Below are 57,671 nucleotides of genomic sequence, written 5' to 3' on the forward strand. Positions count from 1 at the left end.
CAGGTAGAAGGCTGACCTGATCCCGGCTGACGCCGGTCTTGAACCTACGATTCGTCATACCGAATCGTACACTCGTTCCTACAAAAAGCTCAGATTCTTACCCAGTCTCTTCGCTCCATCCGGGCTATTCAGGTTACTTCAGCGTCGACGTCAGCGTTTCCGAAAATGCCTCGTCGGTGCGGTCGAGACGCAGCGGCGTCACCGACACGTAGCGCGCGGCAAGGGCCGCCAGATCGGTGCCTTCCGCGGGCGGGTCCATCATCGCCGTGCGCTCGAAGCCGATCCAGAAATACGGATTGCCGCGGCCGTCGCGGCGTTGGTCGATCTTCAGGAAACCGAGATTGCGCTTGCCCTGCCGGGTGACCCGGATGCCCTTGACTTCATCAGGCACGCAGGCCGGAAAATTGACGTTGATGACCGTGTTCTTGGGGATGCCCGCATCCATCACCCTGCGCACGATGTCGGGACCGAATTGCAGTGCGGTGTCCCAAAGCGGCTTTTCACGGGTCTCGAGACTGAACTCCTGCGACAGCGCGAATGACGGCAAGCCCAGAATGGTGCCCTCCATAGCTCCGGCGATGGTGCCGGAATAGACGACGTCCTCGGCGACGTTGCGGCCCTTGTTGACGCCCGACAGCACGAGATCAGGCAGTTTGGGACCGAGGATATGGCGCGCGCCCATGATCACGCAATCGGTCGGCGTCCCCCTGACGGCGAAGTGGCGCGGACCTATTTCGCGCAACCGCAACGGGTCGTTCAGCGACAGCGAATGCGACACGCCGGACTGGTCGAGCTCCGGCGCCACGATCCAGACATCGTCGGACAAAGCGCGCGCTATCTGCTCGACGACCTTCAACCCGGGCGCGTGGATGCCGTCATCATTGGTGCAGAGAATTCGCATCCGTCCAAAATGTCCTGTTCTATCGCCTACCTTGTCAAAGGTCCTGGCAAGGGTCTTAACCGGCAAAAGCCGCAGAGGCAAACCCGGCGATTGCGGGCTCTTACTGCTTCAGCCGGACGCGCCAGGGACGCACGAATTTGGCGCTGCCAGCGATCCGAAGCGGAAATCCTGCCATTTCCGGCCGCGGCGGCTCAATGGCTCCTGCCGTTGCATTCTCCGCTGTCTCGGCGAGGAGCGGCGCGGGCAGCGAATCGACCTGAGCGGGTGCCGGCGGCTTCGTGTGGCGCTGCCGCGCGACCGAGAGCCCCTTGGCAAAATCGACAGGGTTGAACCATTTCTGTGCGGTCAGATCGTCCGCGAGCCTCGTATCCCAAAGCCGGGCGATCGCGACATCAAATTTTCCGCCGTGCCGCTGGTCGATGAGCTGCATCCCAAAACCGGTGACGGCCCATTGCCGTCCGATCCAGTAGATGTCGCGATGCAGCGCCATCTTTGCGCATCACTTCATTGATCGTGCTCGATCACTTTCAAGCCGCCCATATAGGGCTGCAGCACGTCGGGCACGGCAATCGAGCCGTCCTGCTGCTGATAGTTTTCCATCACGGCGATCAGCGCGCGGCCGACCGCGGTGCCGGAGCCGTTCAGCGTGTGCACGAAGCGCGGCTTGCCGTCGCTGGCGCGGTAGCGCGCATCCATTCGGCGCGCCTGGAAATCGCCGCAGACCGAACAGCTCGAGATCTCGCGATAGGCGCCACCGTCACCTTGTCCCGGCATCCACACTTCGATGTCGTAAGTCTTCTGCGCGGAAAAACCCATGTCGCCGGCGCACAGCGTCATCACGCGATAATGCAGGTCGAGCTGCCGCAGCACTTCCTCGGCGCAGGCGAGCATGCGCTCGTGCTCGTCGCGGCTGGCCTCCGGCGTCGTGATCGAGACCAGTTCGACCTTCGTGAACTGGTGCTGACGGATCATGCCGCGCGTATCGCGCCCAGCGGCACCCGCCTCGGCGCGGAAGCAGGGCGTCAGCGCAGTCAGCCGCATCGGCAGCTCTTTTTCGTCGACGATGGATTCGCGGACGAGATTGGTCAGCGAGACCTCGGCGGTCGGGATCAGTCCGAGGCGTTCGCTCTTCAGTCGTTCCTCGCCGGCGGTCAGCAATTCGCCCTTGATCGCCCAGAACTGATCGTCTTCGAATTTCGGCAATTGCCCGGTGCCGAACATCACCTCGTTGCGCACCAGGAGCGGCGGATTGATTTCGGTATAGCCGTGCTCGTTGGTGTGAAGATCGAGCATGAATTGCCCGATCGCCCGCTCCAGCCGCGCCAATCCCTTCTTCAGCACGACGAAGCGTGCGCCGGACAATTTCGCGGCTGCTTCGAAATCCATGAACCCAAGCGCGCCGCCGAGATCGTCGTGCGGCTTCGGCGCGAAACCGTATTGCCGCGGGGCGCCGAAGACGTGGTGCTGCACGTTGCCGTGCTCATCGACGCCGTCGGGCACGTCAGGCGCCGGCACGTTCGGAAGCGCGGCAAGTTGCGTGTTTAGCTCCTCATCGGCCGCCTTTGCAGCGGCCTCGAGCTCCGGCAGCGAAACCTTGAGCTCGGCGACTTCAGCCATCAGCTTCGCCGCGCGCGCTTCGTCCTTGGCTTTCTTGGCTTCGCCGATCTCCTTCGACGCCGCATTGCGCCGCGCCTGCGCCTGCTCGGAGGCCAGAATGGCCGCGCGGCGCTTCTCGTCGATCGCAAGCAGCGACGGCGACAATGGCGCAAACCCGCGCCGTTTCATTGCGGTGTCGAAGCTCTCGGGATTGTCGCGGATCGCTTTGATGTCGTGCATGGCGCGGATTCCTGGGACTTGGCCGCGTAGAACGTCAACGCATGACGTTGAATGTCAACGGCGCGTTTCCAGTACCACGACCGTCATCGTCAGCGAAAGCAGGCGATCCAGTATTCCAGAGGCCGCGGTGACAAAATCGATGGGCCGCCGCTTACTGGATACCCGCCTACGCGGGGTATGACCACCAGTGTGATAGGTCCCTACTCCGCCGGATTGGCGGCGTTGGGCGTGCTGCCGGACGAGGATTGGGCGGCTGCCTTCCGTTCCACTATGCGCACCGCGACGATGGCTCCTTCGTAGAGCGCCAGCAGGGGGATTGCGAGCGAGGCCTGGCTCAGCACGTCCGGCGGGGTCAGGACCGCGGCGATGATGAAAGCGATGACGATGAAATAGCGCCGCTTCTCGCGCAGCATCTGTGACGTCACGATGCCGATGCGGCCGAGCAGCGTCAGGATCACCGGAAGCTGGAATGCGATGCCGAAGGCGAAGATCAGCGACATCATCAGCGACAGATATTCGCCGACCTTCGGCAGGAGCTGGATCTGCGCCGTCTCCTCGCCGCCCGTCTGCTGCATGCCGAGCGAGAACCGCACCAGCATCGGCAGCACCACGAAATAGACCAGCATCGCGCCGGCGACGAAAAACACGGGCGTGGCGACCAGATATGGCAGGAACGCGTTGCGCTCGTGCCGATAGAGCCCCGGCGCCACGAACTTGTAGATCTGGGTTGCGACGATCGGGAACGAGATGAAGCCGGCGCCGAACAGCGCGAGCTTGAGTTGGGTGATGAAGTATTCCAGGAGCGCGGTGTAGATGAATTTCGAATTCTCAGGCCCCGCGACCCAGACGAACGGCCACACCAGCACGTTGTAGATCTGCTTGGCGAAGAAGAAGCAGAAGATGAAGGCCACGCCAAAACCGAGCAGCGCCTTGATCAGCCGCGAGCGCAGCTCGATCAAGTGGTCCATCAATGGCGCCTTGCTGGCTTCGATGTCTTCGGCGCTCATGACGCTTTGGCGCTCTTTTGCACGTCGGGCACCTCAGGCGCGTCCGGCGGCGCTGGCGACTGCGGCTGCGCCTCCTTGACGATAGCGAGCGCCTCGCTGGCCGCCGCATGCGCCTCGGCTTCGACAAAAGTCTCCGGCGTGGGCGTCACCGGCGTCGTTGGAATGACCGGCGTATCGCTCGCCGGCGGCGGCAGCGTGGCGGTGGCCGGCGCATCGGCAGGCTTGGCCTCCGCAGGCTTCTCGATGTCGCCGATCTGCAGGGCGTCGTTGACGTCCTTCTGCAGCGAGGTCATGACATTGCCGCTGGCAATCCCAGTCGCGGCTTCCTTGACTTCGTCGAAGCCCTTCTTGAGCTCGGCCATCTCGGCTTCGCGCATCGCCTCCTGGAACTGGCCCTGGAATTCGGCCGCCATCCGGCGCGCCTTGCCCATCCACTGGCCCACCATCCGCAGCACGCCGGGAAGTTCTTTCGGGCCGATGGCGATCAGCGCGACGACCGCGATGACGACCAGTTCACTCCACCCGATGTCGAACATGAAAGATTCCGCTCACGCGCGCAAACAGCCCCGGCCCTTGTAACAGGATTTAGGGGCGCGCGCGTTTTTTCTCAACGGGCGTCTAGCTTGCTAACTTAGACGGCCTTGCTGCCGACGTCCGAACGTGCCGCCGACGGCGCCGCGTTGTGATCGATGGTCTTCACCGGCTCGGCGGGCTTTTCTGCAGTCTTGTCGTCGTCCTGCATGCCCTTCTTGAAGGCCTTGATACCCTGCGCGACATCGCCCATCAGGTCGGAGATCTTGCCGCGGCCGAACAGCAGCAGGACCACTGCGATCACGACGATCCAGTGCCAAATGCTAAGAGAACCCATCCTGCAAACCCTCCAGAGGTGACCGGCGCACCGGCCTAATCTTCGAGCGGAAGGTAGGCCCGCGGGGTGTCAAAAACAAGGACTTCAGCCGCGGCAAATCGCTGTCGCGGCTACGCAATATTGCTTACTGTTAACTTGCGGCGTTCCGCCAGCGCGGGTCAGGCTGAATCCTTGCCGCCGCCCTCCTCGGGCTCGGCCGCAGGCGCCAGCAGCAGTTCCAGACTGTCGCCTGGATCGAGCGGGTCCTCGTCCTCGCGAAGCGTCGGATCGTCTGATGGAGATGGAACGTTGAAGCCCGAAGGCAGGCGGGAATCCAACAGACCGGTTCCCTTCAGTTCGTCCAGACCGGGCAGGTCGCTGAGCGCCTCCAGGCTGAACTGCGAGAGGAACGCCTCCGTCGTGCCGAAGGTCAGCGGCCGTCCCGGTGTCTTGCGGCGGCCGCGCGGCCGGATCCAGCCGGTTTCCAGGAGCACGTCGAGTGTGCCCTTGGAGGTGACCACGCCCCGGATCTCCTCGATCTCGGCGCGCGTCACCGGCTGGTGATAGGCGACGATTGCCAGCACCTCGATCGCGGCACGCGACAGTTTTTTCGTCTCCGTCGTCTCGCGAGTCATCAGCCAGGCGAGATCGCCGGCGGTACGGAAGGTCCACTTGTTGGCGACGCGCACCAGATTGACCCCGCGCGAGGCGTATTCCGCCTGCAGTTGCGCCAGCGCAGCCTTGACGTCGACGCCCTCGGGCATGCGCTTGGCCAAGGCGGCCTGATCGATCGGCTCGGCGGAGGCGAACAGCAAGGCTTCCAGAAGCCGCAATTCCTCGGGCCGCGCCTGCGGATCGGTGACGTGATCCTCGGCATCTTCCATGCGCTTTTCCGCCAGGCTGGCCATGGCTCGGTCTCCTTCTTCCACTTACTCGGCCGTAAGATCCGGCGCGGTGGCGCCGGGCGCTTGCGGCAAACGCTTTCGAAAATAGAGCGGCGCAAACGCCCGGCTCTGATTCAATTCCATCTCGCCTTCCCGCACCAACTCCAATGCGGCGGCGAAACTCGACGCGAACACGGTCGCCCGCTGCGAGGGTTCGACGACGTAGTTCATCAGATATTCGTCGAGGCAGCTCCAGTTCTCGCTATCGGCGGCGCCGACCAGCCGCTCCAGCGAGGCGCGCGCCTCGGAAAGCGACCACACCGTGCGCTTGGCCAGATGCACGCTGGCCAATACCCGCTGCTGGCGCTGCGTAGCGTAAGCCGTGAGCAGGTCGTAGAGCGTCGCCGTGAACTTGGGATGCTTGATCTCGGCGATGGATTCCGGATTGCCGCGCGGAAAGATTTCGCGCTGGAACTGCGGCCGGTTCATCAGCCGGTTCGCCGCTTCCCGAATCGCCTCGAGCCGACGCAGCCGGTTGGCAAGCGCGGTCGCCATCTCCTCGGCGGTCGGTCCTTCCGCCGCCGGCGGCTCGGGCAATAGCAGCCGCGACTTCAGGTAGGCGAGCCACGCCGCCATGACGAGATAGTCGGCCGCAAGCTCCAGCCGGATCTTCCGCGCCGCCTCGATGAACTGCAGATATTGGTCGGCGAGTGCCAGGATCGAGATCTTGGACAGGTCGACCTTCTGTTGCCGCGCCAGCGTGAGCAGCAGGTCGAGCGGGCCCTCATAGCCGCCGACGTCGACCACCAGCGCCGGCTCGTCCTCGCCGATTTCAGCCGGCCGGCCGGTCTCAAACGACAGAATTTCCGCGGTCATGCCGTACCTACTTGTCCTATCAAGGCATCCAGTTCGGCCCGTCCTGCCACCCGGTCGAACGGCAGCGGCGGTTTTCGCGCGGCCAGCGCGCGCTTGGCGCGCTCCAGCGCTTCGCCGGTCAGCTCCGGCGCCTCGCGCGCAACCTCGCGCATCTCATCAAGCTTGCCGTTGCAGTGCAGGACCATGTCGCAGCCGGCGCTGATGATCGCCCGGGTCCGTTCGGCGATCGATCCTGCGAGCGCATTCATCGACACGTCATCACTCATCAACAAACCCTGGAACCCGATACTGTTGCGAATCACCTGTTGGATGATTGTCGCAGAAGTCGTCGCCGGTTGGGCGGGGTCCAGCGCGCTAAACACAACATGTGCGGTCATCGCCATCGGCAGATCCGCAAGCGGCCGGAACGCCGCAAAATCGGTCCGTTCCAATTCGGACGTGGCCGTATCGACCGTAGGCAGCTGGAAATGGGTGTCCGCCGTGGCCCGCCCATGACCCGGTATATGTTTCAGGATCGGTAAAATACCACCCTGCTCCAATCCGTCCGTTACGGCGCGGGCGATGGCGGCCACCTTGACCGGATCCGTTCCATAGGCGCGATTGCCGATCACGGCATCGGCGCCCGCAACGGGCACATCGGCCAACGGCAGGCAGTCGACGGTAATGCCGAGATCCACCAGATCGGCGGCGATCAGCCTCGCGCTGAGCCGCGCCGCAGTCAGTCCGAGCTGCGAATCGCGATCGTACAGCGCGCCAAACGCCGCCCCGGCCGGATAGACGGGCCAATGCGGCGGGCCGAGCCGCTGCACCCGGCCGCCCTCCTGATCGATCAGGACCGGAGCGTCGGGCTGGCCTGCTATCGAACGACATTCACGAACAAGTGCAGACACTTGGTCCGGTGTGTCGACGTTGCGCTTGAACAGAATGAAGCCCCACGGCCGCTCGGCGCGAATGAAGTCGCGCTCGGCGTCGGTCAGCTCGAATCCGAATACGCCCGTGATGAATGCGCGGTTGGTCATGCGGCCGATTAGGCCGCATGTATCCTGAGCGTCAAGGAAACCGCCGTTAATTCCTTTGGATGAGGCACTGCGGCCCGCCGGCGGCCTTCAGACTGCTGCAGACCTGCGTCGCCTGATCCAGGGAGCTGAACGGACCGGCAAACGCCCGGTAGTACACGCCTTTCTCGCCGAGATCGACGCGCTTCACCACCAGCGACTGCGAGCCGAGCACGCTCGGGTATTTGCCCTGCAGCGCGCGGTAGGAGGCCTGCGCGTCCGCTTCGTTCCGCTGCGAGGAGACCTGAACCACGTACCCTCCGCCACTGCTGACGGTCGCCGTGGGATTGGTCGAAGCGAGCCGGGTCGGCGCGGGGTCAGGCTGCGGCGCCCCGGGCGCCAGCGACAGCGGCGTGTTGGCGCTTGCATTGGCCGAGGCCGGGTTGCCGTGCTGCGGGTTGGCAGACGCAGACCGCGTGGCAGGGGCTGACTTGGCCGGTGGAGGCGGCGCTGACGCCGGCACGCCGGCTTCTGTCGCATCGCCCTTAACTGAATACGTCCGGATCCGCCGCGGCTCGTTGTTCGGCAGCGTGCCACTGGTGGTCATCGGCGATGCCGCCGACGGAGCGACGCTGGACACCGGTGGCGGATTGGCATTCTGGTTCAGCGGCGGGAATACCACGCGCGGACCGGAATTGGAGGTGACGTCGACCGGCGTCTCCTCGCGCGACACGAGCTTTTCCGTGCCGTTGCCGGGCACCATGCGGTCTGGTGCCTTGCCGGCACCGTCAGGCTGCGCCGGCATGATCTTGGTCGGACTGTTGTCAGCCTTGATGATCGGCGGTTCTCCGCTGCGAGGCGAACCGACATAGGTGCGGTAGGCAAAGGCTGCACCGGTACCCACCACTGCAAGGGCAAGCACGGCCCCTACCGTCATCAGTCCGCTGCTGCGCCTGCGCGGCGGAGGTTCTTCCTCCTCGTAGCCGGTGCTCTGATAGGCATAGGGATCGTCCGGATAGGCCGCTTCGCGCTGAAAATCCTGCTCGCCGGATTCGATCCGGCCATAGAGCGCATCATCGTAGCGCGACGGATCGGGCTCCGGCGCCGGTTCCTCGAGCGGCAACTCCTCGTGATATTCCTGCGCCGGCGCCCCGGCATGTTGCGCGCCGTAGCGGTGCAGCGGGTGCACAGCGCTCGGCTGCAGATCCGGTTCCTCGTAGTCCTGCGCTGGCGCAGCATATTGCTGGGCCGGCGCGGCCTCACGGCGGGTCCGCTGCATCCAGGGCGGAGGACCGGCCGGCAGGTCCACCTCCTCGTCTTCAGGCTGCGCCTGGTACGACTGCGGGCGGACATTGGCCCGCGACTGCAGAGGATGCGGCGTCGGCTGCGGCTTCGGCGGCGTGGCGGCAAACGGATCGGTCTGTCCGATCAGCCGCGCCAGTTCGGCCAACGGGTCGCTTTCGGCCCGACCCGCGGCATTGGCGCCGCGATCATAGTCGTGGTCGGCGGGAAATAGTCGGTCTTGATATCGATCAGCCATCGTGATCTTGCATCCCCTTGGGGACAGCGCCAAGTCGCCTGCAACTTCCTGGTACGAACGAGTTGGTCCCTGCCAAATACCCCCACGATCCCCATCGCGAGAGGCTTCGCCCCTGCTGCTACCGCATCTCGGTTGGGGCCTGGACGCCTAGAACCGCTAAGCCCGATGCCAGAACCGAGACGACGCCCTGAACCATTGCCAGTCGCGCCCTCGTGATCTCTGCATCATTATTGATAATGAAGCGTAAATAGGGCAAATCGCCCCCTTTGTTCCACAGCGCGTGAAATTCGCTGGCCAAATCATATAGATAAAACGCGATTCGGTGCGGCTCATGCGCGATTGCCGCAGCTTCGATCATGCGAGGATAGAGCGCCAACTGCTTGAGCAGGCTGAGTTCTGCCGGGTCGGACAGCCGCTCCAATGCCGCCCCCGAGAGATAGTCCCGCCGCGCGCCGTCCTCCTCCGGCAGGTCGGGGAGCACCTCCTGCCGCGCGTTGCGGAAGACCGAATGGCCGCGGGCGTGTCCGTACTGGACGTAGAACACCGCATTATCCTTGGTCTGCTCGATCACCTTGGCGAGATCGAAATCGAGCACCGCGTCGTTCTTGCGGAACAGCATCATGAAGCGGGTCGCGTCCGAGCCAACCTCGTCGACGACTTCGCGCAGCGTCACGAACTCGCCGGCGCGTTTCGACATCTTCACCGGCTCGCCGTTGCGCAGCAGCCGGACGAGTTGCACGATCTTCACGTCGAGCTCCGCCTTGCCGGCGCTCACGGCCTTCACCGCCGCCTGCATGCGCTTGACGTAGCCGCCATGGTCGGCGCCGAACACGTCGATGAGATTGTGAAAGCCGCGCTCGAACTTGTTGCGGTGGTTGGCGATGTCGGAGGCGAAATAGGTGTAGGAGCCATCCGACTTGATCAGCGGACGATCGACGTCGTCGCCATAGGCGGTGGCGCGAAACAGCGTCTGCTCGCGGTCCTCGTAATCCTCGACCGGCTTGCCTTTCGGCGGCGGCAGGCGTCCCTCGTAGATGTCGCCCTTCTGCCGCAGAAAATCGATGGTCTCGGCGACCTTGTTGTTGCCGGTCTCGATCAGCGAGCGCTCGGAGAAAAATACGTCGTGCCGGATGTTGAGCGCGGCGAGATCGTCCTTGATCTCGGCCATCATCATGGCGATCGCCTTGTCGCGCACGATCGGCAGCCAGGCAGCATCGCGCATCGAAAGCAGCCTGTCGCCACATTCCTTGGCGAGCGCCTGCCCGACCGGCTTCAGATAGTCGCCGGGATAAAGCCCCTCCGGGATGGCGCCGATGTCCTCCCCCAGCGCCTCGCGATAGCGGAGATAGGCCGAGCGCGCGAGCACGTCGACCTGGGCGCCGGCGTCGTTGATGTAGTATTCGCGCGTGACGTCGAAGCCTGCGAATTGCAGCAGGCTGCACAGCGCATCGCCGAACACCGCGCCGCGGCAATGGCCGACATGCATTGGCCCGGTCGGATTGGCCGAGACGTACTCGACATCGACCTTCTCGTTGCCGCCGATCGCGCTTCGCCCATAGTCTACGCCATCGCGCAACACGGTCCGCAGCGCGTCCGTCCAGACGTTTGGCTTGAGAGTCAGGTTGATGAAGCCGGGACCGGCGACCTCGACGGAGGCCACAAGCTCGTCGGCGCGCAGCTTGTCCGCGATCTTCTCGGCGAGATCGCGCGGCTTGGCCTTGGCTTCCTTGGCGAGCACCATCGCGGCATTGGTCGCCATGTCGCCATGGCTGACCTCGCGCGGCGGCTCCACCACCACCCGCGACAGCTCGATGCCATCGGGCCAATTGTCCTCGGTCGCAAGCGCGGCGCAAATCGCGTGCACGCGCGCGAGCACATCGGCAAAAAGATGCGTAGAAGCTGGTTTGTCGGCCATGGGGCGCCGCCTAACGCAAATCCGGGGTCGAGTCAAAAAGCCTGTTGTGCTCGATGAGGGCATAGCGATCGGTCATCCCGGCAATGAAATTACCGATCCGCCGGGCGCGTTCCGCCTCGGTCTCCGCTTCCCTGCCCTCCACCCACTCAGGCGGAAGGTCAGCCGGGGATTGCCGGTAGCGCGCGAACAGGTCGAATACGATCTGTTCGGCGTCGTCCATCACCCGCATCACCCGTCTGTGCCGGTACATCCGTTGCCAGAGGAAGGCCTTGATCTCCACCTCCTCCTGGGCAACCACCGGCGGAAACGCGATCAGCGGCCCGTTGTGACGGCGCACGTCATGGGCGGATTGCGGCTGTGCGGCCTCGAGCCGCCGGCTTGCCTCGGCAAACACCGCGTTGATGAAATGCGAGATCAATTCGCGCACCAGTTCCGCGCCGCGCCGGACTTCGTCCAGACCCGGATAGTGCCGGTCGATTTCCGCAATGATTTCCGCGGTCAGCGGCATCACTTTGAGCTCGTCGACCTTGAACAGTCCCGCGCGCAGGCCGTCGTCGATATCATGGGCATCGTAGGCGATGTCGTCGGCGAACGCCGCGACCTGGGCTTCGAGCGAGGCAAAGCTCCATAGCTCCAGATCGTAGGTTTTGTCGTATTCGGAAATACCGATGGGAATGCCGCCTGTCTCGCGGTAGCGCCCGGCCGGCGCGCCGCTGCGCTCGGTCAGCGGGCCGTTGTGCTTGACGATGCCCTCGAGCGATTCCCAGGTGAGATTGAGTCCGCCGAATTCGGGATAGCGGTGCTCCAGCGCGGTGACCACGCGCAGCGTCTGCGCATTGTGGTCGAAGCCGCCATGGGGTTTCAGGCACTTGTCCAGCGCCCGCTCCCCGGCGTGGCCGAACGGCGGGTGTCCAAGGTCGTGCGCCAGCGCCAGGGTCTCCGTCAGGTCCTCGTCCAGACCGAGCTGGCGGGCCAGCGCCCGGGCGATCTGCGCCACCTCCAGCGAATGGGTCAGCCGCGTGCGGTAATGATCGCCCTCATGGAACACGAAGACCTGCGTCTTGTATTTCAGCCGCCGGAACGCGGTGGAATGGATCACGCGGTCGCAATCCCGGCGGAACGGGCTGCGGGTCCTGCTTGGGGCCTCCGCGAACAGCCGCCCGCGGCTGCGATCGGGGTCGCAGGCATAGGGCGCGCGGGGAGCAGCCATTCCGACCGACACGGTTTTTTAGTCCTTATCCATTTGATTCCGCTTCCTTCCACACTTAACTATGGTGGACGCGGGATACCAAATGAAATGGGTATGACGCAGTTTCGGAGACGTTGGCCATGACTGACTCTGTCACCATCAGCGAGCGGGCTGCCCGCCGGATCGGGCAAATCCTCAAGAGCGAGGGTGACGGTGCGATGCTGCGGATTTCGGTCGAGGGCGGCGGCTGCTCCGGCTTCCAGTACAAGTTCGACGTCGACCGCGCCAAGGCGGACGACGATCTTGTGATCTCCCGTGAGGATGCAGTGGTCCTGGTCGATTCGGCTTCCGTGCCGTTCCTGGCCGGATCCGAGCTCGATTTCGTCGACGACTTGATCGGCGCATCGTTCCGCGTCGTCAACCCGAACGCGACCGCCTCCTGCGGCTGCGGCACCAGCTTCTCGATCTAAGCCCCATCTCAACGGCTTGCGAACAATGCCCGCGCATTGCGATGCGCGATCTTTGCCGCGACGTCCGGCGGTAGCTGGTCGAGCCAGGCGCGGTAGCCGGCCATGATCTCGCCATAGCTTGCCCAGCGTTCCGGCACCCAGGTGTCGGAGCCGAGCAGGAAGCGGTCGGGGTAGCGCTCGAACAGCGCGCGCCATTCCGCCGTCAGCTTCCCTGCCCCGTCGACGATGCCGCCGCGGTAGGACAACTCGCCCCACAGGTTCGGATATTTGCCGAGCATGGCCGCGACGCGGTCGGTCGGCAGGCCAAAGCCGGTATGGGCCCAGATGATCTTGGCGCGCGGATTGTGCCGCATCAGGATTTCGACGGCTTCCTGATCGGCGTGCGCATGCAAATAAAGATCGTGGTCGACCGCGAAATCGACCGTCTTCTTCACCCACTCGGTATCCGCCGCTTTGCCAGACAAGTGAAATTCGCCGATGCCGCGGTAGTAGCCGCGCTTGAACTCCTCCTGCACGAGGTCGAAGATCACAGGATCGCCAAACCAGGTCTGGATATCGGCACGCACGCGGTAGGGCCGGATGAACGGCACCACCTCGAGGCCATCGGCCTTGGCATCGACCAGTGCATGGGTGCCGGTATTGGGACGGCTGGTGGCGATGATGCCGGTGATGCGGTGCTTCCTGAACAGCGCCAGCACTTCATCGAGCGTGTAGGTGGGCGTCGGCTCCCAATTGTAGTGCAGATGCGCATCGAAAATTTCGATCGGCTCGGCCGCGCTTGCAGGCGCGCCCATTGCAGCGAACCACGCAACGGCGGCAAATCCCGCCGCCCGCATTGCACGAGGGAGCATCGTCACTCCGCGGCCACCACGTGCGGCCGATCCTCGCCGCCCTCCTCGAGCTGCGGCTCGAGCCTGCGGCGCAGCCGACGGTCGATGCGATCGAGATAGATGTAGATCACCGGCGTGATGAACAGGGTCAGTAACTGCGAGACACAGAGGCCACCGACCACGGCCACGCCGAGCGGCTGGCGCAGCTCGGCGCCGGCGCCCGCGCCGAGCGCGATCGGCAGCGTGCCGAAGATCGCGGCAAAGGTCGTCATCATGATCGGGCGGAAGCGCAGCAGCGCGGCTTCGCGGATCGCGTGCTCGGCGCTCAGGCCGACGCGGCGGCGCTCGAGCGCGAAATCGACCATCATGATCGCATTCTTCTTGACGATGCCGACCAGCATCACGATGCCGATCATCGCAATGACCGACAGCTCCATGTTGAACAGCATCAAGGTCAGGATCGCACCGATGCCAGCCGACGGCAGGCCCGAGATGATCGTGATCGGATGGATGAAGCTTTCATAGAGAATGCCGAGGATCACGAAAGCCGCGAACACCGCCGCAAGGATCAGGATGCCCTGCCCGCGCAGCGAATCCTGGAACACTTGCGCGGTGCCGGAGAAGCCGGTTGCGATCGTGGCCGGCAGGTTCGAGCTGTGTTCCAGCGCCGTGATCTGGTCGACCGCATGACCCAGCGACGTGCCGGGGGCGAGATTGAAGGAGATCGTCACCGCCGGCTGCTGGCCCTGATGGTTGATCTGCAACGGGCCGACCGACGGCACCAGCTTTGCGACTGCATCGAGCGGAATGGTCTGGCCGCTCGCGGTCTTCATATAGAGCTTGGACAGGTTCGACGGATCGACCCGGAACTCCGGCTGCACCTCCAGGATGATCTGGTAATCGTTGGAGGGCATGTAGATGGTGCCGACCTGGCGCGAGCCATAGGCGTTGTAGAGCTGGTTGCGGACCTGATCGACGGTGACGCCGTAGACGGCGGCTTTCTCGCGGTCGATATCGACCGTCATCTGCGGGTTCTTGATGTAGAGATCGGTGGTGACGTCGAGCAGGCCAGGGATCTTCTCGATCTTGTCGCGCATGTCAGGCGCGATCCGGTACAGCGACTCGGTATCGCCGCTCTGCAGCACATATTGATACTGGCTCTTGGAGACGCGGCCGCCGATGTTGAGGTTCTGGACGCTCTGGAAGAATGCCTGGATGCCCGGGATGTCGCGGGCTTTCTGACGCAGCCGCCCGATCACGACAGCGGCGTTGTCACGCTCCTTCTGCGGCTTCAGCGCGATGAACAGGCGCCCGTAATTCGCGGTCGGGTTGGGTCCGCCGGAACCGACGGTCGAGTTGACATAGCCGACCGCAGGATCGGTCCGAAGCACGTCGACCAGCGCCTGCTGGCGCACCTTCATCGCTTCGAACGAGGTGTCGGTCGCGGCTTCGGTCACGCCGATCAGGAAGCCGGTGTCTTCCTGCGGGAAGAAGCCCTTCGGCACGATGATGTAGAGATAGAAGGTGCCGGCGAGCGTCGCCAGGGTGACGGCGAGCATCAGCGCCTTTCTCGCCAGGACCCAGTCGAGCGTCCATTCATAGACCCGCAGCAGGGCGTCGAACATCGCCTCAAACGCTCGAAGCACGACATTGGGGCGCTTGGTCTCGTTATGGGCGCGCAGCACCCGCGCGCACAGCATTGGCGTCAAGGTCAGCGAGACGAAGCCGGACACGAGGATGGCGACCGAGATCGTCACCGCGAATTCGCGGAACACGCGGCCGACGATTCCGCCCATCAGGAGCACCGGGATGAACACGGCGATCAGCGAGAAGGTGATCGAGATAATGGTGAAACCGATCTCGCGCGCGCCCTTCAGCGCCGCCTCGAACGGTCGCATGCCGCGCTCGATGTGGCGGACGATGTTTTCCAGCATGACGATGGCATCGTCGACCACAAAGCCGACTGACAATGTCAGCGCCAGCAGCGTCATGTTGTTGACGGAGTAATCCAGCGCATACATCGCCGCGAAGGTGCCGAGCAGCGAGATCGGGACCGCGAGCGCCGGAATGACCGTGGCCCACAGCGAGCGCAGGAACAGGAAGATCACCAGGATGACCAGCGCGATCGCGATCATCAGGGTTTCCTCGACGTCATTGACCGCCTGCCGGATCGAGACCGAGCGATCCATCATCACCTGCATGGTCACCGAGGGCGGGATCGTGGCGCGCAGCGCCGGCAGCTTCGCCAGCACGGAATCGACCACGGCAACCGTGTTGGCGTCCGGCTGCTTCTGGATCGCGAGCACGATCGCGCGCTCGCCATTCATCCAGGTCGCCACCTTGTCGTTCTCGACGCTGTCGTAGACTTTCGCGATCTCATCGAGCCTGACGGGAGAGCCGTTGCGCCAGGCAACGTAGATCTGCCGATAGTCGGCCGCCTTGTCCATCTGGCCGGAGGCCTGCAGGGCGACGTCCTGCTTGGGTCCGTTCAGCGTACCGACAGGGGTCGAGGAATTGGCCCGCGACACCGCGGACCTGATGTCTTCAAGCGACACCCCGCGCGCCGCCGCCGCCACGGGGTCGGCCTGGACCCGGATCGCGAATTTCTGCGGGCCATAGATGAGGACCTGCGCGACGCCCGGAAGCTGCGACAGCGCCTGGCCGACCGTGATGTCGCCATACTCGTTGACGGCGGAGAGCGGCAGTGTCGCGGAACTCAGCGCGATGAACAGCACCGGGAAGTCGGCGGGGTTCACCTTGCGGAAGCTCGGTGGTGTCGTCATCTCGATCGGCAGCCTGCGCTGGGCGATCGTCAGCGCGGTCTGCACGTCGAGCGCTGCGGCGTCGATGTTGCGGTTGAGGTCGAACTGGATGGTGATGACGCTCGTGCCCTGCGAGGAGTTCGAGGACATCGAGGAGATGCCGGCGATCGTCGAGAGCTGCCGCTCGATGATGCCGGCGACCGAGGCTGCCATGGTGTCGGCGCTGGCGCCCGGCAGCGTCGCGGTCACGGCAATGGTCGGAAAATCGACTTTCGGCAGCGCCGAGACCGGCAACAGGCGGAAGCCAAAAATGCCAAAGGCGATGATCGACGCGGTGATCAGCGTCGTCATCACCGGCCGTCTGATGCAAAGTTCGGGCAGCGACATCGCGATCTAAGCCCCGGCCTTGCGGGCGCGCGGCTCGGCGCGCGTTCCGTCAGACAATAGCAGTTGACCGTCAACGACGACATCCTCGCCGCCGGAGAGCCCTTCGGAGATCACGGAGAACCCGCCAAAGGTGCGGTCGACCTTGACCACGACGACCTTGGCCACACCGTCCTTCACGGCGAAGACGTAGTTGCCGTTCTGGCTGCGCTGGACTGCCACGGTCGGCACCACCACGGCATCCTCGTTACGGATGATCAGCTTGGTCTGGACCAGGATGCCCGGCCACAGCGTCTCGTTGCCATTGTCCATGATGCCGCGGACGGTCACCATGCCGGTGGTCGAATCCACGGTGTTCTCGACCATCGCGATCTTGCCCTCTTCCGAGCGCTTGTGCCCCGGGATGGTCGCGATCACCCTGGATTCGCCCTTTGCCATGGCATCGCGCAGGTCGGCGAGCGCACGCTGCGGGATCGCGAAGGTGACGTAGACCGGCGCCATCTGGTTGATGGTGGCGAGCGGCTGGGTGTCGGCGGGGCGCACGAAATTGCCGATCTTGACATTGGCGGCGCTGATGCGGCCTGCAAACGGCGCGCGGATGATGGTGTAACTTTTCTGGACGCGGAGATTATCTAGTGCGGACTGATCGGCCTTGATGGTGCCGATCAGGATGTCGGACTGGGTCTTGGCGTTGTCGAGGTTGACCTGGGTGGTCGCGCCTTTGGCGACGAGATCATTGTAGCGGCGAAGATCGCGCTGCGCGCCCTCGAGCTGCGCCCGGTCCCTGGCGAGCACACCTTCGGCCTGTTCGATCTGCGCATCGATTTGCCGTGCGTCCAGCGTGAACAGCAGATCGCCCTCATTGACCCTGCCGCCGTCCTCGAAATGAACGCCGATGATCGTGGTCTCCAGCCGCGACTTCAGCGCCACGCTGGCGATCGGCGTCACGGTTCCAATGGCGTCGACATCGACCGGCACCGACCGGCGCTCTGCCTTCGCGAGGTCGACCGAGACCGCACGCGGCCGCTGCGGCGCCTGCGCGCTCGCGCCACCGCCCACCATCCACGAGGAGCGGGTGGCAAAGGCGGCGACGGCGACGATCCCGATGACGCCCGCAACGAGAATCAAATTTCGTTTCTTCATGGTTCATGCTCGTCTGCCGGCCCACAACGGCCGGGACGATCCAATCCTGCCCCTTACCTGCCCCTCGACGGCGCAATTTGCGCCATTATTTTAAATGGTTATCACAACCGCACGGCAGATGGTATGCCAACGGCGGAAATTGCGACTATAGGTCCCCCTCATGCGCATCGCGACGTGGAACGTCAATTCGATCCGGCAGCGGCTCGAACTCCTTCTCAGCTGGCTGAAGGAGTGCTCGCCCGACATCGTCTGCCTGCAGGAAATCAAATGCACCGACGAAGCTTTCCCGAGGCTGGAGCTTGAATCGCTCGGCTACAATGTGGTGACCCACGGTCAGAAGACCTTCAACGGCGTCGCATTGCTCTCCAAGCTGCCGTTCGACGAGACCAAATCCGGTTTGGCCGGCGACGATGAGGATGCCCATGCCCGCTTCCTCGAAGGCGTCGTCACCCACAAGCACGGCGTGCTCAGAATCGCCTGCCTTTATCTGCCCAATGGCAACCCGGCGAACAGCGATAAATATCCCTACAAACTCAAATGGATGTCGCGGCTTCTTGAGTATTCGCGGGAGCGGCTTAAAGCGGAGGAACCGCTGATCCTGGCCGGCGACTTCAACGTGATCCCGTCGGCGCTCGACGTCTACAACCCGCCGGCCTGGGTGGACGACGCGCTGTTTCGTCCGACCACCCGCGAAGCGTTTCAATCCCTGCTCGGCCTCGGCCTGACGGATGCATTGCGCGCCGTCACCGACGCGCCCGGCCAGTACACCTTCTGGGATTACCAGGCCGGGGCCTGGCAGAAGAACTGGGGCCTGCGGATCGACCACCTCCTGATGTCGCCCCAGGCCAGCGACCGGCTGATCCATGTCGGGGTCGACAGCTACGTCCGCGCCTGGGAAAAACCGTCAGACCATGTTCCGGTCTGGGCCGATCTCGACTTCGAGGCCGCGTAAGAGCTCAACGGCTTGAGCTCAGTCCCGGCGGCCCTGCACCCAGTGCTCGAGCATCTGCAGCGCCATCGCGCGGTCGTCGTCGGAGGCCTTGGCGAACGCGCGGTTATAGCTTTCCTTGATCCACATCTCGTCGGCTGCGGCGCTGTCGCGTGCCAGCGTCAGCCACATCAGGCCGCGGGCCCGCTGCGGCGGCAGCCGGTCGCCGTTGAACAGCATCTGGCCGAGCAGCGCCTGGGCCTGGTGCTGCCCCTTCTGGGCCGCAAGCCCGAGCCAGCGCGCGCCATAGCGGAAATCTTCCCGTGAAGCGTCCGGCGTCTTCAGATAGAGCCGGGCAAGGTCGTACTGGGCGTCGGCGTTCCCGAAATAGGACGCCGCGTAGGAGAACATCTCCCGCGCCCGCTCGGTGTCCGGCTTGATCTTCGAATTCGGGATGCCGTTGAGGTAATATCGTCCCAGCGCGACGAAGGCCTGGGCCACGATCGTCGCCTGCGGCGCCGACGGGCTGTCCTCGGCATGCGCGTTGGCGATGCGGCTGAAATATTCGAACGCGCGCAGATCGTCCTGGGCGACGCCGTCGCCCTCGGCATACATCCGCCCCAGCTTCCACTGGGCGACGGGATGGCCGCCCTCTGCGGCAAATTGCAGCGACGAGAAAGAGGACGTGGAATTGGCCGCATTCGCGGCAGGCGCCGGGACTGCGACCCGCTTCAATCCGCCCCCGGCGCTGGGCTGGGGAGAGACCATCGGGATCGTGGCGTCCGTCGGATTGACCGGAGCGCCGTCGAACGCGAATCCGGGGCTGGCCACCGGAATGGCCCCTAAAATCAACGCAATAATCGTACGCTCAAATGTCCGCATAACACTGTTTCTCGTGCGCGCCACCTGGATGGGTGACCGCGCCATCCACCGCAGGCCCGACCTGCTGGGCATACTTCCACAGCGCACCAGATGTGTGGTTAGTCGCGCGAGGGGCCCATTTGGTCTTGCGTGCGGCGAGCTCGGCGTCGCTCAATTTTACGTTAAGAGTCCCGGCGACGGCGTCGATCTCGATGATATCGCCGTCCTGCAGCAGCGCGATCGGTCCGCCGATAGCGGCCTCCGGTCCGACATGGCCGATGCAGAAGCCTCTGGTGGCGCCCGAGAACCGGCCGTCGGTGATCAGCGCGATCTTGCCGCCCATCCCCTGCCCGGTCAGCGCCGCCGTCGTTGCCAACATCTCCCGCATGCCGGGACCGCCCTTCGGCCCCTCGTAGCGGATGACGATGACCTCGCCTTCCCTGTAGGTCCGCTTCTGGACCGCCTCGAAGGCGTCCTCCTCGTGGTCGAAGCAACGGGCAGGCCCGGTAAACTTCAAATTCGACATGCCCGCGACCTTCACGATCGCTCCTTCCGGCGCAAGATTACCCTTCAAGCCGACGACACCGCCGGTGACGGTGATCGGCTTGTCCGCCGGACGGACAACGTCCTGATGCGGATTCCATTTCACGCTTTTGAGGTTTTCGGCGATCGTTCGGCCCGTCACGGTCAGGCAATCGCCGTGCAGGTAACCGTTATCGAGCAGCGTCTTCATCAGCAGCGGAATGCCGCCAGCTTCAAACATGTCTTTGGCAACATAACGGCCGCCCGGCTTCAAATCAGCGACATACGGAGTCTTTTTGAAGATTTCCGCCACGTCGAACAGATCGAACTTGATGCCGCATTCATTCGCGATTGCCGGCAGGTGCAGGCCAGCATTGGTCGAGCCGCCGGAGGCGGCGACGACGGCCGCAGCGTTCTCCAGGGATTTACGGGTGATGATGTCGCGCGGCCGGATATTCTTGGCGATCAGTTCCATGATCTGCTCGCCGGCAGCGGCGCAGAAGGCGTCGCGGATCTCATAGGGCGCCGGAGCCCCGGCAGAATACGGGAGCGCGAGCCCTATCGCCTCGGACACGGTCGCCATGGTGTTGGCGGTGAACTGCGCGCCACAGGCGCCGGCCGAGGGACAGGCCACGCGCTCGATCTCATCGAGATCGGCATCCGACATGGCGCCGACCGAGTGCTTGCCGACGGCCTCGAACATGTCCTGGACGGTGACCTGCTGGCGGCGGAAATTGCCCGGCAGGATCGAGCCGCCATAGATGAAGATCGAGGGCACGTTGAGACGGACCATCGCCATCATCATGCCCGGCAGCGACTTGTCGCAGCCGGCGAGCCCGACCAGCGCATCGTAGGCGTGGCCGCGCACGGTCAGCTCGACCGAATCGGCGATGCATTCCCGCGACGGCAGCGAGGAGCGCATGCCGTCATGGCCCATGGCGATGCCGTCGGTGACCGTGATGGTGCAGAATTCACGCGGGGTTCCGCCGGCGGAGGCCACGCCCTTCTTCACCGCCTGGGCTTGGCGCATCAGCGAAATATTGCAGGGGGCGGCTTCGTTCCAGCAAGAGGCGACGCCGACGAACGGCTGGTGGATCTGCTCGGTGGTGAGGCCCATGGCATAGAGGTACGAGCGGTGGGGGGCGCGCTCGGGGCCCTCTGTCACGTGGCGGCTCGGCAACCTCTTCTTGATGTTGGTCCTGGCGTCCATCGCGACCCTGTTTCCCCAGCCGTCTCTGTCGTGACCCGGGAAATGGTGGTCTTCCCTTCGCTTCGCGAGTGCCGTGGCTTTAGCTCTACAAACATGATTTCATGCAGGGGTGTGGCTAAAAAGCGGCGCACGCAATAGCCGGCTGATTAAACCGTCAAATCTTAGATAATTGTTGCCTTACAGCAACAAACGTTGCCCTGCAGCAACCATTTGGACGGGCTCCAGGCGTCCAGCGGGCATTTTTGGGGCGCAAAGTCACCCTTGAGCGCCACGCTTGCCGTGCGTTCGGCCTCGATCGGCGCATCCGATTCTCGCGAGCGGTCCTCCGCTCGCGATGCTCTGGTCGCTCGGAGCGCAGGCGCGCCGCGATCAAATTTCAAACCGCGAAGAGCATCGGACTGCGCGTTCTCACGACGCGCTGTGCCCGAGGTTGCATCTCGGCTTCACCCCTCTTCGGCCAAGATTGTCCGCTAAGCCCGCGTCCGTTCGTGGGAAGCATCAGGCAAGGCAAGCGCGATTATCGACACGTGCAAAGTTCCATCGCGATCAATCCGCAAATCCACCGCGTTAAAGTTCCATTCGCTTCAGCGTTTTTCGCGCGCTGTGGCCTAAGCGCGACAGTTGCGAGTCGATGCTGTGATAACCTCAGGTCGCTCAAGCCGCACGGTTTGCGACTTGGTTTGTGTCTAATGGTTCGCAGGGGGACCATGGAATGAACCAGTGCTTACGTTCGCTGTCTTGTCTCCTCACGGTTGGTGTGCTCGCGCTGTTCTCGACGGATGCGCCGGCACGACCGAACAACAAACAAGCACACGTCAAGAAGACGCACGACGCGAAGGCGACGAAGCAGCGTGATGCTGCCATCGGAAAACGCGGACGTGCCAAGCATGCCGATGCGCGCCGCAAGTCGAAGCGATCGAAGGATGCGTCCGCGCAGAAGGAAGCTCCCGCCCCGACCCCGACATTGTCAGGCGATCTCGCACTGGTGAAAGACGCCATCGATCTTGCGCGCAAGGCGAAGACAAGCGAGGCGACCGCCATCAGAGACAAGATCACCGACCCGGCCGGCCAGAAACTTGTCGAGTGGTACATCCTGCGCCATTCGGAGACGACGGCGAATTTCAGCCGCTATGCGGCGTTCATGGCCGACAATCCGGATTGGCCGAGCATGGCGCTATTGCGCCGCAAGGCCGAGGGACGGCTGTGGGAGCAGCGCAGCGATGCAGTCACGGTTCATCGCTTCACCCGCGACCGGCCCACCAGCGCCAAGGGCAAGTTCGCGCTGGCGCGTGTGCTCCTGACCGAAGGCGATCGCGACGGCGCCGAGCGCCTGGTGCGCGACGCCTGGCGCTCGGATGAATTGTCCGAACGGCTGGAGAACGACGCGTATGAGCTGTTCGGCGATCTCCTCACCCCTGAGGACCATCGCGCCCGCATGGACAAGCGCATCGGCGCCAAGGATCTCGCCGACGCCAGGCGCGCGGCGCAGCGGCTTGGCAGCGACGAGCTTGCGATCGTGAAAGCCTGCGGCGCGGTGGCTGCGAAATCGAGCAAGGCGCTCGACCAGCTCAACGATGTCGCCCCTGAGGCTCGCAAGGATCTGGGCTACACGCTTTGCCGCCTGCAATGGCTGCTCGGCCAGAACAGCATCGACGATGCGGCCAGCCTGGTGCTCGCGGCGGCGCCCGAGACCATGGCGCTGCAGGACACTGACCAATGGTGGCGCGAGCGGCGGCTGCTGGCCCGCAAGCTGCTCGATCAAGGCAGGTTCCAGGCCGCGTATGACGTCATTGCGGCCGCCGCTTTGCCGGCCAACGAATATTATCGCGCCGATTTCCACTCCATGTGCGGCTGGATCGCCCTGCGCTATCTCAATGATCCGGTGACGGCGGCGACGCATTTCGCGCGCATCGACGAAGGCGCGGCCAACCCGATCGTGCTGGCGCGCGCGAACTACTGGCGCGGCCGCGCCGCCGAGGCGCTCGGAGAAAAGGACGCGATGCGCGCCAGCTACGAGGCCGCTGCGCGCTATCCGACTGCCTATTACGGGCAGCTTGCGCGCGCCAAGCTGGGCCTTGATGCGATCGAACTGCGTCCGCCCGCGCCTGCTGCCGCCGACGGCGCGGCGGCCACCGACGAGCGCGTGCGCGCCGCCGATATGCTCTACGAGATCGGCGAACGCGACGTGGTGCTGTACTTCGCCGCCGATCTCGGCGAGCAGAGCACGGATGTTCCCGTGCTTAGCGCGCTCGGCGAGCTCACCGCCCGCCGCAACGATGCGGCCGCCATGATGCAGCTGGGCAAGTTCGCGCTCGGACGCGGCCTTGCGCTCGATCACTACGCCTTCCCGACCATCGGGATTCCCAGACATACCCAGGTCGCGCCCGAGATCGAACGCGGTATGATCTATTCGGTGGCACGGACCGAAAGCGCGTTCGACCAGCGCGACAAGTCGCCGGCCAATGCCGTCGGTCTGATGCAGGTGACGCCGGAAGCCGGCCGCGATACCGCCAAGCGCTTCGGCGTGACGTATGACTGGGACCGGATGGTTTCCGATCCCGTCTACAACACGCAGATGGGTGCGGCCGAGCTCAGCGCGCTGATCGCAGACTACAAGGGCTGTCACATCATGGTGTTCGCCGGCTACAACGCCGGTCGCGGCCGGGTCCGCGACTGGGTCAAAGCCTATGGCGACCCGCGCGATCCGAACGTAGATCCGGTCGATTGGGTCGAGCGCATTCCGATCTCCGAGACACGCAACTATGTGCAGCGCGTGATGGAGAACCTGCAGGTGTACCGCGTGCGGTTCGAGAGCGGCACGGCGGCGATGGCGACGAAGAGCGATCAGCGCGTAGTCACGCAGGAGGTCAATGCGGCCGCGCCGGCTTCGGCTGCTTCGCAGTGAATCGTGCAGACGCGTAGTACCCTATCTCCCCTCATGGTGAGGAGCGCGCAGCGCGTCTCCGGACAATGCTTCGCATCGCCTTGAGAACCATGAGGCCCCACTCTCGCCCGCGGCCATCCTTCGAGACGGCCGCTTCGCGGCCTCCTCATCAGGTGAGGACCTGACGTGTGGCCTTCCCTTGAGCTCCGTAGCCCGGGTGGAGCGCCAGCGTAACCCGGGGCCGTGCGCAGATGTGGATAGAGATGTCCCGGGTTGCGGTTCGCTTCACCCGGGCTACGCCCCACAATCTCAATCCACCTTCACGTTGGCGGCTTTGATCATCGGCCACCATTTTGCGATCTCGGCTCTCTGCCAGGCGCCGAGGGCATCAGGGGTAAGTTGATCCTTTGGCGGCATGCGCAGGCCGAGGTTTTCGAGCTGTTTTACAACCGCGGGATCGTTCAACGCCTCGACGGCGGCGGCGTTGAGCTTGGCTGTGATCTCCTTCGGCGTGCCCTTGGGCACCCAGAGGCCGGACCACAGCGTCATATGGAATCCCGGCAGGCCGGCTTCGTCGGTGGTCGGAACGTCGGGCGCGGACGCGACGCGCTTGTCGTCGGTGACAGCATAGGCGCGGATGTTGCCGCCGCGAACTTGGTTGATCGAGTTGGAGGTCTGGTCGATCATGATGTCGATCTGGCCGGCGACAAGGTCGTTGAGCGCGGGCGCGGTGCCGCGATAGGGCACATATTGCAGCTTGATGCCGGAAATGTTCTCGAAATAGAGCCCGGCGATGTGGCTGCCGGAACCGGCGCCCGCGGTGCCCGCTGTAGGCGGCGACGGGCGCGACTTCAGCCAGGCCAGCAGCTCGCTCAGCGATTTCGCGGGAATCGCATTCTTGCTGACGATGATCATCGGATTGCTCGGTAGCAACACCACCGGATCGAGATCGGCGACGAGGTCATAGCCGAGCTTGTAGACGGCACCGTTTGCGACGTGGGTGCCGAGATGACCGAACGAGATGGTGTAGCCGTCCGCCGGTGAGCGCACCGCGCGGCCGACGCCGATCGAGCCGCCCGCCCCTGTCACGTTCTCGATCAGCAAGGATTCGCCAAGCGATGTCTTCATCCGCTCGGCGAGGATGCGCGCCATCGCATCGGACGGCCCGCCGGCGGAGAACGGCACGATGATGGTGATCGGATGCGACGGATAGGTCTGCGCCACGGCGGCGCCGGAACATATCAGCAGTGCCGCCAACGCGGCCCAAATTGCCTTGCGCATCATCTCCTCCAACTCTCGTCATTGCGAGGAGCGATAGCGACGAAGCAATCCAATGCCGTCCTATGGGTTGCTTCGCTGCGCTCGCAATGACCGTTTAGAACTGAGCAAAGTCGATCGGCTTGAAGCGATCGAGCGTACGCGTAACCGGCGGCAGCGGATACTTGAGGCCTGTCGCGCAATTGAACAGCATCACGCGATCGGTTTTCGTGATCCGCCCGTCGGCGAGGCTCTGCTTGTAGGCCGCATAGGTGGCCGCGCCCTCGGGGCACAGCAACAGCCCCTCCTCGCGTGCGACCTCGTTCAGCGCGGCAGAAATCTTCTCGTCATCAACCGCAATGGCGAAACCTTTGCTCTCGCGGACCGCGCGCAGGATCAAGAAATCTCCGATCGCCTGCGGCACGCGAATCCCTGACGCAATGGTGTGCGCATCCTCCCAGCGCGTCGCATGCTCGGTGCCCGCTTCAAAGGCACGCACCATCGGGGCACAGCCGGAGGCCTGCACGGCGACCATGCGCGGGCGCTTCTTGCCGATGAAGCCGATCGCCTCGAGTTCGGCAAAGGCCTTCCACATGCCGATCAGGCCGGTGCCGCCACCGGTCGGATAGAAGATCACGTCGGGCACGTCCCAGCCGAGCTGCTCGGCGAGTTCGAGGCCCATCGTCTTCTTGCCTTCGATCCGGTACGGCTCCTTCAAAGTCGACGTATCGAACCAGCCGACCTTGGCCTTGCCCTCGCCGACGATCTTGCCGCAATCGTCGATCAGGCCGTTGACGCGGTAGACCGTCGCGCCCTGCAGCTCGATCTCGCTGACATTCACTTCCGGCGTATCGGCCGGGCAGAAGATCGTGGTCTTGATGCCGCACGCGGTTGCATAGGCGGCGAGCGCGGCACCGGCATTGCCGTTGGTCGGCATCGCCATGTGCTTGATGCCGAGCGCCTTGCCCATCGACACCGCCATCACTAGGCCGCGCGCCTTGAACGAGCCGGTCGGCAGCCGTCCCTCGTCCTTCACGATGATCTCGCCGCCGCCGAGTCTGGCGCCGAGTTTCGGCAGCCGGATCAGCGGCGTCGTCACCTCGCCGAGACTGACGATGTCCTTGCATTCGCGCACCGGCAACAGTTCGCGATAGCGCCACATGTCGGCGGGACGCTCTTTCAGCGCATCCTTGCTCAGCATCTTCTTCACGCCATCGAGGTCGTAGCGCACGAGAAGCGGCTTGCCCGCCTTGGAGAGGTTGTGCACTTGGTCGGCGGGATAGTGATCCCCCTCCATCGCGCATTCGAGATGGGTGACGAAGGTCGGGCGTTCGATGGTGAGGTTGTCGTTGTCTTTCACGGCTCGCCGTCCCTCTCGTTACATGTTGAGGACGCGCCCATAGGCGTCCAGCACCGCTTCCTTCATCATCTCCGACAGCGTCGGATGCGGGAAGATCGTGTGCATCAGCTCTTCTTCTGTGGTCTCGAGGTTCATCGCGATCACATAGCCCTGGATCAGTTCGGTGACTTCAGCCCCGACCATGTGCGCGCCGAGAAGCTGACCGGTCTTCTTGTCGAAGATCACCTTGACCATGCCCTGGTCCTCGCCGAGCGCGATCGCCTTGCCGTTGCCGACGAAGGGGAAGCGTCCGACACGGATCTCGCGTCCGGCTTCCTTGGCCTTGGCCTCGGTCATGCCGACGGAGGCCACCTGCGGATAGCAATAGGTGCAGCCGGGGATCATGTTCTTGTCCATCGGGTGCGGATGCAGGCCCTTGATCGCCTCGACGCAGATGATGCCCTCATGCTCGGCCTTGTGCGCGAGCATCGGGGGGCCGGCGACGTCGCCGATCGCATAGATGCCGGGGACATTGGTCCGGCAGAAGCCGTCGATGGCGATGATGCCGCGCTCCGCCTTCACGCCAAGCTTCTCCAGCCCGATGCCCTCGACATTGCCGATCACACCGACGGCGGAGATCACGCGGTCGAATTCGATGGTCTGCGGCTTGCCCTTGCCATCGTCAATGGTCGCGACCACGCTATCACTCTTCTTGTCGAGCTTGGTCACCTTGGTATTCGCCAGGATCTTGATGCCCTGCTTCTCGAACGCCTTGTGCGCGAATTTCGCGATCTCGGCGTCCTCGACCGGGAGGATCTGCGGCAGCACCTCGACGACCGTCACCTCCGCGCCGAGCGTGCGGTAGAACGAGGCGAACTCGATGCCGATCGCGCCGGAGCCGATCACCAGAAGCGATTTCGGCATCTTGTCCGGCACCATCGCCTCGAAATAGGTCCAGACCAGTTTCTTGTCGGGCTCGAGTCCCGGCAGCACCCGCGGCCGCGCGCCGGTCGCGATGATGATGTGCTTGGCCTGATAGCTGCCTTCGCCGAGCGCCCCCCTCGGCGCTTCCACGGAGGACTTCTTGACTGTCAGCTTGCCCGGCGCATCGATCGTCGCTTCGCCCCAGATCGTCGTGACCTTGTTCTTGCGGAACAGGAAGCCCACGCCCTCATTCAGCCGCTTCACCACGTTGCGCGAGCGCTGCACCACCGCCTTCGGATCGAACGAGATGTTCTCCGCCGACAGGCCGTAGTCCTTAGCGTGCTGCATCAGATGATAGACCTCCGCCGAGCGCAAAAGCGCCTTGGTCGGGATGCAGCCCCAATTGTTGCAGATGCCGCCGAGATAGGCCTTTTCCACCACCGCGGTCTTGAAACCGAGCTGCGCCGCGCGGATCGCGGTGACGTAGCCGCCGGGGCCGGCGCCGATGATGATAACGTCGAAGGAAGTGTCAGCCATCACAAATCCGATCCAGCGAGAGCAACCAGAAATCCGGTCCAACCAAGCGCAAGCAGCCCGGCGCCGCCGAGCATGATCCGGAACTGGGTCGTCGATGCCAGATCACGCGCGCGGACGATCAGCGCCGCAACCGCCAGCGCTATTGCAAGAACATAGGGACCATAGAGCAATGCGTTAGACGTCACGCATCACACCATCATCATGACGGGGTTTTCGATGAGCTGCTTGAAGGCGCCGATCAGCTCGGCGCCGAGCGCGCCGTCGATCGCGCGATGGTCGCAGGAGAGCGTCACGCTCATGATGCTGGCGATCTCGATCTTGCCGTTCCGCACCACCGGCCGCTCCTCGCTGGTGCCGACGGCCAGGATCGTCGCATGCGGCGGGTTGATCACGGCGGTGAAGTGGTTGATGCCGTACATGCCGAGGTTGGAGACGGCGGTGGTGCCGCCCTGATACTCTTCCGGCTTCAGCTTGCGCGCACGGGCGCGGGCGGCGAAATCCTTCATCTCGCCTGATATCACCGACAGCGTCTTGGTCTCCGCTTTCCGGATGATCGGGGTGATCAGGCCGCCTGGCATCGCCACCGCCACGCCGACGTCGGAATGCTTGTGCCTGACCATGCCGCCTTCGGTCCAGCTCACATTGCAGTTCGGGATCTTCTGCAGCGCGACCGCCATCGCCTTGATCACGAAGTCGTTCACCGAGAGTTTGTAGAGCGGCTTCTTGTCGGCGTCCTTTGGTGCTGCGGCATTGATCTCCTCGCGGGCGGCGAGCAGTTTTCCGATATCGCAGTCGATCGTCAGATAGAAATGCGGGATCTGCTGGATCGATGCGGTCAGCCGCTGCGCGATGGTGCGGCGCATGCCATCATGCGGCACGACCTCATACGAACCCGGCTCGAACAGCGCGAGGATCTGCTGGTCCGACATTGACGGCGCGATCGACGGCGTCGTGGCGGGCGCGGCCGGCGGCGCCTTCAGGCCCTTGCCGGACTTCGCCTCCTCGACGTCGCGCGCGATGATGCGGCCGTGCGGACCGCTGCCGTTGATCCGCCCCAGCTCGATGCCGGCTCCCTTGGCGAGACGCCGTGCCAGCGGTGACGAGAAGATGCGAGCTTGCCCGTTGCCCTGGGGCGCCGGCGCGGCGGCTTGCGGCGCGGGTGCCGGGGCTGCCGCAGGCGCCGCGGCTTTCGGTGCCGGCGCTGGTTGGGCGGGGGCCGGCGCAGGCGCCGGTGCCGCGGCGGTCTTGGCAGCAGGCGCTTCAGCGGCCTTCGGAGGCGCAGCTCCCGCGCCGCTCGCGGCCGCCTTCACGTCTTCGCCGTCACCAGCGAGCACCGCGATCACGTCGTTGACCGCGACGTCCTGCGTGCCTTCGGGCACCAGGATCTTGGCGATGGTGCCCTCGTCGACCGCCTCGACTTCCATTGTCGCCTTGTCGGTCTCGATCTCCGCGATCACGTCGCCGGACTTGACCTTGTCACCCTCCTTCTTGAGCCACTTGGCCAGATTGCCCTTCTCCATGGTAGGCGACAGCGCGGGCATCAGGATGTTGATGGGCATGGTGACCTCACAAAGCTAACTTTTGCATGGCGGCTCCCGTCGGATGAGGAAGCCAGCCGGACTCGTCTGAGCGGCGGCACGGGCGCAAGACGCCTCAATTGCCGATATCGCCCTGCCAGATACGCTCGTTGGCGGGGTCCGAGCGCCAGTTCTTCATCATGTTGACGGAGCGATCATCGGCGAGATCGATGAAGGGAATACCGAACTGCGTCAGGATGTCCTTGCTGCCCGGGAACGTCACGGATTCCCCGATCACCAGCAGCTTCAGCTTGAACAGACCGATCGCACCGGCGCACATCGAGCAAGGCGACAGCGTCGTGTACATGACGGTGTCGTGGAACGAGATCAGACCGGCATCGCGCAGGCAGGACATCTCGCCATGCAGGATCACGTTCTTCTCCTGCATCCGGCGGTTATGGCCACGTGCGATGACCTTGTTGTCGCGCGTCAGCACCGCGCCGATCGGCAAGCCGCCCTCGGAGATGCCGATCTCCGCCTCGCGGATCGCTTCCGCCATGAAGTCGTAGTGATATTGCTCGATGCTCACGATCAATGCCCCTGTTTCGATCGCGGCGTGGTGCTGCCCGGATCGGTCGGCCGCGCGACCTCAGCTTGAAACATGTCGATGATGCGGGCGAGCGCCTCTTCCTCGGTATACTCGCTCTCGCGCGCATAGGCGCGTGCGGCATGGCGGGCGATGTCGACCAGCATCAGGCCCCACGTGTCCGGCTCCTCGAAGGCGCGCTGGAAGGCGATGGAAAGCCCGCCGTCGACAACGAAGGCGCGCAGCACCTCGATTGCATCATCGCGACCGATCACGTCAGGCGGCAACGGCTGTTCCTGCGGGCCCGCCATGCGTCACCGGTAACAAACGGCCTTGGCGGCTTGCACCACCTCGGCGACCGAAGGTAACGCCATCTTCTCCAGATTGGCTGCATAGGGCATCGGCACGTCCTTGCCGGAGACGCGCGCAACCGGCGCATCGAGATAATCGAAAGCGTGCTCCATGATGCGGGCGGCGATCTCGGCGCCGACGCCGCTCTGCTGCCAGCCCTCCTCGACCGTCACCGCGCGACCGGTCTTCTTGACGGACTCGACGATGGTCTCGGTGTCCATCGGGCGCAGCGTGCGCAGATCGACCACTTCGGCCTCGATGCCTTCCTTGGCGAGTTCGTCAGCCGCTTTCAGCGAATAGGTCATGCCGTTGGACCATGAGATGATCGTGACGTGCTGGCCCTTGCGTGCGATGCGCGCCTTGCCGATCGGCACGATGTAGTCGTCGAGCTTCGGCACCTCGCCGGAATGGCCATACAGCACTTCATTCTCGAGGAAGATCACCGGGTTCGGATCGCGGATCGCTGATTTCAGCAGGCCCTTGTAGTCGGCGGCCGAGAACGGCGCGACCACCTTCAGGCCCGGGATGTGCGAGTACCAGGACGAATAGTCCTGGCTGTGCTGAGCAGCGACGCGGGCGGCGGCGCCGTTCGGCCCGCGGAACACGATCGAGCAGCCCATCTGGCCACCCGACATATAGAGCGTCTTGGCGGCGGAGTTGATGAGCTGGTCCATCGCCTGCATGGCGAAGTTGAAGGTCATGAACTCGACGATCGGCTTCAGCCCCGCCATCGCCGCGCCGATGCCGATGCCGGCAAAGCCATGCTCGGTGATCGGCGTATCGATCACCCGCCGCGCACCGAATTCCTGCAGCAGCCCCTGGCTCACCTTGTAGGCGCCCTGATATTCGGCGACCTCCTCGCCCATCAGGAAAACATCCGGATCGCGCCGCATCTCCTCGGCCATCGCATCGCGCAAGGCTTCGCGGATGGTCTGCGTGATCATCTCGGTGCCGGCGGGCACCTCCGGCTCGGGTTCGCTGACAGACGTCGGCGCGGCCGGTGCTTTCTCTTCAGCCTTGGGCGCAGGCGCCTCGGTCCTGGCCTGCGCGGGAGGTGCGGACTCCGCCGCCTTCTCCTGCTTTGCCGGGCTGGTTGCCTTGGCGAGATCGGCGGCGCTCTCGCCGTCGGCCAGGATAGTCGCGATCGGCGTATTGACGGCGACGTCGGCGGTGCCTTCCGGGATCAGGATCTGGCCAAGTGTGCCCTCATCGGTCGCCTCGACTTCCATCGTGGCTTTGTCGGTCTCGATCTCGGCGATGACGTCGCCCGACTTGATCGGCTCGCCTTCCTTTTTCAGCCATTTGGCGAGGTTGCCCTTCTCCATCGTGGGCGACAGCGCAGGCATGAGAACTTGAATGGGCATATCGGCTCCCGGATCACTCTTTCGTTTTCAGTCTGCGCTTAGCGGTAGACGTCGGTGTAGAGCTCGGACGGATCGGGCTCGGGATCGTGCTGGGCGAAGTCGGCGGCGCCATTGACGATGTCGCGCACCTTGGCGTCGATCGACTTCAGATCCTGCTCGCTGACGTCGGCGGCGAGCAGCCGATTGCGTACCTGCTCGATCGGATCGTGGTCATGGCGGACCTTTTCCACCTCCTCGCGGGTCCGGTACTTGGCCGGATCGGACATCGAGTGGCCGCGGTAGCGGTAGGTCTGCATCTCCAGGATATAGGGCCCCTTGCCGGCGCGGCACCAGGCAACCGCCTCGTCGCCGGCGGCCTTCACCGCGCGCACGTCCATGCCGTCGACCTGGCGGCCCGGGATGTTGAAGGAGGCGCCGCGCTTGGAGAAATCGGTCTGCGCCGAGGAGCGCGCCACCGAGGTGCCCATGGCATAGCGATTGTTCTCAATGATGTAGACCACCGGCAGCTTCCACAGCTCGGCCATGTTGAAGCTTTCATAGACCTGGCCCTGGTTGGCGGCGCCGTCGCCGAAATAGGCCAGGCTCACGAAATCGTTCTCGCGGTAGCGGTTGGCGAAGGCGAGACCGGTGCCGAGCGAGACCTGGGCGCCGACGATGCCGTGGCCGCCGTAGAAGTGCTCGGCCACGCTGAACATGTGCATGGAGCCGCCCTTGCCCTTGGAATAGCCGCCGCGGCGTCCGGTCAGCTCGGCCATCACGCCCCTGGGATCCATGCCGCAGGCCAGCATGTGCCCGTGGTCCCGGTACCCGGTTATGACCTGGTCACCCTTCTTCAGGGTCATCTGCATGCCCACGACGACGGCTTCCTGGCCGATATAGAGATGGCAGAAGCCGCCGATCGCGCCCATGCCGTAGAGCTGGCCGGCCTTCTCCTCGAAGCGGCGAATCAGGAGCATGTCGCGCAGCGCGCGCAGTTCCTGCTCTTTGGTGAATTCCAGTGGGGAGCCGGAGCCATTCCCCTTCTCCTGCCCTGAGTCCTTTGTGACGCTTTTCTTGGGTGCGGCCATGGCATTTCCGGATGAGAGGGGGAGGACGATTTGGCCCTCTCTATCCCAACTCAAACGGCCGTGGAAGGATTGCGTGCGCCGGATGGAATAATGCTATGCCGCAGTGCAGCGCAGATCAAAATATTGCTATCGAATAATGCGGTCGTTCGGAATTTCATTGCGCGACGACGGCGCGACGGACATCGCGCCGTCGTCACGATTATCTATCAGAAAAATCCCAGCTTCTTCGGGCTGTAGCTGACCAACAGATTCTTGGTCTGCTGATAGTGGTCGAGCATCATCTTGTGGGTCTCGCGGCCGATGCCCGACTGCTTGTAGCCGCCGAACGCCGCGTGCGCCGGATAGGCGTGGTAGCAATTGGTCCAGACGCGTCCGGCCTGGATCGCCCGCCCAAAGCGATAGCAGCGGTTGGCATCGCGGCTCCAGACGCCGGCGCCGAGGCCGTAGAGCGTGTCGTTGGCGATGGCGAGCGCCTCGTCATCGGTCTTGAACGTGGTCACCGACACCACTGGGCCGAATATCTCCTCCTGGAAGATCCGCATCCGGTTGTTGCCCTCGAACACGGTGGGCTGGACGTAGAAGCCACCTTCGAGATCGCCACCAAGCCGGGCGCGGGCACCGCCGGTCAGGAGCCTGGCGCCCTCCTTCTGGCCGATGTCGATATAGGAAAGGATTTTCTCCAATTGCTCGTTCGAAGCCTGCGCACCGATCATGGTGGCGGGGTTGCGCGGATCGCCCTGCTGGATCGCGGAGACGCGCTTCAGTGCCTTCTCCATGAAGCGCTCATAGATCTGTTCCTGCACCAAGGCCCGGCTCGGACAGGTGCAGACCTCGCCCTGGTTCAGCGCGAACATCACGAAGCCCTCGATCGCCTTGTCGAGGAAATCATCGTCTTCCGCCGCCACGTCCTTGAAGAAGATGTTCGGCGACTTGCCGCCGAGCTCCAGCGTGACCGGGATCAGGTTCTGGCTGGCGTATTGCATGATCAGCCGGCCGGTCGTGGTCTCGCCGGTGAAGGCGATCTTGGCGATCCGCGGGCTCGACGCCAGCGGCTTGCCGGCCTCGAGCCCGAAGCCGTTGACGATGTTGAGGACGCCGGGCGGCAGCAGATCGGCGACCAGCTCGATCCAGACCATGATCGAGGCCGGTGTCTGCTCGGCGGGCTTCAGCACCACGCAATTGCCGGCGGCGAGCGCCGGGGCCAGTTTCCAGCACGCCATCAGCAGCGGAAAATTCCACGGGATGATCTGGCCGACCACGCCGAGCGGCTCGTGAAAATGATAGGCCACCGTGTCGTGATCGATCTCGGCGAGGCTCCCCTCCTGCGCCCGCACGACGCCGGCGAAGTAGCGGAAATGATCGATCGCAAGCGGCACGTCGGCGGCGCGAGTCTCGCGGATCGGCTTGCCGTTGTCCCAAGTCTCGGCGATCGCGAGCCGCTCGAGGTTCTCCTCCATGCGGTCGGCGATCCGGTTGAGAATGTTGGCGCGCTCGACGACGCTATGCCGTCCCCAGGCGTCCTTGGCGGCATGTGCCGCATCCAGCGCGAGCTCGATGTCCTGCGCATCCGAGCGCGCGATCTTGCAGACCACCTGGCCGGTCACCGGCGAGGCATTGTCGAAATACTTGCCCGCGCGCGGCGCGACCCACTGGCCACCGATGAAATTGTCATAGCGCTCCGCAAAGGGGTTCGTCGATGTCGTGAGGAATTCAGGCTTGTTCATGCTTCACTCCCGCTATGTGTTGATTGCTGGACATCGCGGTGCTTGCGACGTCGCCAAAACCATGTCGGGAGGCTTGAAGAATGTCAGCCGGGCGAGGCCAGATCGCGGCGCCGACCTGTCGCAGAACTGCGACACAAGCCGCCAGCGACAGCGGATTGCGGTCAGTGCGCCTTGAGGCCGAAGCGCTTCAGCTTGCGGTGCAGGGTGGCGCGGCTGACGCCGAGCGCTTTCGCCGCCGCCGAGACATTGCCATGCGCACGTGCCAGCGCCCGCTGCAGCGCCGCGCGCTCCGCATCGCCGAGATGCTCGCAGCCCCCTTCCCGGCCGCCGAGCAAGTCCACCGCCGGAATCGGCCGCAGCGTACGGTCGGGCGCGAGGCCGAGAGCCAGCCGCGCCGAACGCGTGGCGCCGATCACGAGGTCGTCGCGGTCGATTGCGAGCAAGCCGCCACCATGCGCCTCGGTCGGCGAGGTCAGCACGATCCGCGCATTGGCAAAGGCGCTGCGGAACAGCTCGGCCTCGATCCGCCGCGCCGCCTCGCCGGCCGCGAGCGCAATCAGGTTTGCGAACGCATCGGTGCGGTCGGCACGGCAGGAGGAGACATCGAGCACGCCGGCGAGCCGTGCATGCTCGTCATAGATCGGCGCCGCGGTGCAGCTCAAAAGCGTGTTGCGGGTGAAGAAATGCTGGTCGCGGTCGATGGTCAGGACACGCTGCTCGACCAGGCAGGTGCCGATGCCATTGGTGCCCTCGTGCTCTTCGTTCCAGATCGCACCGGTCCACAGGCCCCACGCCTCGAAGGTGGAATCGTCTGCCGCGTTGCCGCGCCGCTCCAGCGGAATGCCATCGCGATCGGCGAGCAGCACGCAGCAGCCTGCGGCACCCACCGCCTGGTACAGCCGATCCATGCCGGCCTGTGCGGCGCGCAGCAGCAGCGCGACGCGCTCCCGTGCCTCTCGGAACTCGGCCTCGGTGAGACGCTGCGGCGGCCGCGTTCCGGCGGGATCAAGCTGGTGCAACCGGGAAGAGCGGCGCCATGAGGCCACGAGCGCGGATCGCGCGGCCTGGCCGGATTCGATCGCGGCCTCGACGCGGGCCGCGTGATGAGCGAGCTTAAGCTCCTTCATCCCGCTGACACTCCCTCCCTTGACCCATTGTTAGGGCACGCGGACCATGCCTCCCTTGACCTTCGTCAAAGTCAGTCACGGTAGGAGCTGGACCGCCATCGCGGAGCTCGCTGGCGTTTGACGCGTTCTTATTACCCCAACGGGGCGCACTGCGCTCTAAAACGCTTCTAATACCTTATGGCAATTGGGACGGCCCGACAATCAGTTCGGCCGGCTGGTCCGCACCAGGTCGCGCGGGTTGGCGTAGTCGAGCTGGTAGCGGGCGCGCTCGTCCAGCATGTCAGGGTCGAGGCTCTCGGAACGGAGCAAGGAGACGCGCTGCTCGCCTTCGGCGCGCTCCCTCTTCAATCGCGCCAGTTCGGAGGTCAGCGCGATGATCTCCTGGTCGAGCTCCTGTCGCGCGTTCAAGCCGTATTTGCCGGTATAGGCGTTGACGCCGAAATAGCCGATCATCAGGGCCGCCATCGTGTAGAGGGCGAGCCCGGTCAGGATCGATTTGAGGCGCGTGCGGGAGACCATGCCGCCAGCTTGAGACGCCGCGGTTAATGGTTTCCTAAAGCCTTTGTTTTGCGCCTATTCTTTTCGCAAAACCGGCGGCCATTTTTGCGGAATAGGCGCTATTTGTTGTGCTTCTCGACGTGGGCTGCGAATGCGTCGATGTACTGCTGCAACACCGGCCGCAGCGACTCCTTGGTGAGCTCGCCATTGGCGTCGAAGGCGTCGCCGATCCCGTTCAGATAGATCTCCGGCTGCTGCAGGATCGGACCCGTAATCCCCGGCAGGATGTTCTGCAGGTGCTTGGCGGCCGACACGCCGCCGAGCGGCCCCGGCGAATTGCTGACGATGCCGACCGGCTTGCCGTTGAACGAGCTCTTGCCATAGGGCCGCGAGCCGACGTCGATGGCGTTCTTCAACACGCCCGGGATCGAACGGTTGTATTCCGGCGTCACGAACAGGATGCCGTTCGACTGCTGCAGCTTCTCCCGGAACGACAGCCAGTCGGCCGGCGGGTTGGCCTCCAGGTCCTGGTTGAAGAAGGAAATGCCCTGCGGGGTGATGACGTCGAGCTTCAGCGAGGACGGCGCGAGCTTTGCCAGCGCCTTTGCAATCTTCAGCGAGAAGCTTTCCTTGCGCAGGCTGCCTGCGATGGTCACGACGGTGTAGGCCATTTGGGTTCCCTTCGATGGACGAGTTCAAGGGCGACTTAAGCCGCCGCGCGGAAAAGAATGCAAGTGCATGGAACATGCAATTGCGGAAACACAGCGTTCGCGGAAGTGAGCCTAGCCGCGCTTTACCAATCCCGCGGCGTCGTCCCTGCGAAAGCAGGAACCCATAACCACAGGGAGTTGTCGTTGCGCGAGCAAGCCGTTGCAGTGGAGCACATCACAAAGGCCTGTGGTTATGGGTCCCGGGTCAAGCCCGGGACGACGTGGGGGAGAGGCTCTCACCCCTTGTTCGGATTGATCAGGAATTTCTCGCCGGTGGCGCGCTTGGCATAAACGGCGATGTTGGCAAGCGACAGCGCTTCCTGCAGCGACACCACTTGCGTGTAATGGCTTGCGAAGGTGGTCTTGAGTTCGTTGACCACGCGCTGGCGCAACCTCGCGAAATCCGCTGGCGGCAGCTTCTGCAGGAAGTAGGTCAGGAGCCAGCCGCCGACGCCCCAGGCCATGCCGAAGCCGCGCGGCAGTTCGATCGGGCCGGTGTCGAGACTGCCATAGATATAGATCTGCTTGTGCACGGCCGAGCCGTAGCGGCTGTATTCCTTGGCGGTCCTGTTGATCGCGACTTCCATCGCGTTGAGGATCTGGCCGGCGAGCCTGCCGCCGCCGATCGCATCGAAGGCGATGGTGGCGCCGGTCTCGACCAGGGCGTTGGTGAGATCGTCGACGAATGTCGGCGCGGCGGAATCGACGACGTGCTTGGCGCCGATCTTGTGAAGGATGTCGGCCTGCGCCTTGCTGCGCACGATGTTGACCAGGGGAATGCCGTCCTTGAGGCAGATCTTGTTCAGCATCTGGCCGAGATTGGAGGCCGCCGCCGTATGCACCAGCGCCTTGTGGCCCTCGCGCCGCATGGTCTCGGTCATGCCAAGCGCGGTCAGCGGATTGACGAAGCAGGAGGCGCCTTCGGCGGGCGTGGTGCCCTCGGGCAGTACCAGCGCCTCCCTCGCCCGCGCCACGCGATACTGCGCATACATGGCGCCGCCGAGCAGCGCGACCGTCTTGCCGAGCAGCGCCTTCGCTGCATCAGACGATCCGGTCTTCACCACCACGCCGGCGCCCTCATTGCCGACCGGCATCGACTGATCGAGCCGCGCCGCGAGCCCGCCAAGCGCTGCCTGCGGCACCTTCGCGGCAATGACAGGAGATTCCTTGGTGCCGGACGCCTTGGCGGTCGAGAGGTCCGCAGGGCCGATCAGGAGGCCGAGATCGGAGGGGTTGATCGGCGTCGCCTCGACCCGGACCACGATCTCGTCGGGACCCGGCTCGGGGACCGGCACTTCCACCAGCGAGATTTCGAGTTCGCCACTCTTCTTGATCAGTGAACGGAGCTGAAGTCCAGTCTTGCCGTCGGATGCCATCCGTACCCCTCCCTTGCTTGTTGTCAGGCCGCCCTCAGTTAGGTGGAGCGGCCGGGACAAACAAGGGTTGAAAGCGTCGCTTCGGGGTGGCACCCGGCCCGCGAGCGCGCAGACGATGTCCTCGTGTGCGCGTGGTGGGCGTTATGCCAGCGCCTTGAACGCCGCCCTGCCCGCGTACTTCGCCTGCTTGCCGAGCTGCTGCTCGATGCGCAAGAGCTGATTGTATTTCGCCGTGCGGTCGGAGCGCGCCAACGAACCGGTCTTGATCTGTCCGCAGTTGGTCGCGACCGCGAGGTCGGCGATGGTGGAATCTTCCGTCTCGCCGGAACGGTGCGACATCACCGAGGTGTAGCCGGCCTTGCTTGCCATCTCGACGGCCGCGAGCGTCTCCGTGAGCGTGCCGATCTGGTTCACCTTGATCAGGATCGAATTGGCGCGGCCGCTTCGGATGCCGTCGGCAAGTCGCGTCACATTGGTGACGAACAGATCATCGCCGACGAGCTGGCACTTGCCGCCGATCAGATCGGTCAGTTCCTTCCAGCCCTCCATGTCGTCTTCGGACATGCCGTCCTCGATGGTGACGATCGGATAACGCGAGACGAGATCGGCGAGATATTTGGCCTGCTCGGAGCGGGAGCGCGTCTTGTTCTCGCCGCCATAGACATATTTGCCGTCCTTGAAGAATTCAGTGGAGGCACAGTCGAGCCCGAGCATCACGTTGTCGCCGGCCTTGTAGCCGGCCTTGCCGATCGCATTGACGATGAAGTCGAGGGCGGCGTCCGCGGTCGGCAGGTTCGGCGCAAAGCCGCCTTCGTCGCCGACATTGGTGTTGTGGCCGGCCTTCTTCAATTCGCCGCGCAGTGTGTGGAAGATTTCCGAGCCGCAGCGCAGCGCGTCGGCGAAGGTTTCCGCGCCGACCGGCAGGATCATGAACTCCTGGAAGTCGATCGGATTGTCCGCATGCACGCCGCCATTGATGATGTTCATCATCGGCACCGGCAGCGTTCGCGCCGAGGTGCCGCCGACATAGCGATAGAGCGGCATGTCGAAGGATTCAGCGGCCGCCTTGGCGCAGGCGAGCGAGACGCCGAGAATGGCATTGGCTCCGAGCCGGCTCTTGTTCGGCGTGCCATCGAGGTCGATCATGATCTGATCGATGCGGACCTGGTCCTCGACCGCATGGTCGCTGAGCGCCTCGAAGATCTCGCCGTTGACGGCTCCGACCGCCTTCTGCACGCCCTTGCCGAGATACCGCGCCTTGTCGCCGTCGCGCAGCTCGACGGCCTCGTGTGCGCCGGTGGAGGCGCCCGACGGCACCGCGGCGCGGCCGATCGCACCGTCCTCCAGCACCACATCGACCTCGACCGTGGGATTGCCGCGGCTATCGAGAATTTCGCGGCCGATGATGTCGACGATGGCAGTCATGAGAACCTCTTCTGCAGGGTATGCGGGGATCGGTTGGCGCTGCTTCTACAGCAAGGCTTCCGGTCAGAAAAGACCGGTTCCTTCGCGTGACCTTGCCGACACAATTGGCTATTACCGCGGCAACGGAGATCGTCATGTCGAAAAAGCCCGGGAAACCGCAATTGCCATCCGACCTGCAGCTTGGCCGCGCCGTGGAATGGCCGCATACGCCGGAGGAAGCCAAGCTCGATCGTGTTCCCAACCCGCAGGCAGGCACCGACTATCTGGTGCGGTTCGCCGTGCCGGAATTCACGTCGATCTGCCCGGTAACGGGCCAGCCGGATTTCGCGCATCTCGTCATCGACTACGTGCCGAACCGCTGGCTGCTGGAGTCAAAATCGCTCAAGCTCTATGCTGCGAGCTTCCGCAACCATGGCGCCTTTCACGAGGACTGCACGGTGATGATCGGCAAGCGGATCGCGAACGAGATCAAGCCGAAATGGCTCCGCATCGGCGGCTACTGGTATCCGCGCGGCGGCATCCCGATCGACGTGTTCTTCCAGACCGGCCGCCTGCCCAAGGGCATCTGGGTCCCAGATCAGGGCGTCGCGCCCTATCGCGGGCGGGGCTGAACCGCCCTGTTCGCGCTCAAGCTCGATACGCGTCGACGACGGCATGGGCGCTTGAGCCGAAGCCCGCTACCCCAAGGCTCATCAATGCCGGCCACACGATCGGGCCGGCCTCATGGGCGCCGAGATGCCAATTCATGGCCGTCAAGGCGTCCGGCGGCGGCTGGAGCGCAAACGACGCGCATCCGAAGGCTGCAACCAACAGACATATGGCAAGCGTGCCGGCTGTTCGCTCCGGTTCGGAAGGAGACGTCAGGCGCGAGGCGTGACGGATTCGCGCGCTGGTCAACGCAACATAACGATGCTTCGTCAGCGCCACCCCCACAGCGAGCAAGAGGTAGATCAATCGCAGCGACGCAACGACGGGCAATAGCTGGTCGGAATCGGACGAACCCGAGGCATTATCGGAGCCCGGCGCGTAGGAGATGACCAGCGGCGTCACTACGAGGACGACCGCGACTTGAACACACCCGGCAATCAGGCCGGCCTGGAACAGCTGAAGTCGTTCCCAGCCCCTCAACTGGAAGTGTCGCTTGCGGTCACACGATCGAGCAGGGAGAGAAGTCCCTGCAGGATCTTGACCGGCGATGGCGGGCAACCGGGAACATGGAGGTCGACGGGGATGACCCGCGAGACCCCGCCGACGACCGCATAGCTGCCGGCAAAACACCCGCCATCGCGGGCGCAATCGCCGACGGCAACGACCCATTTCGGATTGGGAGTGGCATGATAGGTCCGCTCCAATGCCTCACGCATGTTCTTCGTCACGGGCCCGGTAACCATCAGGACGTCCGCGTGCCGCGGCGAGGCGACGAAGCGGATCCCGAACCGCTCGACGTCGTAATACGCGTTGCTCAGCGCGTGAATCTCGAGCTCGCAGCCGTTGCACGAGCCGGCATCGATTTCGCGGACCGACAGGCTTCTGCCAAGGCGTTGCCGCGCCGCGCGCTGGACGGCCGCCGCCAGTTCGTCGACCGCGGCCTGTTCGGGCAGCGGCGGCTGCTCCGCCAGCGGACTTCGGAACAGACTCTGAAAGAGAAGCTTGCGCATGTCTTCTCCTAGAGATCATGCCCGGAATAGGAGCAGTTGAACGATTTGTTGCAGAGTGGAAAATCGGCAACGATGTTGTTCTCGATTGCGGCTTCGAGCAGCGGCCACTGAAACCAGGATGGATCGCGCAGGTAGCAACGCTCCACCCGGCCGTCGCTGAGCCGGATCCACGCCAGGATGTCGCCCCTGAAGCCCTCGACCAGTGCCGCGCCCTCGCGTGATGCCGCGTCCGCGGAAACGGGCGCGCGCAGCGGGCCGTCGGGAAGCCGGTCCAGGATCTGGCCTGTCAAGGACACACTCTGCTCGACTTCGCGAATCCGGATCCAGACGCGAGCATTCACATCGCCGTCCTCGAGCACCGGCACTTCGAAGCGCAGCGCATCGTACGGCGCGTAGCCCGGACGACGACGGGCATCGAACGCGCGTCCGGACGCGCGCCCCACATAGCCGCCCGCAGCATATTGTTTGGCAAGAGCCGCCGGCACGATGCCGGTCGTGACGGTGCGGTCCTGCAGAGAGGCCGTGTTGTCGTAAAGTTCGATCAGTTCGGGGAAGCGACGTTTGATATCGTCGACCGCCGTACGGATCGCCGCTCGTCCGTTCGCGTCGAGATCGCGGACGATGCCGCCGGGAACGATGATATCCCTCATCAGGCGGTGGCCGAAGGCAACATCGGCGGCGCGGAGAATCCCCTCACGCAACACATTGCAATGCGCCTGCATCAGATTGAATGACGCATCGTTGCAGATGGCGCCGATATCGCCCAGATGGTTGGCGAGCCGCTCGAGTTCCGCGAGCAGCGCGCGCAGCCAGACCGCACGCGACGGCACGTTCACTCCCAGCGCCGCTTCCACCGCTTGCGAGAACGCAAACGCATAGGCAACCGTGCTGTCTCCGGAGACACGGCCGGCAAGCCGGACCGCCCGATCGATCTCCGCACCCGTCATCAGCCCGTCGATGCCCTTGTGGACGTAACCCAGCCGCTGCTCGAGCCGGACCACGGTCTCCCCGCTCGCGGTGAAGCGGAAATGCCCTGGTTCGATGATGCCGGCATGGACCGGCCCGACCGCGATCTGATGCAGGCCAGGGCCTTCCGCGGGAAGAAACGCGTACGCGGTCGAGGCGCCAGCCGAAGCGATGGGATCGCCGAGCGGATGCCGGACTCCCCATTCGCCGTGGTCAAGCCACGAGCGCGCGTCGGGTGAGCCTTCCGCCGTAAGGCCGAACAGATCGGTGATGGCGCGCTCAGGGCGAAGCGCCGGCGGGTGATGCTGCCCGATCGACGGAAAGCGCCGGTCCGGACACCCGAGGCTGAGGACCGCGACCTCCGCGGTCTCATCGTCCAGGATCGCCGTGTGCACCATCGCCTGCTCGCCCCACAGGCCCAGCAGGCTCCACTGGCCCGACGCGAGTTCGGAGGCTGCAAGATTCCAGGTCTTGGCGTCGACGATCGCTCGTCGCCAGGGCGCATGTTGCTCGGCCGTCCGGCCGCTCCGGACGAGATCAATCAGCGAGGGCATAGCCTGACCTCCTCAATCTATCCAAGCAGCCGTGCCACATGCTGGAACCAGTCGACCAAAGGTCCAGGAAGGTAGATGCCTGCGATCAGCACCAGCGCGAGGTGCGCGAACATCGGAAGATACGACCCCTCTGCCGGCGCCTTGCTGCCGCGCGGCTCGCCGAATGCGACGTTGGTCAGGCGAAGGATCAGCGCGCCGAACGCGACCAGGATGCCGAAGACCAGCACGAGCGCAAGCAAAGGCTGCCGCGCGAAGGTCGAGCTCACGACCAGGAACTCGCTCATGAAGATGCCGAGCGGCGGGAGTCCGGCAATCGCCACGACGCCGACCACGAGCCCCCACCCGAGCGCCGGATGGGTCACCGTCAATCCGCGTATCCGCGCAATCCGCTGCGTGCCCTTGATCTGCGAGATGTGCCCGACCGCAAAGAAGATCGCAGACTTGGTCAGGCTGTGCATCACCATGTGCAGCAGCCCGGCGAAATTGGCCAGCGGACCGCCCATCCCGAATGCGAACACGATGATGCCCATGTGCTCGATCGACGAGTACGCGAACAGGCGCTTGATATCGCGCCGCCGGTAAAGCATGAACGCCGCGAAGACGACGGAAATGAGCCCCATCGTCACCATCAGGGGGCCCGGCGCAATCGCCCCCGGGCTGGCAGCCAGCAGGATCTTGAAACGTAGCAACGCATAGAGCGCGACGTTGAGCAGGAGCCCCGACAACACCGCCGATATCGGCGTCGGGCCTTCCGCATGCGCGTCGGGAAGCCACGCGTGCAGCGGCGCCAGCCCGACCTTCGTGCCGTAGCCGAGCAGCAGGAAGACGAAGGCGACGTTGAGCAATGCCGGGTCGAATTTCGCGGTCTGCCCGACCAGCACCGTCCACACCATGGCGTCCGGCCCCTCGCCCACCACCGGTCGCGCCGCCATGTAGACCAGGATCGTGCCGAACAGCGCGAATGCGATTCCGACGCTGCCGAGGATAAAATACTTCCAGGCCGCCTCGAGCGCCGCATGCGTACGGTAGATGCCGACCATCAGGACCGTGGTCAGCGTCGCCACCTCGACTGCGACCCACATCAGCCCGATATTGTTCGACACGAACGCGAGATTCATGCCGAACATCATGGTCTGATACATCGCGTGGTAGAAGCGCAGATAGACCGGCGTCAGCCGCCCGGTTTCAAGTTCATGCGCGATATAGCCCGCGCTGAAGATACTGGTCGTGAATCCGACGAAGGTGTTGAGGACGATGAAGACGATGTTGAGGTCGTCCACCAGCAGGTAGGCCCCGGGCAGCGGACGATCGATCAGGAACAGCGACAGCGCGGCAACGAAGGTCGCCAGACTAGCCACGATGTTGAGGCGCGCCGTCAGGCGGTAGTCCGGCAGCGCCGCCAGCAGCAGCGCTGATGCGGCCGGAATCCACAGCACGGCCGCCGCTGGATCGAACGAGAACCCGGTCATCGCCGCTCTCCCCGGAAGTCGTCGAGGGTGGAGACATCGACGGAATCGAACCGCTCCCGGATCCGGAACAGGAAGATCCCGATCACGATGAACGCAATCAGGATCGAGAACGCCACGCTGATCTCGACGACCAGCGGCATGCCCTTGGCGCCGGTGGCCGCCAGCACCAGCCCGTTCTCCAGCGACATGAAGCCGACGACCTGGCTCACGGCGTTGCGCCGGGTCACCATGACCAACAGTCCAAGCAGCACGACCGACAACGCGAACGCCAAATCCTCGCGCGCCAGTGGATCGGCCTCCGGCGTGACCCGCAGCATCAGGACCATCGAAAGCGCAACCAGCCCCATCCCGGCAAGCATGGTCGGACCGATCCCCACGGCCGATTCGATGTCGCGGTGAATCCCGAGCCGCTGCACGATGCGGTGCAGCGCCACCGGGATGATGATCGCCTTGAACACCAGCGCGATGACCGCGGTGACGTAGAGATGCGGCGCATTCTGGACGAAGGCCTGCCAGGCGACCGAAAGCGCCAGCACCAGAGCGTGCAGCGCAAAGACGTTGAGCAGCGAATAGAGCCGGTCCTGATACAGCATCAGGAAGCTGATCAGGACGAGCCCGCCGGCGAGCGTGTGGGAAACGTCGAAGGCGAGGCTGTGCAATTGCATCAGAAGCTCCTCGACACGAACAGCAACAGCGTTCCGAGCAGACCGAGCATCAGGGCTGCGCCGAGAAATTGCGGAATACGGAAAACCCGCATCTTCGCCGTCGCGGTCTCAAATAGCGCGAGCAGGAAACCTGCAACCACGAGCTTGACGACATAGGCGCCGGCGCCGACGGCGTAGGCCACCAGGCCGGAGCCGAACACCGCGATCTTCCAGGGCATGAACACGCAGGCGATCAACGATATGTACAGCAGGAGCTTGAGGAAGGCGCCGAATTCGATCATCGCGAGATGGCGCCCCGAATATTCGAGAACCATCGCCTCATGGACCATGGTCAGTTCGAGATGCGTCGCTGGATTGTCGATCGGGATGCGCCCGTTCTCCGCGAGCGCGACCATGATCAGCGCAATCAACGCCATCCCAAGCGACACCCGCAATCCGACGTAGGACGAAGCCAGGACGTTTGCGACCGTCGACAATTGCGTCGAACCGGCCACCAGCGCCAGGCAGAACACCATCAGCAGCATCGCCGGCTCTGCCAGCGCGGCGATCATCACTTCACGGCTGGAGCCGATGCCGCCGAAGCTGGTGCCGACATCCATGCCCGCGAGCGCCAGGAAGAAGCGCGCGCTTCCCAGCAGCGCGACGATGGCGATCAGGTCCGCCGTCCAGTTGAACAGCAGGCCAGTCGCAAACGTCGGCACCAGGGCGGCGGCCACCCAGATCGCGGCAAAGGTCACGTAGGGCGTTACCCGGAACAGCCACGAGGCGTTGTCGGCGAGCACCACTTCCTTGCGCATCAACCGCAGCAAATCGCGGTAAGGCTGAAAGACCGAAGCTCCCTCCCGGCGCACCAGGCGGGCCTTGACCTTGCGCACGAAGCCGGTCAGCAGCGGCGCAAGCAGCAGCACCAGCAGCATCTGCGCGCCCTGAACCATGATGTCGGAGATCACGACCATATCGCGAGCACCAGCAGCAGCGTGACGAGGGTCGCGAAGACGAGACTGAGATAGCGGCGGATCGTCAGGAATTGCAGACGATTGAGCCACCCGGCTGAGAAGGCGACGGCGCCTGCGATCGGCCGATAGCCTCGCTCCCAGATCAGGTCATGCAGTTCGATCCTGAGCCGCGCCGGCCTGACGTCGCCGGGCGGCGGCATCTCGACGTGATCGCGCGCATGGAAGGCCAGCGTGCCGAATACGCGGCGGATCGGCTGAGCAAAGCTTTCGCCGGAATATTGCGCAGCCGGCACGGGATCGGAAAATCCGCAGCCCCACGCCGGCCCTCGCCGCAGCGCGCGGGAGGCGAAGCGATGAATGAAGAACGCGGCCGACGAAGCGCAGATCGTGATGAACACCATCACCAGCAGTCCGTTATACGAACTGCGGCTGTCCGCGATCGGCACGATCGAAAGCCAGGCCTCGTTGACCTGGATCGGCATGCGGCCACCGAGGATGTCGATGCACACGGGCGAGAGCGCGTCGATCACCAGTCCTGGCAGGATGCCGGTAAACAGGCACAGGCCGGCAAGGACAAACATCGCGGCGAGCGAGTAGCGGTCGACTTCGCCCGCCGCGTCCGCCGGCGCGCTGCGCGGCCGCCCGAGGAACGTAACGCCATAAGCCTTGACGAAACAGGCCGCCGCCAGCGCTGCCGCAAGGGCCAGCGCAGCACCGACCGCGGGCACCATGATCTTCAGCGCCCATTGCGGCAGGTCCGGACTTTGCAGCACGGCCTGGAACATCAGCCATTCCGACACGAAGCCGTTGAATGGCGGAAGCGCCGAGATCGCGACGCAGCCGACCAGCGCGGCGAAGCTCGTCTTTGGCATGCGGTGGATCAGGCCGCCCAGTTTGTCCATGTTCCTCTCGCCGGTCGAGGTCAGCACGGCGCCGGCTCCGAAGAACAACAGGCTCTTGAACAGCGAGTGGTTGAGCACGTGAAACAGCGCGGCGGTCAACGCGAGCGCGGCCGCGAGGCGCATGCCGTTGGCCTGGAACCCCAGCGCAAGGCCGAGACCGACGAAGATCACGCCGACGTTTTCGATGGTGCTATAGGCCAACAGACGCTTCAGGTCCTGCTCCATCATGGCGTAGAGAATCCCCATCATGGCCGTGACGGCGCCGAGGAAAAGAACGATCACGCTCATCCACCAGGCCGGCTGTCCCAGCAGATCGAAGATCACACGGATGAAGCCGTAGATCGCGACCTTGGTCATGACACCGCTCATCAGTGCCGAGACGTGGCTCGGAGCCGCCGGATGCGCCAGCGGCAGCCAGACGTGCAATGGCACCAGGCCGGCCTTGGAGCCGGCACCGAGCAGCATCAGGATCAGCACCAGTCCGACGGCGCCGGGCGCATGTTGTGCGGCGCGGATGGCCGCAAATCCATAATCGCCCGCCGGTCCCGCCAGGAGGCCAAAGGCCAGCAGCAGCGCCAGCGTGCCGAAGCTTGCCATCACCAGGTAGACGTAACCCGCCGTGGCATTTCCGGGTTCGCGGTGATGCGCGAGCACCAGCGCCCATGACGCCAGCGACATGAACTCCCAGCAGAGCAAGAAGGAAAACGCATCGTCGGCCAGGATCACGAGGTTCATGCCGGCAAGAAACGCCGGAAAGAACGGAAGCACCCGATGCGGCTCGGTTTCATGGTGGCCGTAACCAAGACCGTAGAGGCTTGCGGCCGCTCCACCGAAATTGACGACGACCAGAAAGAAGGAAGCGAGATTATCCAGGCGGAAATGCGCGCCGAGCCATGGCAGCCCGACCGGCAGGACGAGCGCAGAGGTTTCCGGCGCGCCCCTGATCAGCCAGTTCATCGCGGCTGCAGTCGCGACGACGGAGATGGTCATGGTCATGCCGTAGACGACGCCGGCGGCATTCCTTGAGCGGCTCAACACGATCGCCAGCGCGGCAGCCGCCAGGAGCGCCGCGACGCACGACATCTGGAGAGCGACCGCCGACATCATCAGGGCATCCGACCTCCCGCCACCTTGTCGTTGGAACGATCACCTGGCGAGGCATTGTCTGATGCCGCCCGATCCTTCAGCCGCACCCCGCGGCCCTGCCCGCTGCTCGCCGTCCCCTCGTTGATCAGTTCGACCCCGGCTTTCTCGAGGGCGGTGATCAACTTCATCAGCGAATCGACGTTGCCGCGAACCACGGTGTCGCTCGCTTCCATGCGTTGGATCGTAGGAACCGACAGTCCCGAGAGATCAGCAAGCTGCCGTTGGTCAATTCCCAACAGACCCCTGGCCGCCCGCATTTGTCCTGCAGTGATCATCAGCCTGGCCGCCGAAGTGTTTCCCAGCGCGCATCAAATATCGTGTTTCGATCCTAACTAATGATGTCGTAAAAGCAAGAACTGATATCTAAGATATCTTCGCCCCCCGGGGGACGCGCAGGCGTCGTGAGCGTTCCGTCATTGCGAGGAGCGATAGCGACGAAGCAATCCATTTGTCCCAGGCGGGGACATGGATTGCTTCGCTACGCCGCTACGCTCGCAATGACGGTCGCTTACAGATGTCCGTGCCGCGCCAGGCTCGCGTGGCGTCAGGACTCGACGTCGGGACGAGCAGCGGCGTCGGCCGGAGTCCTCGGCTTCAGCAATGTTGCGCAGACCAGTCCGAGCGCGACCATGATTGCGGCTGACGTCAGCAACGTCGGCACCTTGCCGGCATGCGCGAGGCCGAAGCCGTAGGCAATCGGGCCTACGGTCTGCCCCATGAAGAAGAAGAACGAATGCAGGGACATCGCGGTCGCGCGTGCCTCCACCGATAATTCGCTGGCGAACACCTGCAGGCAGCCGTGGATCATGTAGAAGCCCCAGCCCATCACCAACAAATTGAGTGCTTGGATCTTCCAGCCAGGACCGAACGCCACCGCAACAAGCTGGACGCCGACCAGCGTCGCGCCGGCGATCATCATGCCCTTGACGCCGAGCCGTGGGAGAAAGCGCGACACAGTCATGGTGTAGAAGAGGCCGCCCACCGCAAAGCCCGCGATGACGATGCCTGCGATCGACAGCGAGGTCTCGCCGATATCGAACAGGAACGACGCCACGAATGGAAACAGGCCGAGCACGCAGCAGCCCTCGATGAAGACAGCCGAATAGCAGATGGGTGCGTTCGGATTGGTGAAGATGGTCCGGTAGCCGTGCTTCAAGGCGGAGAGGCTTGTCTTCGGCGGATGCGCCAGCTCCGCGCCGCGAAAGCCGGCGACCGCTGCGAGTGAAGCCAGCACGACCAGCGCGCCGAGCACCGCAAGCACGCCGCGCCAGCCGAGGAAGTCGCCGATCAGGCCCGAGGCTGTGGCACCGAGCAGATTGCCGCTCATGGAACCGGCGAGCGTCCGCCCGATCGCGACCTGCCGCTTGTCCGGCGCCACCAGGTCGCTGGTCAGCCCGAGCGCCACCGGAAACACGCCGCCCGCGCCGATGCCGGCAATGATGCGTGTCGCAAACAGCATCGGGAACGATGTCGCCAGCGCGCCGAGGATATTAGCGATCCCGAGCAGCACCAGGCAGGCGATCATCAACCGCGCCTTGCCGAACAGGTCGGCAGCAGCGCCTACCAGCGGCTGGACGATCGCGAAGGTAAAGGCGAACACGGCCGCAAAGCTGGCGGAGATTGCGATGCTGATGCCGAGGTCGTCGGCGACGTGCGGCATCACGGGATCGAGTGCGCGCCCCGACAGGCTCGCGGCAAAGCTCGTGAATGCAATGACGTTGAGTGCCGGCGGCAAGCGGCTATGTGCGGTCACGACTTTGCCAACTGCCCCCTCAGCGCGCGGCCTTCTTGGCCAGCGCGTCGAATTCCATCAGCGTCCTGACGAGCCCCTCGAACTCGCGGAGCGGCACCATGTTCGGCCCGTCGGACGGCGCGTGATCGGGATCGGGATGGGTCTCGATGAAGACGCCAGCCACGCCGACCGCCACGGCTGCGCGCGCCAGCACGGGCACGAATTCGCGTTCGCCGCCCGAGGCCGTCCCCTTCCCGCCTGGCTGCTGCACCGAATGGGTGGCGTCGAAGATGACCGGCGCGCCGGTGGTGCGCGCCAGGATCGGCAGCGCGCGCATGTCGGAGACCAGCGTGTTGTAGCCGAAGGACACGCCACGCTCGGTCACCAGCACATTCGGATTGTTGGCGGCGGTCAGTTTCGCAACCACATTGGCCATGTCCCACGGCGCCAGGAACTGTCCCTTCTTGACATTGACGACCTTTCCGGTCGCCGCCGCCGCAAGCAGTAGATCGGTCTGGCGGCAAAGGAACGCCGGAATCTGCAGCACGTCGACCGCCCCCGCCACCTCCGCACACTGCGCGGGCTCGTGCACGTCGGTCAGCACCGGCAGGCCGAGCGAGGATCGGATCTCGGCAAAGATCGGCAGCGCCTGAGTTAGCCCGATACCGCGCGCGGCGGATGCGCTGGTGCGGTTGGCCTTGTCGAAAGAGGTCTTGTAGACCAGCCCGACCTTGAGGCGACCAGCGATCTCTTTCAGCGCGCCAGCCACCTCCAGCGCATGCGCCCGGCTCTCGAGCTGGCATGGCCCGGCGATGATCGATATCGGCAGATCATTGCCGAACTTGACCGGGCCGACGCTGACGGTCGATGCCGCCGAGATCTTGGAGCTCAAGGTATATCCTTCTGGTTTCGCGCGGACCATGCCGGTCCGCGCCATCAGGATCAACCCCGTTTACATCAGGAACAATACAGGGTTGCGCTGAACCTCACTTCAACGCGGAGAACGCCGTCGGCACCAGTAACTGGTTGACGATGTTGCCGACGATCTGGCCATCCTCTTCCGTCTTCGCCCGCGCCGAAATCCATTCCGGATCGGTCTGGAATGCCGTCCATTTCTTGTCGCGATCGGCCAAGGATTCCCAAGCCAGGATGTAGGTAAGTTCCTGGTTAGATTCCCCGACCAGCGTGGTGAAGAAGCCAACCTGCTTGATACCGTGCTTCTTCCACAGCTTCAGCGTGGTGGTCTCGAAGCGCTTGAGCAGCGCCGGCAGCCGCCCCGGCAGGCAACGATAGACGCGGGTTTCGTAGATCATTCGGCAGTCCTCCCTGTTGTTCTTGCGCGCTTGGCGCGGCTCTTATAGCCGTTGCAGGAAAGACTGTCTTGATCGAGCCATGCACGCCGCGCGGCGGTGCGCGCATAACTTTGCGTGGTTCAATCGTAAGGGGCAAAGCGAAACGTGCCCACCCCAAGCTCGCCGGGGAAATGCCGCGCACTCCAACCTATCTCCTCACCCTGAGGAGGTCGCGCAGCGACCGTCTCGAAGGGGCGAGGCCACCGACGGGGCCTCATGGTTCGCCGAGCGATGCGCAGCATCGTCTCGAGACGCGCTAGGCGCTCCTCACCATGAGGGGCGACATTTCCGATCAGAAGGTGGGCACGCTTCGCTTTGCCCAACCTACGACTTACACCAATCGGCTTTGCGCCATCGCTGCCTGGATGAACGAGGCAAACAGCGGGTGCGGTTCGAAGGGCCGCGATTTCAGTTCGGGGTGGAATTGCACGCCGATGAACCAGGGATGGTCCTCGTACTCCACGATCTCCGGCAGCACGCCGTCGGGCGATAGCCCGGAGAAACGCAGTCCGTGCTGCTCGAGTCGATCCTTGTAGGCCGTGTTGACCTCGTAGCGGTGCCGGTGCCGTTCGGAGATTTCGGTGGCGCCGCCATAGACGTCGGAGACGCGGCTGCCGCGCTTGAGCACCGCAGGATAGGCGCCAAGCCGCATGGTGCCGCCGAGATCGCCAGCCTGCGATCGCCTCTCCAGTTCGTTGCCGCGCAGCCATTCCGTCATCAGGCCGACCAGGGGTTCGGGCGTGGGACCGAACTCGGTGGAGTTGGCCTGCTCGATGCCGACAAGATTCCGCGCGGCCTCGATCACCGCCATCTGCATGCCGAAGCAGATGCCGAAATACGGCACGTCGCGCTCGCGCGCGAATTGCGCCGCGCGGATCTTCCCCTCCGCGCCACGCTGGCCGAAACCACCGGGCACCAGGATGCCGTTGACGTGCTCGAGGAATGGCGTCGGATCCTCGTTCTCGAATACCTCGCTCTCGATCCAGTCGAGATTGACCTTCACCTTGTTGGCGATGCCGCCATGGGAGAGCGCCTCGATCAGCGACTTATAGGCGTCCTTCATGCCGGTATACTTGCCGACGATCGCAATCGTCACCGCGCCTTCGGGATTGCGGATGCGCTCGTTGATGACGTTCCAGCTCTGTAGCGCCGGCGGAATCTTCGGTGCGATCCCGAACGCGGCCAGCACCTCGTCGTCGAGGCCGGCGGCGTGATAGGCCTCCGGCACGGCATAGATGTTGTCAACGTCGCGCGCCTCGATGACGGCGCTCTCGCGCACGTTGCAGAACAGTCCGAGCTTGCGCCGCTCCTCCTTCGGAATCTCGCGGTCGGTGCGGCAAAGCAGGATGTCCGGCTGGATGCCGATCGAACGCAATTCCTTCACCGAGTGCTGGGTCGGTTTTGTCTTGAGCTCGCCGGCACTTGGGATGTACGGCAAAAGCGTCAGGTGAATGTAGACCGCATGATCGCGCGGCAATTCGTTCTTGAGCTGGCGGATCGCCTCGAAGAACGGCAGGCCCTCGATGTCGCCGACCGTGCCGCCGATTTCGACCAGGACGAAGTCATAGCCGTCGTTGCCGTCGAGCACGAATTCCTTGATCGCGTTGGTGACGTGCGGGACCACCTGGATGGTGGCGCCGAGATAATCGCCGCGCCGTTCCTTCGAGATGATGTCCTGATAGATGCGCCCGGTGGTGATGTTGTCGGCCTTGGTCGCCGGCCGCCCCGTGAAGCGCTCATAGTGGCCGAGATCGAGATCGGTCTCGGCTCCGTCGTCGGTCACGAACACTTCGCCGTGCTGGTACGGCGACATCGTTCCGGGATCGAGGTTGAGATAGGGATCGAGCTTGCGGAGGCGGACCTTGTACCCGCGTGCCTGCAGCAGGGCCCCGAGTGCCGCTGAAGCCAGACCCTTGCCGAGGGAGGAAACCACGCCGCCGGTGATGAATATGTACCGCGCCATGGGGCCTAACCTTTACCTCGACAACGGCGATTCGCCAAAATGATTCGTGTTGTCCCGGCAAACATGATGCCGGGCTGCGAGTGACGTAAATTTTACTGCTTAGTCAGGCCGTTAATGGGGCTTCCTGATGCAGGATGCCAGCCCTGCAGCCTGCATGGCCACCCCGCATTATTGCGAACGCGGCGCCTGTGGGCCGGCGGGGGCCTGCTGGCCCTGCTGCTCGTCAGCCTTCTTCAGCGAATCCAGGATGCCGCCGGAGGTCGGCGGCGTGATCGGCGCGCCGCCTGCAGGCTGCTGCGTCGGCGCAGGCGCGCCGGTGCCGATGATCGAAGACGGCTTGCGGTCGAGCCCCGCATGCCAGGACAGGAACAGGCTGGTCGCGAAGAACAATACCGCCAAAACCGCGGTCGTCCGCGTCAGGAGATTGGCAGTGCCGCGGCTCGACATGAAGCCGGCGCCTCCACCCATGCCCAGGCCGCCGCCTTCGGATTTCTGCAGCAGCACGGCGCCGATCATCACGGCGACGATCATGAGGTGGATGACGATGACGACAGTCTGCATTGTGACCTTCCGTCGCAAGCCGAGAGCGCCGGGTTCCGGCGGCTCACGCGCTATCAGCGGTTTTCCTGAAGTTGCGCGGTGTTACACGATCGGGACCGCCAACGCCACCCCAATAACCGCCGCAATTCACCTAGGGAGCGCCCGCGGCGATCGCAAGGAAATCGGCGGCCTTCAGGCTGGCGCCGCCGACCAGCGCGCCGTTGACATTGGCAACGCCGAGCAGTTCGGCCGCATTCGAGGGTTTTACGGAGCCGCCGTAGAGAATACGGATATTTGCCCCCTCCCCTTTGAAGCGATCCGTCAAGACGCCCCGGATAAACTTATGAACTTGTTCGACATCTTGCGTGGTCGGGGTCAGGCCGGTGCCGATCGCCCAGACCGGCTCATAGGCGACCACGAGTTTGGCTGCCGTCGAGCCATCGGGCAGCGATCCCTTGAGCTGGGTGCCGCAGACATCGAGCGCCTGCCCGGCGTCGCGCTGCTCCCGGGTCTCGCCGATGCAGACGATCGCGGTGAGGCCTGCGCGCCAGACGGCCTCCGCTTTCTGGCGGATCAGCGCGTCGGTCTCGCCATGGTCGGCGCGGCGCTCGGAATGGCCGACGATGATGGCGCTGGCGCCGGCATCCGCCAGCATTTCCGCCGAGATGTCGCCGGTATGGGCTCCGGACGCCTTAGGGTGACAATCCTGGGCGCCGATCGCGACCTTCGAGCCCCGCGCCTTGTCGGCAAAGGCGGCGATCAGGGTCGCCGGCGGGCAGACCAGGAGATCGGCCTTGCCCGCAAGCGCTGCGGCGCCCGCCAGCATGGCGTCGAATTCATCGGCGGAAGCTTTCAGGCCGTTCATTTTCCAGTTGCCGGCGATCAGCGGCCGGATGGCGTCGGTCATGGCGCAATTCCCGAGAAGTGGCAGAGCGCCAGCGCTAGCAGAGGCCGGCCGTCACTTCCAGACCGCCGCTTCAAATCGCCGCTAAGGCTAGGTTGCGACGACGCAGTTGCCACTTTATGATGCGTTCCCAACTCGGTGACGCCCTTTAAGGAATCCGCTTGTTGGATTATCCCCGGGCACGACCCGGTTCCCCTCCTTTTCAAACAAGTTGGACCCATGCTTCGAGGAATTCGGACAGCCTCATCAAACTGGCTCGGCAAGATTGTCATGGCCGCGGTGATGGGCGTTTTGATTGTCAGTTTCGGAATCTGGGGCATCGCGGACATCTTCAGGGGATTCGGCCAGTCGACGCTCGCCAAGGTTGGCAGCACCGAAATCTCGACGGAACAATTCCGCCAGATCTACACCGACCGGCTGCAGCAGATCGGCCGCCAGTTCGGCCGTCCGTTGACGCCTGACCAGGCCCGCGCCTTCGGCTTTGACCGCCAGGTGCTGCAGCAGACGATCGCGGAAGCAGCCCTCGACGAGGAGGCCAGGCGGATGCGGCTCGGCCAGTCCCAGGACGAGACCATGCGTTCGGTCTACAACGATCCGAACTTCAAGGGGCTGAACGGCCAGTTCGACCCGCAACGCTTCCAGGCTGCGATCCGCCAGTTCGGCTACACCGAGCAGCGCTACCTTGCCGAGCAGCGCCGCGTCGGCCTCCGCCGCCAGATCGCCGGCACGATCAGCGCGGGCATCGAGCCGCCGACGACATTGATCGAGGCCCTGGTCCGCTACCAGAACGAGCAGCGCTCGATCGAGTACATCAAGCTCGACGCGGCGCAGGCCGGCACCATCGACCCGCCCTCGCCCGAGGCGCTCGCCGCCTATTTCGAGGATCACAAGGCCCAGTTCCGCGCGCCCGAATACCGCAAGGTCGCGTTCGTCGTGGTGACGCCCGAGGAGATCGGCAAGTGGACCGAAGTCTCCGACGAGGATGCGAAGAAGATATTCGAGCAGCGCCGGGGCCAGCTCGGCACGCCGGAGAAGCGCGAGGTCTCGCAGATCGTGTTTCCGAACATGGAGGAAGCCACCGCCGCACGCGCGCGGCTGACCGCGACCACCTCGTTCGACGACCTCGCCAAGGAGCGCAATCTCAATCTGTCGGATGTCAATCTCGGGCTGGTCACGAAGTCGGGGATCCTCGATCCGGCGGTGGCCGATGCGGCCTTCTCGCTGCCCTCGGGCGACGTCAGCCAGCCGGTGCAGGGCCGCTTTGGCGTGGCGCTGGTCAAGGTCGGCAAGATCGAGCCGGGCACGACGCCGACCTATGAGAGCATGGCGGGCGAGATCAAGAAGCAGATCGCCACCGAGCGCGCCCGCGAGAAGGTCGCCGATCTCCACAACAAGATGGAGGACGAGCGCGGCGGCGGCGCCGGCCTCCTCGAGGCGGCGCAGAAGCTCGGGCTCGCCGCCGTCACCATCGACGCCGTCGACCGCTCGGGACGCATGCCGAACGGCCAGCTCGTGGCCAACATTCCGAACGGGCTCGATGTGGTTTCGCAGGCCTTTGCCAGCGACGTCGGCGTCGACAACGAGCCGATCCAGTTCCGCGGCGGCTATGTCTGGTACGACGTGCTCGGCGTGACGCCGTCGCGCGAGCGCAGCCTCGACGAGGTGCGCAGCCAGGTCGAGGCGAAATGGCGCGAGGACCAGATCGCGACCAGGCTGCGCGAAAGGGCGACCGGGATCGTCAAGAAGGTCGAGGCCGGCGGCAAGCTCGCCGACGAAGCGTCCGCGCTCGGCGTCAAGCTCGAGACCGCGGATAAATTCCGCCGCGATGCCGCGCTGCCCGGCCTGCCCGAGAGCGTGGTCTCGGCCGCCTTCCGCACCGCCAAGGACAGCGTCGGCCAGGCCACGGGTGCCGGCAGCGAGCGCATCGTCTTCCGTGTCACCGACATCATCGTGCCGCCGGTCGATCTCGCCTCCGAGGACGTGAAGAAGCTGAAGGAAGCATTGCAGCGCGGATTGACCGACGAGCAGGTCGCGCAATACGTCAACAAGATCGAGAACAACATCGGCACCACGATCAACCAGGCCGCCTTCGCACAGGTGACGGGCGCAAATAACTGAGCATGATCCGGAAACGTGCGATCATGCTCCCTTGAAATATCTACGGGCGGGCGATGGACGACCTGAAATCGATACTCGGAAAAGTCGCCACCGGCGCAACCTTGTCGCGCGACGAAGCTGCAAGCGCCTTCGACAGCATGATGTCGGGCGAAGCCACGCCATCGCAGATGGGCGGCCTCCTGATGGCCTTGCGCGTGCGCGGCGAGACCGTCGACGAGATCACAGGCGCCGTGTCGGCGATGCGCAGCAAGATGCTGCGGGTGACCGCGCCGCCTGACGCCATCGACGTGGTCGGCACCGGCGGCGACGGCTCCGGCTCCGTCAACGTATCGACCTGCGCCTCGTTCATCGTCGCCGGCACGGGCGTGCCGGTCGCAAAGCATGGCAACCGCGCGCTGTCGTCGCGGTCCGGAGCTGCCGACGTGCTGGCCTCGCTCGGGGTGAAGATCGATCTTTCGCCGGCCGAGGTCGGCCGCTGCGTCCGGGAGGCCGGGATCGGCTTCATGTTCGCCCCCGCCCATCACCCGGCCATGAAGAATGTCGGTCCGACCCGGGTCGAGCTTGCGACCCGCACCATCTTCAATTTGCTCGGCCCGCTCTCCAATCCCGCCGGCGTGAAGCGGCAGATGGTCGGGGTGTTCTCGCGGCAATGGGTGCAGCCGCTGGCGCAGGTCCTGAAGAACCTCGGCTCGGAAGCGGCATGGGTGGTGCACGGTTCCGACGGGCTCGACGAGATCACCCTCACCGGCCCGACCTTCGTCGCGGCGCTGGAGAACGGCGAGATCAGAACCTTCGAGGTCACACCGGATGACGCCGGCCTTGGCCACGTCGGCAGCGACGCGCTGAAGGGCGGCGATGCCGATGCCAATGCGGTGGCGCTGCTCAGCGTTCTCAATGGCAAGCCGAGCGCCTATCGGGACGTCGCGCTGCTCAATGCCGCTGCGGCGCTGATCGTCGCCG

At 64.3% G+C, this 57,671-nt stretch carries 52 protein-coding genes (1 of these 52 running past the window's edge); 6 read left to right on the top strand and 46 right to left on the bottom strand.

Features of this window, described 5'->3' with window-relative positions:
• Nucleotides 1-133: 133 nt before the first annotated feature.
• The 12 genes from surE to I6F35_RS33445 form a co-directional block, all read right to left on the bottom strand.
• Entirely contained in the window at nucleotides 134-901 is a 768-nt protein-coding gene (gene surE / locus I6F35_RS33390; RefSeq protein ID WP_225121894.1) for a 5'/3'-nucleotidase SurE, read from the bottom strand.
• 100 nt (nucleotides 902-1,001) lie between these two features.
• Entirely contained in the window at nucleotides 1,002-1,391 is a 390-nt protein-coding gene (locus tag I6F35_RS33395; protein ID WP_225121895.1) for a hypothetical protein, read from the bottom strand.
• A 14-nt stretch (nucleotides 1,392-1,405) separates the two neighbouring features.
• Entirely contained in the window at nucleotides 1,406-2,737 is a 1,332-nt protein-coding gene (serS, locus tag I6F35_RS33400) for a serine--tRNA ligase (RefSeq protein WP_225121896.1), read from the bottom strand.
• 200 nt (nucleotides 2,738-2,937) lie between these two features.
• Entirely contained in the window at nucleotides 2,938-3,744 is an 807-nt protein-coding gene (tatC, locus tag I6F35_RS33405; RefSeq protein ID WP_225121897.1) for a twin-arginine translocase subunit TatC, read from the bottom strand.
• Nucleotides 3,741-4,280 (bottom strand): Sec-independent protein translocase protein TatB, encoded by a 540-nt coding sequence (gene tatB / locus I6F35_RS33410; RefSeq protein WP_225121898.1) that lies wholly within the window; start codon nucleotides 4,278-4,280, stop codon nucleotides 3,741-3,743. Before tatB ends, tatC begins: the two co-directional genes overlap by 4 nt.
• Before the next feature lie 95 nt (nucleotides 4,281-4,375).
• Entirely contained in the window at nucleotides 4,376-4,612 is a 237-nt protein-coding gene (locus I6F35_RS33415; RefSeq protein WP_028165598.1) for a twin-arginine translocase TatA/TatE family subunit, read from the bottom strand.
• A 158-nt stretch (nucleotides 4,613-4,770) separates the two neighbouring features.
• Nucleotides 4,771-5,499 (bottom strand): SMC-Scp complex subunit ScpB, encoded by a 729-nt coding sequence (gene scpB / locus I6F35_RS33420; protein ID WP_225121899.1) that lies wholly within the window; start codon nucleotides 5,497-5,499, stop codon nucleotides 4,771-4,773.
• A 21-nt stretch (nucleotides 5,500-5,520) separates the two neighbouring features.
• Complete coding sequence (locus tag I6F35_RS33425) at nucleotides 5,521-6,351, bottom strand: ScpA family protein (protein WP_225121900.1); 831 nt, start codon at nucleotides 6,349-6,351, stop codon at nucleotides 5,521-5,523.
• The gene (gene nagZ, locus I6F35_RS33430; protein ID WP_225121901.1) at nucleotides 6,348-7,370 is read right to left on the bottom strand and encodes a beta-N-acetylhexosaminidase; all 1,023 of its coding nucleotides are present in this window, start codon (nucleotides 7,368-7,370) and stop codon (nucleotides 6,348-6,350) included. Before nagZ ends, I6F35_RS33425 begins: the two co-directional genes overlap by 4 nt.
• Nucleotides 7,371-7,416: 46 nt before the next feature.
• Complete coding sequence (locus tag I6F35_RS33435; protein ID WP_225121902.1) at nucleotides 7,417-8,886, bottom strand: SPOR domain-containing protein; 1,470 nt, start codon at nucleotides 8,884-8,886, stop codon at nucleotides 7,417-7,419.
• Nucleotides 8,887-9,004: 118 nt separating this feature from the next.
• Nucleotides 9,005-10,801: an arginine--tRNA ligase gene (gene argS / locus I6F35_RS33440; RefSeq protein ID WP_225121903.1), complete on the bottom strand. Its 1,797-nt coding sequence runs from the start codon at nucleotides 10,799-10,801 to the stop codon at nucleotides 9,005-9,007.
• Nucleotides 10,802-10,811: 10 nt separating this feature from the next.
• Nucleotides 10,812-12,023: a deoxyguanosinetriphosphate triphosphohydrolase gene (locus I6F35_RS33445; protein WP_225121904.1), complete on the bottom strand. Its 1,212-nt coding sequence runs from the start codon at nucleotides 12,021-12,023 to the stop codon at nucleotides 10,812-10,814.
• 107 nt (nucleotides 12,024-12,130) lie between these two features.
• Between I6F35_RS33445 and erpA the strand changes: the two genes are divergently transcribed.
• Nucleotides 12,131-12,460 carry an iron-sulfur cluster insertion protein ErpA gene (erpA, locus tag I6F35_RS33450; RefSeq protein ID WP_225121905.1) on the top strand — a complete coding sequence of 110 codons (330 nt, stop codon included), beginning with the start codon at nucleotides 12,131-12,133 and terminating at the stop codon, nucleotides 12,458-12,460.
• Nucleotides 12,461-12,468: 8 nt separating this feature from the next.
• Here the strand turns inward: erpA and I6F35_RS33455 are convergent, their stop codons facing one another.
• From I6F35_RS33455 to I6F35_RS33465, 3 genes are read right to left on the bottom strand one after another with little or no spacing between them, the layout of a single operon-like run.
• A complete protein-coding gene (locus I6F35_RS33455; RefSeq protein WP_225121906.1) occupies nucleotides 12,469-13,311 on the bottom strand; it encodes an amidohydrolase family protein in 843 nt (280 codons plus the stop codon).
• 2 nt (nucleotides 13,312-13,313) lie between these two features.
• Nucleotides 13,314-16,439, bottom strand: a complete 3,126-nt coding sequence (locus I6F35_RS33460; protein ID WP_225121907.1) for an efflux RND transporter permease subunit — start codon at nucleotides 16,437-16,439, stop codon at nucleotides 13,314-13,316.
• Nucleotides 16,440-16,445: 6 nt separating this feature from the next.
• A complete protein-coding gene (locus I6F35_RS33465; protein WP_225121908.1) occupies nucleotides 16,446-17,579 on the bottom strand; it encodes an efflux RND transporter periplasmic adaptor subunit in 1,134 nt (377 codons plus the stop codon).
• 160 nt (nucleotides 17,580-17,739) lie between these two features.
• Between I6F35_RS33465 and xth the strand changes: the two genes are divergently transcribed.
• Nucleotides 17,740-18,531: an exodeoxyribonuclease III gene (gene xth, locus I6F35_RS33470; protein ID WP_225121909.1), complete on the top strand. Its 792-nt coding sequence runs from the start codon at nucleotides 17,740-17,742 to the stop codon at nucleotides 18,529-18,531.
• An 18-nt stretch (nucleotides 18,532-18,549) separates the two neighbouring features.
• Here the strand turns inward: xth and I6F35_RS33475 are convergent, their stop codons facing one another.
• The gene (locus I6F35_RS33475; RefSeq protein WP_225121910.1) at nucleotides 18,550-19,389 is read right to left on the bottom strand and encodes a tetratricopeptide repeat protein; all 840 of its coding nucleotides are present in this window, start codon (nucleotides 19,387-19,389) and stop codon (nucleotides 18,550-18,552) included.
• Nucleotides 19,376-21,100 (bottom strand): dihydroxy-acid dehydratase, encoded by a 1,725-nt coding sequence (gene ilvD / locus I6F35_RS33480; protein ID WP_225121911.1) that lies wholly within the window; start codon nucleotides 21,098-21,100, stop codon nucleotides 19,376-19,378. The genes I6F35_RS33475 and ilvD overlap by 14 nt, the downstream gene beginning before the upstream one ends.
• Nucleotides 21,101-21,812: 712 nt before the next feature.
• Here ilvD and I6F35_RS33485 point away from each other — a divergent pair.
• Nucleotides 21,813-24,005, top strand: coding sequence for a lytic transglycosylase domain-containing protein (locus tag I6F35_RS33485; RefSeq protein WP_225121912.1), 2,193 nt, complete (start codon nucleotides 21,813-21,815; stop codon nucleotides 24,003-24,005).
• Between the two features lie 288 nt (nucleotides 24,006-24,293).
• On the opposite strand, the gene I6F35_RS33490 is transcribed toward I6F35_RS33485, so the two are convergent.
• From I6F35_RS33490 to eno, 15 genes are all read right to left on the bottom strand, one after another.
• Nucleotides 24,294-25,265: a tripartite tricarboxylate transporter substrate binding protein BugD gene (locus tag I6F35_RS33490; RefSeq protein WP_225121913.1), complete on the bottom strand. Its 972-nt coding sequence runs from the start codon at nucleotides 25,263-25,265 to the stop codon at nucleotides 24,294-24,296.
• A gap of 94 nt (nucleotides 25,266-25,359) precedes the next feature.
• Nucleotides 25,360-26,601 (bottom strand): threonine synthase, encoded by a 1,242-nt coding sequence (locus I6F35_RS33495; protein ID WP_225121914.1) that lies wholly within the window; start codon nucleotides 26,599-26,601, stop codon nucleotides 25,360-25,362.
• A gap of 18 nt (nucleotides 26,602-26,619) precedes the next feature.
• A complete protein-coding gene (gene lpdA / locus I6F35_RS33500; RefSeq protein ID WP_225121915.1) occupies nucleotides 26,620-28,041 on the bottom strand; it encodes a dihydrolipoyl dehydrogenase in 1,422 nt (473 codons plus the stop codon).
• Nucleotides 28,041-28,226, bottom strand: a complete 186-nt coding sequence (locus I6F35_RS33505; protein ID WP_225121916.1) for a hypothetical protein — start codon at nucleotides 28,224-28,226, stop codon at nucleotides 28,041-28,043. The genes lpdA and I6F35_RS33505 overlap by 1 nt, the downstream gene beginning before the upstream one ends.
• A 3-nt stretch (nucleotides 28,227-28,229) precedes the next feature.
• Complete coding sequence (locus I6F35_RS33510) at nucleotides 28,230-29,600, bottom strand: pyruvate dehydrogenase complex dihydrolipoamide acetyltransferase (RefSeq protein WP_225121917.1); 1,371 nt, start codon at nucleotides 29,598-29,600, stop codon at nucleotides 28,230-28,232.
• Nucleotides 29,601-29,694: 94 nt separating this feature from the next.
• On the bottom strand, nucleotides 29,695-30,147 hold the full coding sequence (locus tag I6F35_RS33515; RefSeq protein ID WP_225121918.1) for a nucleoside deaminase: 453 nt from the start codon (nucleotides 30,145-30,147) through the stop codon (nucleotides 29,695-29,697).
• A 2-nt stretch (nucleotides 30,148-30,149) separates the two neighbouring features.
• Complete coding sequence (locus I6F35_RS33520) at nucleotides 30,150-30,455, bottom strand: DUF5076 domain-containing protein (protein WP_225121919.1); 306 nt, start codon at nucleotides 30,453-30,455, stop codon at nucleotides 30,150-30,152.
• A gap of 3 nt (nucleotides 30,456-30,458) precedes the next feature.
• Nucleotides 30,459-31,859 (bottom strand): pyruvate dehydrogenase complex E1 component subunit beta, encoded by a 1,401-nt coding sequence (locus I6F35_RS33525; protein WP_225121920.1) that lies wholly within the window; start codon nucleotides 31,857-31,859, stop codon nucleotides 30,459-30,461.
• A gap of 38 nt (nucleotides 31,860-31,897) precedes the next feature.
• Nucleotides 31,898-32,926: a pyruvate dehydrogenase (acetyl-transferring) E1 component subunit alpha gene (gene pdhA, locus I6F35_RS33530; RefSeq protein WP_225121921.1), complete on the bottom strand. Its 1,029-nt coding sequence runs from the start codon at nucleotides 32,924-32,926 to the stop codon at nucleotides 31,898-31,900.
• Nucleotides 32,927-33,132: 206 nt separating this feature from the next.
• On the bottom strand, nucleotides 33,133-34,650 hold the full coding sequence (gene adh / locus I6F35_RS33535; protein ID WP_225121922.1) for an aldehyde dehydrogenase: 1,518 nt from the start codon (nucleotides 34,648-34,650) through the stop codon (nucleotides 33,133-33,135).
• Nucleotides 34,651-34,811: 161 nt separating this feature from the next.
• A complete protein-coding gene (locus I6F35_RS33540; RefSeq protein WP_225121923.1) occupies nucleotides 34,812-35,777 on the bottom strand; it encodes a helix-turn-helix domain-containing protein in 966 nt (321 codons plus the stop codon).
• Between the two features lie 201 nt (nucleotides 35,778-35,978).
• The gene (locus I6F35_RS33545) at nucleotides 35,979-36,296 is read right to left on the bottom strand and encodes a septum formation initiator family protein (protein WP_225121924.1); all 318 of its coding nucleotides are present in this window, start codon (nucleotides 36,294-36,296) and stop codon (nucleotides 35,979-35,981) included.
• A 98-nt stretch (nucleotides 36,297-36,394) separates the two neighbouring features.
• Nucleotides 36,395-36,946 carry an NADPH-dependent FMN reductase gene (locus tag I6F35_RS33550; protein WP_225121925.1) on the bottom strand — a complete coding sequence of 184 codons (552 nt, stop codon included), beginning with the start codon at nucleotides 36,944-36,946 and terminating at the stop codon, nucleotides 36,395-36,397.
• A 275-nt stretch (nucleotides 36,947-37,221) separates the two neighbouring features.
• Nucleotides 37,222-38,361, bottom strand: a complete 1,140-nt coding sequence (locus I6F35_RS33555) for a zinc-binding dehydrogenase (protein WP_225121926.1) — start codon at nucleotides 38,359-38,361, stop codon at nucleotides 37,222-37,224.
• A gap of 141 nt (nucleotides 38,362-38,502) precedes the next feature.
• A complete protein-coding gene (eno, locus tag I6F35_RS33560) occupies nucleotides 38,503-39,786 on the bottom strand; it encodes a phosphopyruvate hydratase (RefSeq protein WP_225121927.1) in 1,284 nt (427 codons plus the stop codon).
• Between the two features lie 134 nt (nucleotides 39,787-39,920).
• Here eno and queF point away from each other — a divergent pair, with 134 nt between their 5' ends.
• Entirely contained in the window at nucleotides 39,921-40,397 is a 477-nt protein-coding gene (gene queF / locus I6F35_RS33565; RefSeq protein ID WP_225121928.1) for a preQ(1) synthase, read from the top strand.
• 16 nt (nucleotides 40,398-40,413) lie between these two features.
• Here the strand turns inward: queF and I6F35_RS33570 are convergent, their stop codons facing one another.
• The 14 genes from I6F35_RS33570 to tpiA all read right to left on the bottom strand — a co-directional run bounded on the left by I6F35_RS33570 (nucleotide 40,414) and on the right by tpiA (nucleotide 54,596).
• Entirely contained in the window at nucleotides 40,414-40,992 is a 579-nt protein-coding gene (locus I6F35_RS33570) for a hypothetical protein (RefSeq protein ID WP_225121929.1), read from the bottom strand.
• A complete protein-coding gene (locus tag I6F35_RS33575; protein ID WP_225121930.1) occupies nucleotides 40,911-41,444 on the bottom strand; it encodes an NADH-quinone oxidoreductase subunit B family protein in 534 nt (177 codons plus the stop codon). Before I6F35_RS33575 ends, I6F35_RS33570 begins: the two co-directional genes overlap by 82 nt.
• Nucleotides 41,445-41,452: 8 nt before the next feature.
• Nucleotides 41,453-42,964 carry an NADH-quinone oxidoreductase subunit C gene (locus I6F35_RS33580; RefSeq protein WP_225121931.1) on the bottom strand — a complete coding sequence of 504 codons (1,512 nt, stop codon included), beginning with the start codon at nucleotides 42,962-42,964 and terminating at the stop codon, nucleotides 41,453-41,455.
• Between the two features lie 17 nt (nucleotides 42,965-42,981).
• Nucleotides 42,982-44,433: a hydrogenase 4 subunit F gene (locus I6F35_RS33585; RefSeq protein ID WP_225121932.1), complete on the bottom strand. Its 1,452-nt coding sequence runs from the start codon at nucleotides 44,431-44,433 to the stop codon at nucleotides 42,982-42,984.
• Nucleotides 44,430-45,098 carry a hydrogenase-4 component E gene (locus tag I6F35_RS33590; RefSeq protein WP_225121933.1) on the bottom strand — a complete coding sequence of 223 codons (669 nt, stop codon included), beginning with the start codon at nucleotides 45,096-45,098 and terminating at the stop codon, nucleotides 44,430-44,432. Before I6F35_RS33590 ends, I6F35_RS33585 begins: the two co-directional genes overlap by 4 nt.
• A complete protein-coding gene (locus I6F35_RS33595; protein WP_225121934.1) occupies nucleotides 45,098-46,054 on the bottom strand; it encodes an NADH-quinone oxidoreductase subunit H in 957 nt (318 codons plus the stop codon). Before I6F35_RS33595 ends, I6F35_RS33590 begins: the two co-directional genes overlap by 1 nt.
• Nucleotides 46,045-48,060, bottom strand: coding sequence for a hydrogenase 4 subunit B (gene hyfB / locus I6F35_RS33600; protein ID WP_225121955.1), 2,016 nt, complete (start codon nucleotides 48,058-48,060; stop codon nucleotides 46,045-46,047). Before hyfB ends, I6F35_RS33595 begins: the two co-directional genes overlap by 10 nt.
• 2 nt (nucleotides 48,061-48,062) lie before the next feature.
• Nucleotides 48,063-48,377 (bottom strand): helix-turn-helix transcriptional regulator, encoded by a 315-nt coding sequence (locus tag I6F35_RS33605; protein WP_225121935.1) that lies wholly within the window; start codon nucleotides 48,375-48,377, stop codon nucleotides 48,063-48,065.
• Nucleotides 48,378-48,646: 269 nt separating this feature from the next.
• Nucleotides 48,647-49,855 (bottom strand): MFS transporter, encoded by a 1,209-nt coding sequence (locus tag I6F35_RS33610; protein WP_225121936.1) that lies wholly within the window; start codon nucleotides 49,853-49,855, stop codon nucleotides 48,647-48,649.
• A gap of 19 nt (nucleotides 49,856-49,874) precedes the next feature.
• Nucleotides 49,875-50,726 (bottom strand): 3-deoxy-8-phosphooctulonate synthase, encoded by an 852-nt coding sequence (kdsA, locus tag I6F35_RS33615; protein WP_225121937.1) that lies wholly within the window; start codon nucleotides 50,724-50,726, stop codon nucleotides 49,875-49,877.
• A 94-nt stretch (nucleotides 50,727-50,820) separates the two neighbouring features.
• On the bottom strand, nucleotides 50,821-51,147 hold the full coding sequence (locus I6F35_RS33620; RefSeq protein WP_225121938.1) for an NIPSNAP family protein: 327 nt from the start codon (nucleotides 51,145-51,147) through the stop codon (nucleotides 50,821-50,823).
• A 370-nt stretch (nucleotides 51,148-51,517) separates the two neighbouring features.
• Nucleotides 51,518-53,149, bottom strand: coding sequence for a CTP synthase (locus I6F35_RS33625; protein ID WP_225121939.1), 1,632 nt, complete (start codon nucleotides 53,147-53,149; stop codon nucleotides 51,518-51,520).
• A 168-nt stretch (nucleotides 53,150-53,317) separates the two neighbouring features.
• Entirely contained in the window at nucleotides 53,318-53,710 is a 393-nt protein-coding gene (gene secG, locus I6F35_RS33630; protein WP_225121940.1) for a preprotein translocase subunit SecG, read from the bottom strand.
• Between the two features lie 130 nt (nucleotides 53,711-53,840).
• Entirely contained in the window at nucleotides 53,841-54,596 is a 756-nt protein-coding gene (gene tpiA / locus I6F35_RS33635; protein WP_225121941.1) for a triose-phosphate isomerase, read from the bottom strand.
• 216 nt (nucleotides 54,597-54,812) lie between these two features.
• On the opposite strand from tpiA, the gene I6F35_RS33640 reads away from it, so the two are divergent.
• Both I6F35_RS33640 and trpD read left to right on the top strand, forming a co-directional pair.
• Nucleotides 54,813-56,711 (top strand): peptidylprolyl isomerase, encoded by a 1,899-nt coding sequence (locus I6F35_RS33640; RefSeq protein WP_225121942.1) that lies wholly within the window; start codon nucleotides 54,813-54,815, stop codon nucleotides 56,709-56,711.
• A 53-nt stretch (nucleotides 56,712-56,764) separates the two neighbouring features.
• On the top strand, nucleotides 56,765-57,671 hold the 5' portion of the coding sequence (gene trpD / locus I6F35_RS33645) for an anthranilate phosphoribosyltransferase (RefSeq protein WP_225121943.1). It continues 107 nt past the right edge of the window; 907 of the gene's 1,014 nt are visible here — the first part of the coding sequence; its start codon is at nucleotides 56,765-56,767; its stop codon lies beyond the right edge, outside the window.

The organism is Bradyrhizobium sp. BRP22 (assembly GCF_020194175.1).
In the GTDB taxonomy this organism is placed as follows: domain Bacteria; phylum Pseudomonadota; class Alphaproteobacteria; order Rhizobiales; family Xanthobacteraceae; genus Bradyrhizobium.

Coding starts and splice junctions, on each gene's coding strand:
- xth (WP_225121909.1), top strand. CDS start 17,740: ATGCGCATCGCGACGTGGAACGTCAATTCGATCCGGCAGCGGCTCGAA.
- serS (WP_225121896.1), bottom strand. CDS start 2,737: ATGCACGACATCAAAGCGATCCGCGACAATCCCGAGAGCTTCGACACC.
- tpiA (WP_225121941.1), bottom strand. CDS start 54,596: ATGACCGACGCCATCCGGCCGCTGATCGCCGGCAACTGGAAAATGAAC.
- I6F35_RS33640 (WP_225121942.1), top strand. CDS start 54,813: ATGCTTCGAGGAATTCGGACAGCCTCATCAAACTGGCTCGGCAAGATT.
- I6F35_RS33460 (WP_225121907.1), bottom strand. CDS start 16,439: ATGTCGCTGCCCGAACTTTGCATCAGACGGCCGGTGATGACGACGCTG.
- I6F35_RS33620 (WP_225121938.1), bottom strand. CDS start 51,147: ATGATCTACGAAACCCGCGTCTATCGTTGCCTGCCGGGGCGGCTGCCG.
- I6F35_RS33485 (WP_225121912.1), top strand. CDS start 21,813: ATGAACCAGTGCTTACGTTCGCTGTCTTGTCTCCTCACGGTTGGTGTG.
- I6F35_RS33590 (WP_225121933.1), bottom strand. CDS start 45,098: ATGCAATTGCACAGCCTCGCCTTCGACGTTTCCCACACGCTCGCCGGC.
- pdhA (WP_225121921.1), bottom strand. CDS start 32,926: ATGGCCGCACCCAAGAAAAGCGTCACAAAGGACTCAGGGCAGGAGAAG.
- I6F35_RS33580 (WP_225121931.1), bottom strand. CDS start 42,964: ATGCCCTCGCTGATTGATCTCGTCCGGAGCGGCCGGACGGCCGAGCAA.
- I6F35_RS33490 (WP_225121913.1), bottom strand. CDS start 25,265: ATGCGCAAGGCAATTTGGGCCGCGTTGGCGGCACTGCTGATATGTTCC.
- tatC (WP_225121897.1), bottom strand. CDS start 3,744: ATGAGCGCCGAAGACATCGAAGCCAGCAAGGCGCCATTGATGGACCAC.
- I6F35_RS33395 (WP_225121895.1), bottom strand. CDS start 1,391: ATGGCGCTGCATCGCGACATCTACTGGATCGGACGGCAATGGGCCGTC.
- I6F35_RS33510 (WP_225121917.1), bottom strand. CDS start 29,600: ATGCCCATCAACATCCTGATGCCCGCGCTGTCGCCTACCATGGAGAAG.
- I6F35_RS33550 (WP_225121925.1), bottom strand. CDS start 36,946: ATGGCCTACACCGTCGTGACCATCGCAGGCAGCCTGCGCAAGGAAAGC.
- argS (WP_225121903.1), bottom strand. CDS start 10,801: ATGGCCGACAAACCAGCTTCTACGCATCTTTTTGCCGATGTGCTCGCG.
- nagZ (WP_225121901.1), bottom strand. CDS start 7,370: ATGACCAACCGCGCATTCATCACGGGCGTATTCGGATTCGAGCTGACC.
- adh (WP_225121922.1), bottom strand. CDS start 34,650: ATGAACAAGCCTGAATTCCTCACGACATCGACGAACCCCTTTGCGGAG.
- I6F35_RS33455 (WP_225121906.1), bottom strand. CDS start 13,311: ATGCTCCCTCGTGCAATGCGGGCGGCGGGATTTGCCGCCGTTGCGTGG.
- I6F35_RS33435 (WP_225121902.1), bottom strand. CDS start 8,886: ATGGCTGATCGATATCAAGACCGACTATTTCCCGCCGACCACGACTAT.
- ilvD (WP_225121911.1), bottom strand. CDS start 21,100: ATGGACGCCAGGACCAACATCAAGAAGAGGTTGCCGAGCCGCCACGTG.
- secG (WP_225121940.1), bottom strand. CDS start 53,710: ATGCAGACTGTCGTCATCGTCATCCACCTCATGATCGTCGCCGTGATG.
- I6F35_RS33475 (WP_225121910.1), bottom strand. CDS start 19,389: ATGCGGACATTTGAGCGTACGATTATTGCGTTGATTTTAGGGGCCATT.
- I6F35_RS33525 (WP_225121920.1), bottom strand. CDS start 31,859: ATGCCCATTCAAGTTCTCATGCCTGCGCTGTCGCCCACGATGGAGAAG.
- I6F35_RS33585 (WP_225121932.1), bottom strand. CDS start 44,433: ATGACCGGGTTCTCGTTCGATCCAGCGGCGGCCGTGCTGTGGATTCCG.
- scpB (WP_225121899.1), bottom strand. CDS start 5,499: ATGGCCAGCCTGGCGGAAAAGCGCATGGAAGATGCCGAGGATCACGTC.
- I6F35_RS33595 (WP_225121934.1), bottom strand. CDS start 46,054: ATGGTCGTGATCTCCGACATCATGGTTCAGGGCGCGCAGATGCTGCTG.
- I6F35_RS33415 (WP_028165598.1), bottom strand. CDS start 4,612: ATGGGTTCTCTTAGCATTTGGCACTGGATCGTCGTGATCGCAGTGGTC.
- I6F35_RS33555 (WP_225121926.1), bottom strand. CDS start 38,361: ATGGCATCCGACGGCAAGACTGGACTTCAGCTCCGTTCACTGATCAAG.
- eno (WP_225121927.1), bottom strand. CDS start 39,786: ATGACTGCCATCGTCGACATCATCGGCCGCGAAATTCTCGATAGCCGC.
- I6F35_RS33540 (WP_225121923.1), bottom strand. CDS start 35,777: ATGAAGGAGCTTAAGCTCGCTCATCACGCGGCCCGCGTCGAGGCCGCG.
- I6F35_RS33625 (WP_225121939.1), bottom strand. CDS start 53,149: ATGGCGCGGTACATATTCATCACCGGCGGCGTGGTTTCCTCCCTCGGC.
- lpdA (WP_225121915.1), bottom strand. CDS start 28,041: ATGGCTGACACTTCCTTCGACGTTATCATCATCGGCGCCGGCCCCGGC.
- hyfB (WP_225121955.1), bottom strand. CDS start 48,060: ATGTCGGCGGTCGCTCTCCAGATGTCGTGCGTCGCGGCGCTCCTGGCG.
- erpA (WP_225121905.1), top strand. CDS start 12,131: ATGACTGACTCTGTCACCATCAGCGAGCGGGCTGCCCGCCGGATCGGG.
- I6F35_RS33545 (WP_225121924.1), bottom strand. CDS start 36,296: ATGGTCTCCCGCACGCGCCTCAAATCGATCCTGACCGGGCTCGCCCTC.
- I6F35_RS33575 (WP_225121930.1), bottom strand. CDS start 41,444: ATGCGCAAGCTTCTCTTTCAGAGTCTGTTCCGAAGTCCGCTGGCGGAG.
- queF (WP_225121928.1), top strand. CDS start 39,921: ATGTCGAAAAAGCCCGGGAAACCGCAATTGCCATCCGACCTGCAGCTT.
- surE (WP_225121894.1), bottom strand. CDS start 901: ATGCGAATTCTCTGCACCAATGATGACGGCATCCACGCGCCCGGGTTG.
- I6F35_RS33520 (WP_225121919.1), bottom strand. CDS start 30,455: ATGGCGGGCCCGCAGGAACAGCCGTTGCCGCCTGACGTGATCGGTCGC.
- I6F35_RS33425 (WP_225121900.1), bottom strand. CDS start 6,351: ATGACCGCGGAAATTCTGTCGTTTGAGACCGGCCGGCCGGCTGAAATC.
- I6F35_RS33605 (WP_225121935.1), bottom strand. CDS start 48,377: ATGATCACTGCAGGACAAATGCGGGCGGCCAGGGGTCTGTTGGGAATT.
- I6F35_RS33465 (WP_225121908.1), bottom strand. CDS start 17,579: ATGAAGAAACGAAATTTGATTCTCGTTGCGGGCGTCATCGGGATCGTC.
- tatB (WP_225121898.1), bottom strand. CDS start 4,280: ATGTTCGACATCGGGTGGAGTGAACTGGTCGTCATCGCGGTCGTCGCG.